This window comes from uncultured Devosia sp. (genome assembly GCF_913055165.1).
In the GTDB taxonomy this organism is placed as follows: domain Bacteria; phylum Pseudomonadota; class Alphaproteobacteria; order Rhizobiales; family Devosiaceae; genus Devosia.
In genome coordinates this window covers 1-46,068 of sequence record NZ_CAJXJS010000028.1, presented here as the reverse complement: position 1 = coordinate 46,068, position 46,068 = coordinate 1, and the positions used below count along the sequence as shown (strand labels likewise).

Annotated in this window: 44 protein-coding genes and 1 tRNA gene; 24 read left to right on the top strand and 21 right to left on the bottom strand. The window is 60.0% G+C overall.

The genetic code is table 11. The features are described 5' to 3' along the window. Nucleotides 1-333: 333 nt before the first annotated feature. The 3 genes from QZ564_RS10905 to QZ564_RS10895 are packed head-to-tail and all read left to right on the top strand — an operon-like array spanning nt 334 to nt 2,061. Nucleotides 334-726: a hypothetical protein gene (locus QZ564_RS10905; RefSeq protein WP_297109239.1), complete on the top strand. Its 393-nt coding sequence runs from the start codon at nt 334-336 to the stop codon at nt 724-726. 28 nt (nt 727-754) lie between these two features. Next, nucleotides 755-1,261: a sigma-70 family RNA polymerase sigma factor gene (locus QZ564_RS10900; protein ID WP_297109237.1), complete on the top strand. Its 507-nt coding sequence runs from the start codon at nt 755-757 to the stop codon at nt 1,259-1,261. Then, complete coding sequence (locus QZ564_RS10895; RefSeq protein WP_297109234.1) at nt 1,258-2,061, top strand: anti-sigma factor; 804 nt, start codon at nt 1,258-1,260, stop codon at nt 2,059-2,061. Before QZ564_RS10900 ends, QZ564_RS10895 begins: the two co-directional genes overlap by 4 nt. A gap of 33 nt (nt 2,062-2,094) precedes the next feature. Here the strand turns inward: QZ564_RS10895 and QZ564_RS10890 are convergent, their stop codons facing one another. From QZ564_RS10890 to eda, 5 genes are all read right to left on the bottom strand, one after another. After that, nucleotides 2,095-3,267, bottom strand: coding sequence for an alpha-hydroxy acid oxidase (locus QZ564_RS10890; protein ID WP_297109251.1), 1,173 nt, complete (start codon nt 3,265-3,267; stop codon nt 2,095-2,097). Nucleotides 3,268-3,340: 73 nt separating this feature from the next. Next, nucleotides 3,341-4,012 carry a molybdate ABC transporter permease subunit gene (gene modB / locus QZ564_RS10885; RefSeq protein WP_297109231.1) on the bottom strand — a complete coding sequence of 224 codons (672 nt, stop codon included), beginning with the start codon at nt 4,010-4,012 and terminating at the stop codon, nt 3,341-3,343. Continuing rightward, on the bottom strand, nt 4,012-4,740 hold the full coding sequence (modA, locus tag QZ564_RS10880; RefSeq protein WP_297109228.1) for a molybdate ABC transporter substrate-binding protein: 729 nt from the start codon (nt 4,738-4,740) through the stop codon (nt 4,012-4,014). The genes modB and modA overlap by 1 nt, the downstream gene beginning before the upstream one ends. Further along, nucleotides 4,737-5,165: an endonuclease domain-containing protein gene (locus QZ564_RS10875; RefSeq protein WP_297109225.1), complete on the bottom strand. Its 429-nt coding sequence runs from the start codon at nt 5,163-5,165 to the stop codon at nt 4,737-4,739. The genes modA and QZ564_RS10875 overlap by 4 nt, the downstream gene beginning before the upstream one ends. 207 nt (nt 5,166-5,372) lie before the next feature. Further along, on the bottom strand, nt 5,373-6,008 hold the full coding sequence (gene eda / locus QZ564_RS10870) for a bifunctional 4-hydroxy-2-oxoglutarate aldolase/2-dehydro-3-deoxy-phosphogluconate aldolase (RefSeq protein WP_297109221.1): 636 nt from the start codon (nt 6,006-6,008) through the stop codon (nt 5,373-5,375). 225 nt (nt 6,009-6,233) lie between these two features. Between eda and nadA the strand changes: the two genes are divergently transcribed. Next, on the top strand, nt 6,234-7,292 hold the full coding sequence (nadA, locus tag QZ564_RS10865; protein ID WP_297109248.1) for a quinolinate synthase NadA: 1,059 nt from the start codon (nt 6,234-6,236) through the stop codon (nt 7,290-7,292). A gap of 229 nt (nt 7,293-7,521) precedes the next feature. Here the strand turns inward: nadA and QZ564_RS10860 are convergent, their stop codons facing one another. Beyond that, entirely contained in the window at nt 7,522-7,911 is a 390-nt protein-coding gene (locus QZ564_RS10860) for a RidA family protein (RefSeq protein WP_297109245.1), read from the bottom strand. A 127-nt stretch (nt 7,912-8,038) separates the two neighbouring features. Here QZ564_RS10860 and QZ564_RS10855 point away from each other — a divergent pair, with 127 nt between their 5' ends. Together QZ564_RS10855 and QZ564_RS10850 are read left to right on the top strand one after the other, a co-directional pair. Continuing rightward, nucleotides 8,039-8,608 carry a tetratricopeptide repeat protein gene (locus QZ564_RS10855; RefSeq protein WP_297109217.1) on the top strand — a complete coding sequence of 190 codons (570 nt, stop codon included), beginning with the start codon at nt 8,039-8,041 and terminating at the stop codon, nt 8,606-8,608. A gap of 23 nt (nt 8,609-8,631) precedes the next feature. After that, the gene (locus tag QZ564_RS10850; protein WP_297109214.1) at nt 8,632-8,928 is read left to right on the top strand and encodes a GNAT family N-acetyltransferase; all 297 of its coding nucleotides are present in this window, start codon (nt 8,632-8,634) and stop codon (nt 8,926-8,928) included. Nucleotides 8,929-8,949: 21 nt separating this feature from the next. On the opposite strand, the gene QZ564_RS10845 is transcribed toward QZ564_RS10850, so the two are convergent. From QZ564_RS10845 to QZ564_RS10835, 3 genes are all read right to left on the bottom strand, one after another. Continuing rightward, a complete protein-coding gene (locus QZ564_RS10845) occupies nt 8,950-9,993 on the bottom strand; it encodes a DUF3298 domain-containing protein (RefSeq protein ID WP_297109211.1) in 1,044 nt (347 codons plus the stop codon). Between the two features lie 74 nt (nt 9,994-10,067). Next, nucleotides 10,068-11,756, bottom strand: a complete 1,689-nt coding sequence (locus tag QZ564_RS10840; RefSeq protein WP_297109208.1) for a diguanylate cyclase — start codon at nt 11,754-11,756, stop codon at nt 10,068-10,070. A 143-nt stretch (nt 11,757-11,899) separates the two neighbouring features. After that, entirely contained in the window at nt 11,900-12,490 is a 591-nt protein-coding gene (locus QZ564_RS10835) for an alpha/beta hydrolase (protein WP_297109205.1), read from the bottom strand. Nucleotides 12,491-12,632: 142 nt separating this feature from the next. Between QZ564_RS10835 and QZ564_RS10830 the strand changes: the two genes are divergently transcribed. Then, the gene (locus tag QZ564_RS10830; RefSeq protein WP_297109201.1) at nt 12,633-14,027 is read left to right on the top strand and encodes an L-serine ammonia-lyase; all 1,395 of its coding nucleotides are present in this window, start codon (nt 12,633-12,635) and stop codon (nt 14,025-14,027) included. Nucleotides 14,028-14,030: 3 nt separating this feature from the next. Here QZ564_RS10830 and QZ564_RS10825 read toward each other — a convergent pair whose 3' ends face one another. The 3 genes from QZ564_RS10825 to QZ564_RS10815 are packed head-to-tail and all read right to left on the bottom strand — an operon-like array spanning nt 14,031 to nt 16,781. After that, on the bottom strand, nt 14,031-14,999 hold the full coding sequence (locus QZ564_RS10825; protein ID WP_297109197.1) for a PDR/VanB family oxidoreductase: 969 nt from the start codon (nt 14,997-14,999) through the stop codon (nt 14,031-14,033). 4 nt (nt 15,000-15,003) lie between these two features. Beyond that, a complete protein-coding gene (locus tag QZ564_RS10820; protein ID WP_297109195.1) occupies nt 15,004-15,729 on the bottom strand; it encodes a GntR family transcriptional regulator in 726 nt (241 codons plus the stop codon). A 5-nt stretch (nt 15,730-15,734) separates the two neighbouring features. Continuing rightward, nucleotides 15,735-16,781 carry an aromatic ring-hydroxylating dioxygenase subunit alpha gene (locus QZ564_RS10815; RefSeq protein WP_297109192.1) on the bottom strand — a complete coding sequence of 349 codons (1,047 nt, stop codon included), beginning with the start codon at nt 16,779-16,781 and terminating at the stop codon, nt 15,735-15,737. A 128-nt stretch (nt 16,782-16,909) separates the two neighbouring features. Here QZ564_RS10815 and QZ564_RS10810 point away from each other — a divergent pair, with 128 nt between their 5' ends. The 3 genes from QZ564_RS10810 (at nt 16,910) to QZ564_RS10800 (ending at nt 19,953) form a co-directional block, all read left to right on the top strand. Then, nucleotides 16,910-18,031 carry a 5-methyltetrahydropteroyltriglutamate--homocysteine S-methyltransferase gene (locus QZ564_RS10810; RefSeq protein WP_297109188.1) on the top strand — a complete coding sequence of 374 codons (1,122 nt, stop codon included), beginning with the start codon at nt 16,910-16,912 and terminating at the stop codon, nt 18,029-18,031. A gap of 297 nt (nt 18,032-18,328) precedes the next feature. Then, nucleotides 18,329-18,691 carry a hypothetical protein gene (locus QZ564_RS10805; protein ID WP_297109185.1) on the top strand — a complete coding sequence of 121 codons (363 nt, stop codon included), beginning with the start codon at nt 18,329-18,331 and terminating at the stop codon, nt 18,689-18,691. 2 nt (nt 18,692-18,693) lie between these two features. Further along, nucleotides 18,694-19,953 carry a relaxase/mobilization nuclease domain-containing protein gene (locus QZ564_RS10800; protein WP_297109182.1) on the top strand — a complete coding sequence of 420 codons (1,260 nt, stop codon included), beginning with the start codon at nt 18,694-18,696 and terminating at the stop codon, nt 19,951-19,953. Here the strand turns inward: QZ564_RS10800 and QZ564_RS10795 are convergent. After that, nucleotides 19,950-20,510, bottom strand: coding sequence for a hypothetical protein (locus QZ564_RS10795; RefSeq protein WP_297109180.1), 561 nt, complete (start codon nt 20,508-20,510; stop codon nt 19,950-19,952). The two genes, QZ564_RS10800 and QZ564_RS10795, sit on opposite strands and share 4 nt — an antisense overlap. A gap of 20 nt (nt 20,511-20,530) precedes the next feature. On the opposite strand from QZ564_RS10795, the gene QZ564_RS10790 reads away from it, so the two are divergent. From QZ564_RS10790 to QZ564_RS10780, 3 genes are all read left to right on the top strand, one after another. After that, entirely contained in the window at nt 20,531-21,130 is a 600-nt protein-coding gene (locus tag QZ564_RS10790) for a hypothetical protein (RefSeq protein WP_297109177.1), read from the top strand. A gap of 136 nt (nt 21,131-21,266) precedes the next feature. Then, nucleotides 21,267-22,700 carry a type IV secretory system conjugative DNA transfer family protein gene (locus QZ564_RS10785; RefSeq protein WP_297109174.1) on the top strand — a complete coding sequence of 478 codons (1,434 nt, stop codon included), beginning with the start codon at nt 21,267-21,269 and terminating at the stop codon, nt 22,698-22,700. A 2-nt stretch (nt 22,701-22,702) separates the two neighbouring features. Further along, a complete protein-coding gene (locus QZ564_RS10780) occupies nt 22,703-22,954 on the top strand; it encodes a hypothetical protein (RefSeq protein ID WP_297109171.1) in 252 nt (83 codons plus the stop codon). A 332-nt stretch (nt 22,955-23,286) separates the two neighbouring features. Here QZ564_RS10780 and QZ564_RS10775 read toward each other — a convergent pair whose 3' ends face one another. Further along, entirely contained in the window at nt 23,287-23,916 is a 630-nt protein-coding gene (locus QZ564_RS10775) for a tyrosine-type recombinase/integrase (RefSeq protein ID WP_297109167.1), read from the bottom strand. Between the two features lie 258 nt (nt 23,917-24,174). Here QZ564_RS10775 and QZ564_RS10770 point away from each other — a divergent pair, with 258 nt between their 5' ends. The 5 genes from QZ564_RS10770 to QZ564_RS10750 all read left to right on the top strand — a co-directional run bounded on the left by QZ564_RS10770 (nt 24,175) and on the right by QZ564_RS10750 (nt 32,611). Further along, nucleotides 24,175-24,336: a hypothetical protein gene (locus QZ564_RS10770; RefSeq protein ID WP_297109164.1), complete on the top strand. Its 162-nt coding sequence runs from the start codon at nt 24,175-24,177 to the stop codon at nt 24,334-24,336. Between the two features lie 67 nt (nt 24,337-24,403). Further along, a complete protein-coding gene (locus QZ564_RS10765; protein WP_297109161.1) occupies nt 24,404-24,760 on the top strand; it encodes a hypothetical protein in 357 nt (118 codons plus the stop codon). A gap of 12 nt (nt 24,761-24,772) precedes the next feature. Continuing rightward, nucleotides 24,773-25,639 (top strand): hypothetical protein, encoded by an 867-nt coding sequence (locus QZ564_RS10760; protein WP_297109158.1) that lies wholly within the window; start codon nt 24,773-24,775, stop codon nt 25,637-25,639. Between the two features lie 449 nt (nt 25,640-26,088). Beyond that, a complete protein-coding gene (locus QZ564_RS10755; RefSeq protein ID WP_297109155.1) occupies nt 26,089-30,693 on the top strand; it encodes a hypothetical protein in 4,605 nt (1,534 codons plus the stop codon). Continuing rightward, nucleotides 30,683-32,611 carry a hypothetical protein gene (locus QZ564_RS10750; RefSeq protein WP_297109152.1) on the top strand — a complete coding sequence of 643 codons (1,929 nt, stop codon included), beginning with the start codon at nt 30,683-30,685 and terminating at the stop codon, nt 32,609-32,611. The genes QZ564_RS10755 and QZ564_RS10750 overlap by 11 nt, the downstream gene beginning before the upstream one ends. 6 nt (nt 32,612-32,617) lie before the next feature. On the opposite strand, the gene QZ564_RS10745 is transcribed toward QZ564_RS10750, so the two are convergent. From QZ564_RS10745 to dcm, 4 genes are all read right to left on the bottom strand, one after another. Beyond that, the gene (locus QZ564_RS10745) at nt 32,618-33,070 is read right to left on the bottom strand and encodes a hypothetical protein (RefSeq protein ID WP_297109148.1); all 453 of its coding nucleotides are present in this window, start codon (nt 33,068-33,070) and stop codon (nt 32,618-32,620) included. A gap of 79 nt (nt 33,071-33,149) precedes the next feature. Further along, entirely contained in the window at nt 33,150-34,379 is a 1,230-nt protein-coding gene (locus QZ564_RS10740) for a type II restriction endonuclease (RefSeq protein ID WP_297109145.1), read from the bottom strand. Beyond that, nucleotides 34,376-34,849 carry a very short patch repair endonuclease gene (locus QZ564_RS10735; RefSeq protein ID WP_297109141.1) on the bottom strand — a complete coding sequence of 158 codons (474 nt, stop codon included), beginning with the start codon at nt 34,847-34,849 and terminating at the stop codon, nt 34,376-34,378. The genes QZ564_RS10740 and QZ564_RS10735 overlap by 4 nt, the downstream gene beginning before the upstream one ends. Further along, on the bottom strand, nt 34,842-36,149 hold the full coding sequence (dcm, locus tag QZ564_RS10730) for a DNA (cytosine-5-)-methyltransferase (protein ID WP_297109138.1): 1,308 nt from the start codon (nt 36,147-36,149) through the stop codon (nt 34,842-34,844). The genes QZ564_RS10735 and dcm overlap by 8 nt, the downstream gene beginning before the upstream one ends. Before the next feature lie 209 nt (nt 36,150-36,358). Here dcm and QZ564_RS10725 point away from each other — a divergent pair, with 209 nt between their 5' ends. Together QZ564_RS10725 and QZ564_RS10720 are read left to right on the top strand one after the other, a co-directional pair. Continuing rightward, complete coding sequence (locus QZ564_RS10725) at nt 36,359-38,521, top strand: ATP-binding protein (protein ID WP_297109134.1); 2,163 nt, start codon at nt 36,359-36,361, stop codon at nt 38,519-38,521. Then, nucleotides 38,521-39,888, top strand: coding sequence for a hypothetical protein (locus tag QZ564_RS10720; protein WP_297109132.1), 1,368 nt, complete (start codon nt 38,521-38,523; stop codon nt 39,886-39,888). Before QZ564_RS10725 ends, QZ564_RS10720 begins: the two co-directional genes overlap by 1 nt. A gap of 322 nt (nt 39,889-40,210) precedes the next feature. Here the strand turns inward: QZ564_RS10720 and QZ564_RS10715 are convergent, their stop codons facing one another. Together QZ564_RS10715 and QZ564_RS10710 are read right to left on the bottom strand one after the other, a co-directional pair. After that, entirely contained in the window at nt 40,211-40,459 is a 249-nt protein-coding gene (locus QZ564_RS10715) for a hypothetical protein (protein WP_297109129.1), read from the bottom strand. A 268-nt stretch (nt 40,460-40,727) separates the two neighbouring features. Beyond that, complete coding sequence (locus QZ564_RS10710) at nt 40,728-41,357, bottom strand: hypothetical protein (protein WP_297109125.1); 630 nt, start codon at nt 41,355-41,357, stop codon at nt 40,728-40,730. A 448-nt stretch (nt 41,358-41,805) separates the two neighbouring features. Here QZ564_RS10710 and QZ564_RS10705 point away from each other — a divergent pair, with 448 nt between their 5' ends. Then, the gene (locus tag QZ564_RS10705; protein ID WP_363311994.1) at nt 41,806-43,557 is read left to right on the top strand and encodes a recombinase family protein; all 1,752 of its coding nucleotides are present in this window, start codon (nt 41,806-41,808) and stop codon (nt 43,555-43,557) included. On the opposite strand, the gene QZ564_RS10700 is transcribed toward QZ564_RS10705, so the two are convergent. Beyond that, nucleotides 43,514-43,590, bottom strand: a tRNA-Met gene (locus QZ564_RS10700). The two genes, QZ564_RS10705 and QZ564_RS10700, sit on opposite strands and share 44 nt — an antisense overlap. A gap of 241 nt (nt 43,591-43,831) precedes the next feature. Here QZ564_RS10700 and QZ564_RS10695 point away from each other — a divergent pair. The 3 genes from QZ564_RS10695 to QZ564_RS10685 all read left to right on the top strand — a co-directional run. After that, complete coding sequence (locus QZ564_RS10695; RefSeq protein ID WP_297109123.1) at nt 43,832-44,869, top strand: aldo/keto reductase; 1,038 nt, start codon at nt 43,832-43,834, stop codon at nt 44,867-44,869. A gap of 111 nt (nt 44,870-44,980) precedes the next feature. Beyond that, complete coding sequence (locus QZ564_RS10690; RefSeq protein ID WP_297109119.1) at nt 44,981-45,715, top strand: DUF599 domain-containing protein; 735 nt, start codon at nt 44,981-44,983, stop codon at nt 45,713-45,715. A gap of 63 nt (nt 45,716-45,778) precedes the next feature. Next, nucleotides 45,779-46,068 (top strand): (2Fe-2S)-binding protein (locus tag QZ564_RS10685; RefSeq protein WP_363311982.1); only part of this gene is annotated, 290 nt, incomplete at its 3' end.

Below are 46,068 nucleotides of genomic sequence, written 5' to 3'. Positions count from 1 at the left end.
AGCACACCAGAACACACCCCAAGGCCAGCCACGACAAAACCTGACCAACAAGCCAGTTCAACCCGCTGATCAGGCGCGTGAACGCCACCAATATCTGCATTCAAACCCTCCCTGCCCGCTCTTTCCCGGCGGACCCAGGACCGATAGGACGGCAACTGGTGCCATTTCAATGGCCAGCGCACCGGTGGAGCCGACAAAGCGATCCGCACCCCGTAAAACTGGGTAGCGCGACCGGCCACGAAAAAAATCTGCGGCGTCGGGATTAAATTGCGGCGGGCGGTGTTTGTGGTTCTGGAGGCCGCTGTCCGGCCTCGCAACAGGAAGGACAATCCCATGCATTTCCGTTCGCTTCTGGCTGGCGCAACAGCCCTGGCCCTGCTCGCCACCCCTGCACTTTCCGCCGAATATCTCGGTGGTACCGTCATGTCGACCGACATTGGTGGCCAGATGGTGCTCACCGATGCCAATGGCATGACGCTCTATATCTTCGACAAGGACGAGCCCGGCGTCTCCAATTGCTACGACAGCTGCGCCGCCAACTGGCCGCCGCTATTTGCCGATGATGCCGCCATGGCCGAAGGCGACTTCTCGATTGTCGAGCGCACCGACGGCACCAAGATGTGGGCCTACAAGTCCATGCCGCTCTATTACTGGGTCAACGACATGAACCCCGGCGACACCACGGGTGACGGCGTCGGTGGCGTCTGGCATCTTGCCGTTGAATAATCCTGGCTGACGCATAGGAACAATAGGCGTGGTCGATTTTCTCGATGAGCTCGAAGCCAATGTACCGGCCTTGCGCCGCTACGCCCGCGCGCTCACCCGCAATATCGACCGCGCCGATGACCTGGTGCAGGATTGCCTGGAGCGTGCCATCTCCCGCCGTGGGCTGTTTCGCTCCGGCGGGCCGGTGCGCCCCTGGCTCTTCACCATCCTGACCAATCTGCACCGCAACGCCCTGCGCACCGAGCGCCGCCATGGCCCGACCGTGGACATGGACACCTTGCCCGAATTGGGCACGCCGGCGCCGCAGCCGGCCCATATGGCGCTGAACGAGATCGCCCGCGCCATCGATACCCTGCCCCTCGACCAGAAGGAGGCGCTGCTGCTTGTGACCCTGGAAGGGACGCCCTATGCCGAGGCGGCGGCCATTCTGCAAATTCCGCTCGGCACTTTGATGAGCCGGCTGGGCCGCGCCCGCTCCGCCCTGCGCCAGCTGACCGGAGCGACCCATGAGCCGCATCTGAGGACCGTCAAATGAGTGAGATCGATCGCGACAGCTTGATGGCCTATCTCGACAACCAGCTCGGCCCGGACGATCGTGCCGAAATAGAGCGCCAGCTGGCCACCGATCCGGAAGCCGCGACCGAGGCCGCGCTGATGCAGCGACAGGCTGACGCCATCCGCACGCTTTATGGCCCGGCCGCGACCGAGCCGGTGCCCTCGCGCCTTAGCCCTCATCGCCTGGCCCTCGCCGCCCAGCGCCGCCGCTGGCAGGGCCTGGCCCGCGCCGCCATGATTGTGGGTGTCCTGGGCATCGGCATGGCCGCCGGCTGGCTGCTGCGTCCCTGGGCCGACAATCTGGCACTGTACAATCGCCTGATCGCCGACGCGGTCAGCGCCCATACCGTATTCGTAGCTGAGGGCCGCCACGCCGTGGAGGTTGCAGGCGAAGAAACCGACCATCTCTCGAGCTGGCTGTCCAACCGGCTCGGAACCGGACTGGCCATGCCCGACCTCGCCACGGCCGGGTTCAGCTTCCTCGGTGGACGCCTGCTGCCCGCCCCGGCCATTCCCGGCGGTCGCGCAGCCCAGCTGATGTATGAAGATGACACCGGCCAACGGGTGACGCTCTATATCACGCCCAAGACGGGCGTTGACGGCCCCAATCTCGAACTCGTCCGGTTCGGCAGTGACAACGCCCTTTATTGGGCCAATGCCATCATCACCTGTACCATTGTGGGGCCCCAGCCGGTCGATGCCCTTCAGGCCCTGGCAGATAGCGTTTTTTCGCAACTCACCCCGGCAGCAGCACCCGCGCCGGTCTATCGCGAACTCTGACACCTCTCCCTTTGAGGGGAGAGAGCCTTGCCTTCACCCTCGCTTCGGTGCGTTCCGCGGCGGAATGTCGTTCGAATAGATATTGTGCAGCCCGACATTGAGTATGTCGCGCTCGCCGCAGAGCGCCATGGTGGTATCGAGTTCCTTGCGCATGATCTCGAGCACGCGGGTCACACCCGCTTCGCCGCCTGCTCCAAGGCCATACAGCATGGGCCGGCCGATAAAGGTTGATTTCGCCCCATAGGTTAGCGCCTTGATCACGTCCTGCCCGCTGCGAATGCCGCTATCGAGATAGACCTCGGTCTTGTGCCCCACCCGATCCACGATCTCGGGCAACACCCGAATGGTCGAGGGCGCCCCGTCGAGCTGCCGCCCGCCATGGTTGGAAACGACAATCGCATCAGCGCCATTGTCCACCGCCGCCTGCGCATCGTCGGCATCCAGCACGCCCTTGACAATCACCGGCCCGCCGAAGCGCTCCTTGATCCATTTGACATCGCCCCAATTGAGCGTCGGGTCGAATTGCGAAGCCGTCCAGGCCGAAAGCGAGGCCAAGTCATGGTCCCCGCCGACGTGGCCCACAATATTGCGGAACGTGTGCCGCCTGGTGCCCAGCATGCGCAGGCACCAGAGCGGGTGCTGCATCATCTGCCAGATCGAATAGGGCGTGAACTTGGGCGGCGTCGAGAGCCCGTTCTTGATGTCGCGGTGCCGCTGCCCCAGGATCTGCAAATCCATGGTCAGCACCAGCGCCGAGCACTTGGCCGCCTTGGCCCGGTCGATCAGCCGGTTGATGAAGTCGCGGTCGCGCATCACATAGAGCTGGAACCAGAAGGGCGCCGTCGTGTTCTCGGCAATATCCTCGATCGAGCACACACTCATGGTTGAGAGCGAAAAGGGAATGCCGAACTTTTCCGCCGCCTTGGCCGCCTTGATCTCGCCATCGGCCACCTGCATGCCGCCTGTCGCCGCTGGCGCAATCGCCACCGGCATGGCGATCTCCTGGCCCAGCATCTTGACCTTGAGGTTGCGCCCCTCAAGGTTCACCGCCACTTTCTGGTTGAGCTTGATCTTTTGAAAATCGCTCTCGTTCTCCCGATAGGTGCTCTCGGTATACGACCCGCTATCGGCATATTCGAAGAACATTTTCGGCACCCGGCGATGCGCCAGCCGCTTCATCTCGTCAACAGTCAGGACCTTGTCGATGGCGGACATTTTGGGCGCTCCGGCGTGATCTCCAGCCTGCCCTAGCAACTAACATGTTAGCAGTCAATGTGACTTAGGTCTGCCTGTTCCGCCCCACGACAAGCGTCGCAAAGATCACGAGGAACCCGAAGACCACCATGCCGCCGGCCAGAACATGGGCCTTGTCCCATTCGAGCCGCTCGACAAAGTCATAGATGGCAATCGAGAGGACCTTGGTCTGGCCCGGAATATTGCCACCGATCATCAGCACCACGCCGAATTCGCCCATCGTGTGGGCAAAGCTCATGATCGTCCCGACGATATAGCCCGGCCGCGCCAGCGGCAGCACGACGCGCCAGAACCTCTGGATATGCGATGCGCCCAGCGTGTCGGCCGCCTCCAGCACCTCTGTCTCGATGGCGGCAAAGGCATTGCGCAAGGGCTGCACCATGAAGGGCAACGAGGCCACAACCCCGCCGATGACTAGGCCGGCAAAGGAAAAGGCCAGCGTCCGTGCGCCCCACAGGCCGGCAATGGCGCCGCCTGGTCCGTTCGGCCCCAGCGCCAGCAGCAGGTAGAAGCCCAGCACCGTCGGCGGCAGCACCAGCGGTAGCGTCACCATCGCCCCCACGACGTCCCGTCCGCCGCCCCGCCCCCGCGCCAGCCACCAGCTCAAAGGCGTCGCGATCACGACAAGGATCAGCGTGACGCACAGCGCCAGGGCAAGGGTCAGGAGGATCGGAGAGAAAATTGGGGCAAGGTCCATCAGGGGACAGCGTAACCCGCCGCCTCGATCACGGCCACCGCCTTGTCGCTGCGCAAGAAGTCCAGGAACCCGACCGCAGCCGCATTGTCCGCACCCTGCTTGAGCAACACCGCCCCTTGCGCAATCGGCGCATGCAACTCGGTCGGCACCAGCCACACGTCCGGTTTGCCCAGAACCTGGCTTGCCGCCACGAAACCCATTTCGGCATTGCCGCTTTCGATGAACTGCAGCGTCTGGGAGATATTCTCGCCCATGACCAATTTTGGCCCTATGGCATCATAGAGTCCCAGCGCGGTCAGCGCCTCGACCGCTGCCGCGCCATAGGGCGCCGCACCAGGATCGGCAATGGCGAGCTTTTCGAAGTCACCCTCGAGCGCCGCTTCGCCGCCGCTCACATCGCGTCCCGGCGCATAGAGCGCCAATTGTCCTTCAGCGTAAACGAAGAACGAGCCAGCCACACCGAACCCCTCGGCAATCGCCCGTTCCGGCCGCGCCGTATCGGCTGCCAGGAACACGTCGAAGGGTGCCGCCTGGGTGATCTGGGTATAGAGCCCACCGGTCGCGCCAAAGCTCAGGATCAGGTCATGCCCGCTCTCGGCTGCGAACACCGCGGCCAATTCCTCGGCCGCCACCGTGAAATTGGCAGCCACCGCCACATGGGCAGTTTCGGCCAAGGCTGGCAGGGCGGTTGCCGACAGCCCGAGGACAGCAAGGATGAGGCGATTCATCGGACCTTGCCCTCACCACGGTCACCGGCCAGACACCCTCCCCCTTGCGGGGAGGGTTGGGGAGGGGGAGCCGCGCGATGATTGCCGGCGCGACGTTCGAGGGTAGAAACAACGAGAGTGTACACTCCCTCAGGCCTTTGGAGGACGTCAGCATTGGAAATTCGAAGCACATAGAAACCGCGGCCGGTCAGATAGTCATCCCGGGTTTCGTCATTGAGCCGGGCGGCTGGACTGTCGTGGCTGACTCCGTCGATTTCTATGACAAGTCCTGCATGAAGACAGGCGAAATCCACGTAGTAGGGTCCCAACTCAACTTGCTTGCGAAAATGCCAGCCATTGACGCGAAGCGGGTGAATCAGGCGCCAAAAACGGCGCTCGACCGCGCTCGGCTCGCGCCTGAGTTTTCGCCGAAGCTCCTTGCTCACCGTCCCCCTCCCCAACCCTCCCCGCAAGGGGGAGGGTGCCGCATCGTGCCACTTGCGGGACATCGCGACAACCACCGCCACCCTCCTCCTCGCGGGGAGGGTAGTGCAGCTGGGGCGAATAGCCCCTAGCGGAACTAGGGAGGGGGGATGACGGGCCTTATCACTTGGAGCCTGCACAATAGCAGGATTGTACTTGGCCTCCGCCCCCTACCCCCTCAGCGCACTCGCTTCCTTTGCCAGCGCTTCGATCCGCGCAAAATCCCCGCTCGCCAGTGCGTCGGCGGGCATGATCCATGAACCACCCACACAGATCACATTGGGCAGGCCAAGATAGGTCTTGGCCTTGGCGGGGTCGATGCCGCCGGTCGGGCAGAAGGTGATGTCCGGCAGCGGCGAGGCGAAGGCCTTGAGCACCGGTGCACCACCCAGCGCCTCAGCCGGGAAGAATTTCAAGAAGCTGTAGCCGCGCTCGGCCGCCGTCATCGCCTCGGTCGGCGTGCCGATGCCGGGCAGCAGCGGAATGGCGACGTCCTCGGCGGCATCGAGCAGGCGCGGCGAAGCCCCCGGCGACACCATGAAGCGGCAGCCCGCGTCCACGCTCTGCTTCATATGCGCACCGTTGCGCACCGTGCCCGAGCCAACGATGGCGCCGCTCACCTTGGCCATTTCTTCCATGACCTTGAGGGCGTTGGGGGTGCGCAGTGTCACCTCAAGCACCGGCAGTCCGCCCGCCACCAGCGCTTCGGCCAGGGGTCTGGCCTGGCTCACATCGTCCAGGATGATAACCGGCACCACCGGGGCAAGCGAAAGAATGGAGCGGATGGCGTTGGCGTCCTGCGGCATGGCTTTGTCTCTTGGTGGCAAGGAAGGTGGTGTGAGGGTTAGGCGGATGGTGCATTTCCTGCAAGCATTTCCTGCAAGACGATTCATTGAAATGAAAGCCAAAAATACCTAGGTTCCGCCTCGCGCGCGCCGGGCGCGCGAAACCATCGTCCTATCGAGCGTCAGGGCATGCCCATTAGGCTGCCCACTCCCGAAGGCGACACCGGGAGGCTCGAAATGGTGCAGATGATCAATGCGGTGACCCCGCTCACCGAGGCCCGCGCCATTCTGGCCGACAGTTTCGACCTCAAATTCTCCAAGGCCGTCGAGCGCGCCACCGACAAGGTCTTTGATCGCGTCAAGGACAAGATCCCCGAGATCGAATGGCCTTTCTATGCGCCGCTGATTTTCCAGATCAACCGGCTCAAGAAGGAGAAGGACGCCGTCATTCTCGCCCATAACTACCAGACGCCGCAGATCTATCACGGCGTCGCCGATGTGGTGGGCGACAGCCTGCAGCTGGCCGTGGAGGCCACCAAGGTCACCCAGTCGGTCATCGTCCAGTGCGGCGTGCACTTCATGGCCGAGACCTCCAAGCTGCTCAATCCGGAAAAGACCGTCCTCATCCCCGACAGCCGCGCCGGTTGCTCACTCAGCGAGAGCATCACCGCCCAGGACGTCATGGCCATGCGCGCCCAATATCCGGACGCCCCGGTCGTCACCTATGTGAATACGTCTGCTGCCGTGAAGGCGGTGACCGATGTGTGCTGCACCTCTTCGAACGCCCTCGACATCGTCAACAGGGTCGAGGGCGACACCGTCATCATGATCCCCGATCAATATCTGGCGCAGAACACGGCCAAGAAGACGCACAAGAAGATCATCACCTGGGCCGGCGCCTGCGAAGTGCATGAGACCTTCACCGCCGAGGATATTTCCGAGCTGCGCCATGCCTATCCCACGGCCAAGATCATCGCCCATCCGGAATGCCCGCCCGAAGTGATCGACGCGGTCGACTTTGCCGGTTCCACCGCCGCCATGATCGACTGGGTCAAGTCCACCAAGCCGCCGCGCGTCGTCATGGTCACCGAATGCTCCATGTCCGACAATGTGGCCAGCGAAACCACCGGCGTCGATTTCCTGCGCGGCTGCAACATCTGCCCGCATATGAAGCGGATCAATCTCGAAAACGTCCTCTGGTCACTGCACACCATGACCGAGGAAGTCACCATCCCCGACGACATCATCGCCCCCGCGCGCCTCGCAGTCGAACGGATGATCGAACTCAGCCGCAAGGGTGACTAGCTTCGAGCCGTCCCGAAGGGCAAATCGCACCAGTGGAGCGATTTGAGGCGAGAAGGCCATGAGCGCTATGCGTGAATGGCCCAGCCCATCAACACACTGGCTGCCACACCTCCCCCTTGACGGGGGAGGCAAGCGGAGCTTGGCCCGCAGGGCCTTAGCGAAGCTCGGAGGGGGCGCCCACAGGTTCGACTGCAGGGAAGCAAGCTAAGGTGGGGAGTCAGAACCCCACTCACCCCGGCCGCTTCGCAATCAGGTCAATCTCCACCCGTGCCCCCACCGCCAACGCCGTGACCCCGATCGTGGTGCGCGCCGGCAGCTTTCCCGGTTCGAAGAAGCTCGGCCACAGCGCATTGAGCGCCCCGTAGTCTCGCTCGAACTGGGTGAGATAGATCCGCGCCATCGTCACATGCTCGAGCCCCAGCCCGATCCCACCCAGCACGATCTGCAGATTATCCATCACCCGCCGTGTCTGCGCCTCAATGCCCTCGGGCAGTGGCGCGTCGGGTGCTGCCGGGTCCGTCGGCATCTGCCCGGTGACAAAGACGAAACCATCGGTCTCGACCGCATGGCTGAACGGCGCCACCGGACGCGGGCCGGAGGAAATCATGTGATAGAGCAATTCACTCATGGGTGAAGCAACCTCGTACAAATCTGCCCCGCCAGACGACCCCGCCCCTGCCGTCCCTGTCAACCGCCTGTGAACGCACTTGCCCCATCCCGTCGAAAAGGCCAGACTTCCATGCGCGATGAAAGCACTGCTCCGCCTGGTTTTGACGGCAATGCTGCTGGCCGCGGCGCCAACTGCCCCCGGCTTGGCGCAGCCTTTTGGCCAAAGCGCCGAACAGGCAACACGCCTGGAAATCCTGTTCTCGCGCCTTTCCGCGGCCACCGACGCAGAGGCGGCCCGAGCGATCGCCGACGAAATCTGGCAAATCTGGATCCACCCGGACGATCCCGAGCTCGACGCGCGCGTCACGGAAATCATGACGTCCGGCGGCTTTGCCGGTCCGGCCAGCCAGATTCCGCTGATCGACGCGCTGATTGCCGATTATCCCGATTACGCCGAAGGCTGGAACATGCGGGCCACCGCCCATTTTCTGAACGGGGCCTATGACAAATCCCTGGCCGACATCGTGGAAACGCTGGCGCGTGAGCCGCGTCATTTCGGGGCTATGGCCGGTCGGGCCCTCATCTACTACACCCAGGGCAAACGCGATGAAGCGCTTGAGGCCATTCGTGCCGCCCTGGACATTCACCCCTTCCTGCCCGAGCGTATGCTCTTTCCCGAGCTGGGCGATCCGCCCATCCGCAGCTAACCCTTTCAAGAATAGGCAAGACCATGAGTGATGGCGACTATACCATCCACCACGAGCGGGGGCCGACCCGCGGCCGCTATTTCATCAGGCTCGCACCCGGCGCCGAGGCCGAAATGACCTATTCCCGGTCCGGCGATGGCCCCATGATCATCGATCACACAGGGGTGCCCCCAGAGTTCGAGGGTCGCGGCATCGCGCTGCGGCTGGTCAAGGCCTCGGTGGCGGACGCCCGGGATCAGGGGTTCAAGATCACCCCCGTCTGTCCCTATGTGGTCGTCCAGTTTCGCCGCCATCCTGAATGGCGTGATCTCCTGGCCTAGCCAGTTCTGCTCGGAAAGCCCCTAATATCCGTAGCGATATCGGTCGGCAGTCTCCGCCAGGATGGGCTGCAGCGCCTCCCAGCTGACGCGGGCCGTGGGCGCCCCATAGGCATAGGCCGAAATTTCATAGGGCTGGAATTGCACCACCAGTCCATAGGGGTCGGAGACATCCCAGCGAGCGGGGTCGGTGACCACTTCGTTCAGGCCGTCGAGGCTGTCGGGCCAGAGTGCATCACCATGCTCGGCCATGGCCGCCTCGCTCACCAATTGCACCAGTGTCTTTTGCCAGCCCTTGCCCGCGAAGATGTCGCCTGCCTCGAGCCAACGTCCCTCTTCCTTGAGGAAATGCAGATAGGTGATGGTGTAGTTGCCATGTGCGGCGCCATGTCCGTACCAATAGGTATTCACCACCAGCGACAGACGATTATCCGTAATTTCGTGGACACCAATCGAATTGGTTGAATCGCTCGAGCTGTCATCAGACATGTCTTCGGGTCCGCCCTGGCCGGCGAACACACTGGCCATTTTCTGCCCCTCGGCTTCCACGAGCGCATTGAAGCTTTCGGCGAAAGCCTCGTCGCTGTCGATCTGCACCAGCGCCAGCTCGTGCTGCGCCACCGGCCAGTTGGAATCGGGATTGTCCGCCTCATAGGGGTCGGGTGCGGCTGCATAGCGGGAATGCGGATAAACCCGGAGCCCCTCGATCATGCGGCTCATCTCCAGCACGTGGCTGCGGCTGGCAAAGACATCCTTGAGACAGAACAGGCCCCGCTCGTCATAGCTCCCCTGGGTCAAGGGCTCCGCCGTGCGCGTGCAGGCGCGCTGGGCGTAGTCGAGCCACGCCCGCTGGCTGCTGCGCAATTCGGCCAGTGCGGCGTCGGACAACCCGCCAATGGCCGTGGCATAGGTCTTGGCCAATCGCTCATCGGCCCTGGAAAGTTCGGGATCGTCGCAGATGGCGCGCTCGAATGGCGTCGCCGCTTTGGCGCAGTCGAAACTGGCAGCATGCGCACCCTGCGGCAGCGCCCAGATCAGCAGCAGAAAAACTGGCAGAAAGCGGTTCATCTTCGACCCCCTGGACCCTGGCCTGGCACACGATAGCTGCTCATCGGCCGCGCGTCACCAGCCCCGGGCAGCGCCTAACCACGTGCGCTGCGCGGTCCCATGGATAATTCCGCATCGAACACCACCACCATGTTCCGCCCACGCTCCTTGGCCATATAGAGCGCGGTATCGGCCATGTCGACGGCGACATCGAGGCTATCGCCCGCTTCGGCCAGGCACGCCCCGACGCTGACACTCACCGCGATGGCCTTGCCCTGCGGGGCGGTGACGGGGTTTTCGTCGATGGCCAGCATCACCGCGTGCGCGACGGCGCGCAGCCGCTCGGCACTGCATTCTGGGACCAGCACGATGAATTCGTCGCCACCCCAGCGCGCGCAGCAATCCCGCGGCCTGATGGCGCGGCCGATCCGCCCCGCCACCTCGATCACCACCGCATCTCCGGCGGCATGGCCATGCCGGTCATTGATCGCCTTGAAGCGGTCGATATCGACCAGCAGCAGCCCATAGGATCCGGCCTCGCGGGCCTCCGCATGCGCCGCCGCAAAGCCACGCCGGTTCAGAATACCGGTCTGCCCATCCTTGGAAGCAAGCTGCTCCAGCTCCCGGGTACGCTCGCGCACCCGCGCTTCAAGCAGGCGCCTGTTGTCTTCCACTGCCGCGGCCATTTCCGTCAGGCTCGCCGCCAACCGGCCGATTTCGTCCTGCCGGCCGGCGCCCATGGTGAGCGCTGGCGCATAGTCGCCGCCCCGGGCACTGCGCACCACGCTTTCCAGCCTCGTCACCCGGTCCAGCACTGCCCGCTTGAAGACAACCATGGCCAGCGCCGTCACCAGCACCATCACCGCCACCAGCAACAGCCCGATCGGCAGGAACAGGCGCCGATCAATGATCGCGTCCAGATCCATCAGTGTCACATTGTACCAGCCCAGCCGATCGAGATAGCCGACACCCACCAGCGTCTGCTTGCCCGCAATGGTCACGAAGGCCGACTGCGCCAGCGCCTCGCCATCGGTCACGCTTTCCAGCAGCTGTTGCAGCGTCGTCCTGTCGGCCTCGCTGTCGACCATCGAGAAGACGGTGCGCTTGGCCTGCATCGAGGCCGAAAGGCTGGCCAGATTGACCAGGTTCTCGTCGCGATGCGCCTGCACCTGGCCCCGCCGGTCCACGAACATCGAGGTGACACCGCGCTGCGGCACGTTCACCACTTCCTGGATGAAATCGCTGAGGTCGATCCCCGTGCCCAGCACGCCCAGCACATTGCGCCCCTCGCGGATCACGCAATTCATCCAGACCTTGGTCACCCTGAGATTGGCGTCATTGTCGACATTGAGGTGACACCCTTCGCCCAGCGCCTTGGTCGAGAAATACCAGGCATCCCGCGGATTGTCGGCGTCCACCGCATAGCGTAGCTGGTCGCCGGCATAGGCATTGGCCGCGTCGTTGAAATAGTAATTGCCTGAGGCGTCGATGACGAAAAAGTAGGAGTGGTCCGCAAAGCTCTGGCGAAAATGCTCCAGTTCGGCAATGCCCCGCCGCTTCAGCATCGGGTCATCCTCGTTCAATGCCCAGTCGCGGATGGCCTGGCTGCCCGCCAGCGTTTCCGCCAGCGAGACCTCTCGCACCAGCGCCCCCAGGCCGCGATGCCGGTCATAAAGCACCTGCTTTTCGGCAAATAGCGTACCGAGCTGGATGACCGTGGAATTGACCACCCAGTTGAACGCAAAAAATGCCGGCACGGCCACTGCGGCAAAGCCGAGCAGCACGAAAACCAGCACCCTGAGCGAGAGTGTATCGGCTATGGCGCGCCAGAAGCTGAAGATGACCGCCTCGTCCGCAAATGAACAAACGGGTGAACTGTGCCCGCAAACGCCTCAAGAAGCTGTTAACGCTTTGGCAAGTCTGTGTCTCACTTGAGCAATTGCTGCACTGCCGTCAACTCCTCCTGGCGCAGTTCGTGGCCACCCTCGTGCCAGGCCAGTCTGGTGGCGGCCCCGTTGGCCTCGAAATAATCGGCCAGCGCCTGGGTAGCTCCCGCCGGCGCGATCGGATCGCGCCGCCCGGCCGTGATCAGCACCTGACGGCCGCTGAAATCCGCCGCGGCTGGCGAGAAGGGGATGAGCGGATGCATCAAAATCGCGGTGTCGAACAGATCAGGCGCTGCAAACTGCACCGACGCCAGGATATTGGCACCATTGGAATAACCCAAGCCGATCACGCGCGATGCTGAACCCGCTTCCTTCCGCACAAAGGCCGTCATCGCCTCGGTACGCCGGGCCAGATCGTCCATGTCATAGACGCCTTCGCCCGTCCGCCGGAAATAACGCAGCGCCCCATGCTCGCTGACATCGCCGCGCGGCGCCACCCGCCGCACCCCGGGCAGCAATTGGCCGGCCAGTTCGAAGAACTGGTTCTCGTCGCCGCCCGTGCCGTGAAACAGGAAGATCACCGGATCGGTGGCGTCGGCCACCGGATCGGCGCGAAACTGGTAAGAGGACATCGCAACACTCCTTTTGCCGCCGATATTGGCCGTTTCTCCGCCCGCGGCAATGCTTGGACCGGGCCACGCACTGTTGACCATTCCGGAACAATCATCGCCCCAACCCCGATTGCACGGCGATGTGCACCGGTTATGATGGGCTATGTTTCTATCAGTCTTCGATGTGTTCAAGATCGGCATTGGCCCCTCCAGCTCCCACACCATGGGACCGATGACCGCTGCCCGCCGCTTCCTTGACGACCTTGCCGCTGGCACCTGGCCACGCGCCGCCCGCGCCCGCCCCGCCGCCATCACTGCCAGCCTGCATGGCTCGCTGGCCTTTACCGGTATCGGCCATGGCAGTGATCGCGCCGTCATTCTGGGCCTGGCCGGCGAGGACCCTAAAACGGTCGATCCGGACGCCATGGATGCGATCATCGCGACCATCCGCGACACCGGCCGGGTCACCCCGCCTGGCCATGACAGCTATCGCTTCCGCCCCGCGGTCGACCTGGTGCTCGACAAGCAGACGCCCCTGCCCGGTCACCCCAATGGCCTGCAATTCTGCGCTTACGACAGTGACGGCCAACTCCTCCTGCGCCGGGTCTATTATTCCATCGGCGGCGGCTTCGTGGTCACCTCCGAAGAGCTGGAGGCCGTGCGCCAGGCCTCTCCCGCCGATGCCGACGTGCCCTGGCCCTTTGCCGATGCGGCCGAAATGCTCGACATGGCAAGGCGCTCCGGCCTCTCCATCGCCGCCATGAAGCGCGCCAATGAGGAAGCCCGCCTCGCCCGTACGACGCTCGACCGCCAGTTGGACACCATCTGGCAGACCATGTCCGGCTGCATCGATCGCGGTCTCGACCAGCGCGGCGAATTGCCCGGCGGCCTCAAGGTCAAGCGCCGCGCCGCCGCCATTCACGACCAGCTCAGGGACAAATGGCAGCGCAACGAGATAGATCCGTTGATGGCCAATGACTGGCTCAGCGTCTTTGCCATGGCGGTCAATGAGGAGAATGCCGCCGGCGGCCGTGTCGTCACCGCGCCCACCAATGGCGCGGCCGGCGTCATCCCGGCCGTGCTGCGCTACGCCACCCAGTTCAACGCCGGCACTGGCGACGCCGCTATTCGCGATTTCCTGCTCACCGCCGCCGCCATTGGCGGCATCATCAAGCATCGCGCCTCGATCTCCGGCGCCGAAGTCGGTTGCCAGGGCGAAGTGGGTTCGGCCTCCGCCATGGCTGCGGCCGGCCTCTGCGCCATCATGGGCGGCACGCCCGAACAGGTGGAAAACGCCGCCGAAATCGCCCTTGAACACCATCTGGGCATGACCTGCGACCCGGTGGGCGGCCTGGTGCAGATCCCCTGCATCGAGCGCAATGCCTTCGGCGCCGTCAAGGCTGTCACTGCAGCCTCGCTGGCCTTGAAGGGCGACGGCACCCATGCCGTGCCGCTCGACGCCTGCGTCGAAACCATGCGCCAGACCGGCCATGACATGAGCGAGAAATACAAGGAAACCAGCCTTGGCGGTCTCGCGGTCAACGTCGTGGCGTGTTGAAGGCTAGTTCCGATACCCCACATCGATCACCGCATGCCCTTCGGTCAGCCGGGAGACGCAGGCGCACATCTTGTGCCCCTCCGCTTTTTCCTCGGCGCTGAAGAACACGTCGCGATGGTCGATCTGCACCCCATCGCCCATCACCTGCACTGCGCATAGGCCGCACTCCCCGCGCCGGCAATCATGGATCATCTCCACGCCCGCCCCCATCAGCGCATCGAGCAGGGTCTGGTCCGTGCGCACCGGCACGGTGACGCCGCGATTAAGCACTTCAACCGTGAACGGCTTTTCCGCAAACAGCCCGCTATCGCCGAATACCTCATAGCGCAACCGGCTCACCGGCCGCCCCGCGGCCGCCCAGGCCGCTTTCGCCGCTTCCAGCATGCCGATGGGACCACAGAGATAGCATTCCGCATCGGCCGGCAGCGCCGCGAATTCGGCATCCAGATCGACATGCTGGCCCAGCGAATTGTCGCGCAGCACCAGCCGGTCACCCAAGAGCGCCTCCAGCTCGTCGGCAAAGGCCATCAGCCCACGAGAGCGGGCGCCATAGACCACCCGCACCGAAGCGCCCCGCGCCACCAGCGCCTTGGCCATGCCATAGATCGGGGTGATGCCAATGCCCCCGGCCAGCAGCAGATAATGCCCGGCCCGCCAGCTCAGTTCAAACCGGTTTTCCGGCAGGGTCAGGCGCACGTCCTGCCCTTCCTCAAGGCTCCACATATAGCGCGACCCGCCCCGGCTCTGCGGATGGAGCTTGACCGCCACTGCGATCTGTCCCTGTGGCGCCGGGATCACGGTATAGGTGCGATTGGCCGCCTCTCCCCCGATCTCCACCCTGAAATTGCTATGCGAGCCCGCGTCGAACCGTGGCACGGCCCCATCCACGGCAAAGCCGATATAGCGGACATCCTCGGCAATCTGCCGGATCTCCGCTACCTTCGCATCCCGCCACTCCACTCGGTTGCGCATGAGCTTACCCCACTACCAATGACAAAGCCGGCACCCGGCGAATGAGACTGCGATCCTGATCGAGCACGAATTCCAAATTCTGCCGCGCCAGCCGTGCGTGCTCGCGTGCCAGCGCCTCGGCGCGGCCCCCTTCGCGCAGGGCGATGGCCTCGACCATGGCCCGGTGCTGGGTCTGGGCGCCATATAGTGAGCGCCGGAATTCAACCACACCGGCCTGCTTGTCGAGAAAGGCGCTGGGCGAGGCAAAAGGCAGGCTCGTCACCCGCTCGATTTCCCGCCTGATCGTCTGGCTGGCCAGCCCCCAGAGCTTTTCATGGAAGCTGGCATTGAGGTCGACATAACGGTCGAAATCCATGTCCTCGACGTCGCCGCGCAGGGCCTCGTCGAGCCCATCCAGCAAACGCTGCAACTCGCTCATGCGCGCCGGCGGAACCCCGCGTTCGGCCCCCAACCGCAGCGCCAGTCCTTCCAGGGTCCCGCGCAACTCGATCGCATCGATCACTTCCTCGCGCGAAAAGCTGCGCACCGCATAACCGCCCGAGGGAATGGCCTCCACCAGCCCCTCCTGCCCCAGCTGGGCCAGCGCCGCGCGCAACGGCGTCCGCGAAATGCCCAGCCGCTCGACCAGAGCCAGTTCCGATAGCCGGCTGCCGGCCCGGATCTCGCCCGATACGATCAGGTCGCGCACCCCCATCAGGGCGCGCTGTGATTGTGCAGCCCGCTGCGACATCCCGCTCACTCCGCCGCCGTCTGCATCGCGTTTTCCTCCGCGATCATCCGGTCGATCAGCCGCCGCGCCCACATCGAGCCGGCATCGATATTGAGATTGTAGATGACATGGTCCGGATTATCGTCGATCGCCTTCTGCTGGGCTTCGAGAATGCGCTCATCCTCACGGAAGATGGAGGAAACCCCCTCGCGCAATTCATGTGTGCGCGCCTGCTCGTCGAGCTTGTAATTGCGCGCAAAGGCCCAGAAATAGTGGCAGGACTTGTCGGTTTCCGGCGTCATGGTGTTGAGCACAAAGCCATTGACGCCCTGGCTGCGATCACCCTCGGGCGCACCCGTGCCGGTGGGCGCCACGCCCACATCGATGGCAATGGTCGAGGGCGCCTGGAAATTGATGATCTGCCAGCGATCAACATTGCCCGGCTTGCCCAACTGCCCGCGCCAGAACGGGGGCGCATCGATATCGATCATCCAACGGGTAATGGTCGCCGTCGTGTCAGTGTGCGTAGCCTCGAATGGCGCTTCGGCCACCGCGCGATTGCCGATGGACGAGCCATGCACATAGGTTTCGTGCGTCAAATCCATGAGGTTGTCGACCACCAGGCGATAGTCGCATTTGGCGTGGATATATTTGCCGTCTGCGGCCCATTCGGGATCCTGGTTCCAATGCAGATCAGGCACCAGGGCCGGGTCGGCCAGCGCCGGATCGCCCATCCACAGCCAGATGAAGCGATGTTTTTCCACCAATGGGTAGGACTTGACGCAGGCGGATGGATTTATGGTGTCCTGCGACGGCATGTATACACATCGGCCGGTATCGTCGAATTCCAGACCGTGATATCCGCAAATGACATTATCGCCATAGAGCTCGCCCATTGAGAGCGGCAGCAACCGGTGCCAGCAGGCATCGGCCAGCGCAACCGCCGTTCCATCCTGCTTTCTATAGAGAACAACGGGCTTATTGCAGATGGTACGCGCCAGCAAGTCGCGCTTCACCTCGACATCCCAGGCAATCGCATACCAGGTGTTCAGCGGAAATGTGGGCTCGCCCATTGTCTGGTTCCTCCTCCAGCGTCCGCTTCAATGAATACCAATTGTATACAAAAATCAAGAAGGCGATTGCCAAACTTTGGACGAACCGCCAAGACTTCGCCCCGACCAGGAACCGAGGAGGAATCCCCATGGCCGTTTCGAAGCCGCCCTACCATGCCGATGTCGTCGGCTCTTTTTTGCGTCCCGACAGCATCAAGAAGGCCCGCAAGGCGCGCTTTGAAGACAAGACGCTGGGCGCCGATGAGCTCAAGGCCATCGAGGATGAGGCCATCCGCGATGTCATCCGCATGCAGGAAGATGCCGGCCTCAAGGCTGTCACCGATGGCGAATTCCGCCGCGCCTGGTGGCATTTCGACTTCATGGGCATGCTCAACGGCCTCGACATCATCGAGCGCGAGGGCGGCGGCATTCAGTTTCATGGCGTCCACACCAAGCAGGACGTGCCGGTGATCACTGATAAGCTCAGCTTCCCCGCCGATCACCCCATGCTCGAGCACTTCAAGTTCGTCGCCGCCAACACCAAGGTGACCCCGAAGATCTCCATCCCCGGCCCCAGCGCCATCCATTTCCGCATTGCCGATGACGACATCGCCGTTAATGAATACAAGCACGATGCCGAGGCCTATTTCGAGGCTATCACCGCCACCTACAAGGATGCCGTCAAGGCTTTCTACGATGCCGGCTGCCGCTATCTGCAGATGGATGACATCTTCTTTGCCTATCTCTGCGATCCGAAAATCCGCGCCGAGCGCAAGGCCAGGGGCGAGGACCCCGATTGGCTGATCGGGCGCTATGCCAAGATGATGCATGACGCCATCGTCGACCGGCCCGAGGACATGCTGATCGGCATGCATATGTGCCGCGGCAATTTCAAATCCACCTGGGTGGCCGAAGGCGCCTATGACCCGGCGGCCGACGCCATTTTCAACCAGACCGATGTCGATATCTATTTCATGGAATACGACACCGATCGCGCCGGCGGGCTCGAACCCCTGCGCCTCCTGCCCAAGGGCACCAAGCGCGTCCTGCCCGGCTTCATCACCACCAAGACGCCCGAGCTCGAAGACCTCGATGATTTGAAGCGCAAATTCGATGCGGCATCCAAATATGCCGATCTCGACCAGCTCGGCATCGCCCCGCAATGCGGCTTCGCCTCAACCGAAGAAGGCAATGACCTGACCATGGACGACCAGCGCCGCAAGCTCGACCTCGTCGTCAAGACCGCCGAAGCCATATGGGGCGGGGTGTAAAAGCGCACCAGCACCATTTTTGGATTGCCGACACCTCGGCTCCTGTCCTCCCTCCCCCGTGGGGAGGGAAGCGAGATAGGACTTAGCCCTTCGCTAAGTTCGTTGAGTCGAGCAGGGTGGGGGTACTGGTCGGCCGAACAGCTTGTAGATTTTGGATAGGCACATTCCAAAAAGGAAAACCCCAGCAACTCGGCTGAGTTACTGGGGTTCTTTGGTTGCGGGAGTTCGCCCAGAGCTTAGAGAGCTTTATTGCGCTTTTGACATCTTCGATGTCCGCCGTAAGTCAGGGAATCAGCCATGTCCCACTCCTTGAGACGGCCATCACCCCTGTCCATTCGCCTGTCACCTGAAGAGCGTGCCCACCTGGCGGCACGTGCCGGGACACGCCCTCTGGGCGCATATGTCAAAGGTGTGCTGTTCAGTGACAATCCACCCAAGGTCCTGCCCGCGCGTACCGGACATGACCGGCGTCTGCTGGCCCAGCTTGTCGCCGTCATGGGTCGAAGCAGAATTGCGAGTAACGTGGCGGACCTGGCGTCTGCCGCAAGGTCCGGGAGCATAGGCCTGGATGACGAGACTTTGTCCCGCATCATTCAGGCCTGCGACGATATCCGCCTGATGCACGACGCCCTCATGAAGGCCATGGGCAAGCGGGGATAGTCATGATCCTTGTCGGCTCCCAGCGGGGTGGCGCTGCCAGTCTGGCACGCCACCTGATGAATTCTTTTGAGAACGACCATGTGACCGTGCATGAACTGCGCGGGTTCACGGGCAGCAATCTGCGCGATGCGTTTGATGAGGCGCATGCGGTTTCTCTTGGGACGAAATGCCAGCAGTTTCTGTTTTCACTGAGCTTCAACCCACCCAAGGATGCGAAGGCGAGCCTTGATGACCTGCTGCTGGCAGTGGAGCGGGCCGAAAAGACTCTCGGGCTGGAGGATCAGCCGCGCGCCCTTGTCATCCATGAGAAGAATGGCAGACGGCATCTGCATGCCGTCTGGAGCCGTATTGACGCGGAAACCATGAAGGCGATCAACCTGCCCTTCTACAAGTCCAGACTGAACCAGCTCTCGCGCGACCTCTTTCTTGATCACGGCTGGGAGTTGCCTGAGGGATACCAGTCACGGTTCTGGAGGAATCCGCTGAACTTCACACTTGCGGAATGGCAACAGACACAGCGTCTGGGTCTGGATCCGCGTGAAATCAAGCTGATCTTCCGGCGGGCATGGGAGCGGTCTGACAACCTCGCCAGCTTCCGCTCGGCGCTAGAGGAGCATGGATATTACATTGCCAGAGGGGACCGGCGCGGGCATGTCGCGGTCGACCTGAATGGAGAGGTTTTTCCGGTCGCACGGTTTGCGGGCCTGAAAACAAAGGACGTCACCGCCCGGCTGGGGCCTCCTGATCAGCTTGCCGGTGTTGAAGAGACCACGGCCAGGGTACAGAGGCTGCTCGGCGAGCGTGTCCGGTCCATGCTGGAGGAGACGGAGCAGAAGCACGCCCGACGCCTTAAGCCGTTACTGGACCAATACCGCGCACAGGTTCTTGCACAACGGCAGGACCGACAGGATCTGAAGATGGCTCAGGACCTGCGGCGCAGGCGGGAGACCGCAGAGCGTCAAAGCCGCTTCCGCCGGGGTCTTGCCGCCCTGCTGGATTTTCTGACAGGCAGATCGGCACGGATGCGTCGGGAAAACGAGCGTGACGCAGAAGCCTGCAAGCGGCGTGATCATCTTGAGCGCGAGGCAATGATGCATCATCAGCTGGCGGCGCGGCGTTCCCTGCAGAGCAACATCGCGCAGCTGCGGGCACGGCATCAGAAAGTCATGGTCAATATAGCGTGCCAGATTGCCCGTCTGATCGACGCTCGCACGCCCGGCAGGCAGCGCGGAAGCGAATTTGAGCGTGGACCGTCCCTCTAGCGGGATCGGCTTTGGTTGAATTCCTGTTTCAGGGATTTTCCATCCTTGCCCCAGTGATCCGGCTTGCGGGTAACACCGTCATAGGCCCGGCCATTGTCGAGCGTCATCAGATTTTCGACCAGCTTTCGCCTGTCTTTCATCTGGGTCTCGTCCAGCCGCTTCATTTTCTGCTTCTCGAAACGACTGGTTTCTTTGGCCCCCAGAACGATCAGGTTTTCCCGTGGGCTTGCCGGAGTGACCTCTTCGAGGGCGGTTTTCGTTTCCCTTCCCCTCTTCATCATGGCTTCGACTTCTTCTTTGTGAATCCGCTTCTCCCGGACCGTACCATGCTCCAGCGCCTGCCTGTCCGTATGCTGATTTGCAAATGCCGTAATGCGGTCGAGACGCTCGCGTTCAAGCGTCTTCTCTTTCCCGGCCCTTTCCTGCGCGCATTGGTGTTCGAACGTCCGGTATATCCACAGTTTCTCCGGATCATTGAGTTTTTTCAGACCAGTCTCAACGGCGGTCCTGTCGTCCATAATACTGATTTTATTGAAGTTTTCTTTGAGGTCCGTCATAGTGGCACCTGCGAGGAAACATGGCGGAAAAATACGATCATAAGGCGGAATTCAAAGCCGCGTACAAAAAACTGGGCGAAGACATTCAGGACAGTATCGAGCGTGCGGCACGCAATGGTGTCCCCGACCTTCTGATCGCCGACCAGCTTCTTTATGTCTCGCTGAAAATGATCGTGACGTACCTCGAATACGGCTACGAAGAAGACAATGTGCGCACATGGACAACAGGCGCGTATACGGCCTCCAGGGACAATTACTTTGGCAAGCCTGGTCGCCCCAGTTTCAGCGGCCATATTCACAGCGCTGGCGGTGACCCGGTGAGCCGGTTCACCGAAATGACCGCCATGAGCATTGCGACACGGCAGGCACGTGAGGAACTGCTGGAAATAGCGCGATCCTACGTGGGCACCCTGTTCCCGGGTGAGCTGTGCGGGCCGATCATCACACGGGCATGCGAGCTTGGATTGCGTGCGCGCGACGCCAGCATCACCCGGTGGAATGAAGCGATTTTCAAAACAATTGAACGGTTCGAGGCCGGGGAGTTGCGCGATGACGGGCAGTTGCTGGCCGTTGTTGCCAACCGCAGTCTCTCGGCAGGCACACGCCCTCCGGTAGAATAGAGGGTCGACTGCAACCCTCATGATCAATTTCAGTTTCACTCAGGGCGTTTCTTCGCCAGTCCTGCGGCACAACAGTCTTGACGCCCCCCTGATATTTGCCAACTAGATACCGCCATTCATCCGGGGGACATTCTGTATGGCACAGCAATTCCCGCCACGCGGATTTGGTCCTGATGCTGGTGAGACTGCGCCTGACCGGCGCTGGGGCAATGCCTCAAAGCTCAGCGCGCGATGGGACTATTCGGGGCGAAAGATTCTGCTCGGCTCTCATGAAGGCCGGGAAATCGGCGATCCGGATGCAGAAGGTTTTCCGGCGGGCTCGGGTGACGACCGCCATATTGTCACCATCGCAGGCACACGTGCAGGAAAGTCCAGCACGGTACTGGTGCCAAATCTCAGGCGCTATCCCGGATCGGTCGTTGTTATTGATCCCAAGGGAGAACTTGCGGAGACCACGGCGCATGCGCGCAGGCGCTTTGGTGACGTTCATATTCTGGATCCATTCAGGATCACCTCGGAGAAATGCCGGGAATTCTGCTCATCGTACAATCCATTCAGTGAGCTGACAGAGGCACCGGATCACCTCAAGCCTGCCAATGCCGCACTGATTGCGGATGCTCTGATCGTGCATGTCGGCAATAGTGAGACGCACTGGACAGACGCTGCGCGCAACTTCATCCGTGGGCTGGTGCTGCATCTGCTGGAGGACCCACTGGAGGCCAGGCTCGGGAAGCTGCGCGAATATCTCTCGTCCGATACGGAGGAACTGATTGGCCTGATCGAGGACATGGCAGGAAACGACGTCTTTGATGGTATTGTCGCCAATACCGGTCGGGCGTTTCGTGCCAAGCTGGAAAACGGACAGCCATCCCGTGAACTTCAGTCGATCATGTCGACCGCGAACGAGCAGACCTGGCCTCTGGATGATGTCACGCATGTTTCGGACGGGCATGATTTCTACCTGTCGTCGCTCAGCGAGAAGCCGATGACAGTCTACCTGGTGCTGCCGGCGTCCCGACTTGCCACGCATGCAAAGTGGCTGCGGCTGATGATCAACCTGACCATTACGGCTATTGAACAGAAGCCGGTGAGAGGGTTGCGGGCCGGAGCATTGCCGATCTGGCTGGTACTGGAAGAGTTTGCAGCGCTTGGCAATCTGCGCTCTATCGAGACCGCCGCGGGCTTTATGGCAGGCATGGGCTGCAAGCTGTGGGTGGTGCTGCAGGACCTTACGCAGCTCAAGACCCATTATCCGAATTCCTGGGAGACGTTCCTGGGCAATGCCGGGATTCTCCAAGCCTGGTCCAATGTCGATGCGACCACAACGGAGTATCTTTCAAAGCTGATTGGCCAGACCACCATTCTGGAGACCCGCTTCGATACTGTGGGTGAGAGCGGCCAGCAGCGTGGCGATACCGGCGAGCGCACCCAGTTCCGGACGGTGCCGCTGCTGGATGCTGCCGAGGTCGGATATTTCCTTGCCCGTGAAACGGGTCGGCAGCTGATCCTGTCACCGGGGCGTCCGCCCCTTTTCCTTGAACGCCTCAAACCAGACACGGAAGGTGCATGAGCATGAGCAGGACTTTCAGCTGTGAGCCAATCCGTGAGGCTGATGCGGCGGGAAAGCTGCAGAAAGCGGGCATGCGCTGGACAGAGTCTGCGGGCATACGCGGTGGCACCAACGGGGTTCTGATGGGCGTCATGTTTGTCCTGGCGCTGCTGGCAGCGCTCGCCAGTCTGATGGCAGCTGCCGGAGGCGCTGGCGGGATTGGCGTTTTTGGTGCCCTTGCCTTCGGGGGATTTGCGCTGTTCTTTGCCAGATAGGTTTTCGGGGCGCTGCCACAGCGTTCGGTGGTGTTTGAACAGGATGGCTCGATCAGTGTTCCCGCTGGCATTCCAAAAAAGCCGGATGCGCGGACTCTTGAATACCGGCAGACGGATATCAACACGATCGAGGTCGGTCCCAATCCGACGGCCAGTTCCCTTCAATGGGTACGCGGCGTCCGTCTAGTGATGAATGATGGCATGGCCGTGAATGTTGGCGGGGAACTGCATGAGGGAGAGGCACGCCGGATTGCGGTGGGCCTGAGCAATGCGCTCCTGGAGATGAAAGCGAACAACGGGAAGTCCGAGGCGATGAGGAATGCCGCCCGGTACTACGGGGCTGGACCCGGATCGGACAGTGACTCCGATCTGATCGACTGAGATTCGCCCCACATCCTGCCCGCGAATTCCCGTTCCTCCGCGCCCAGCGCATCCGTGTAGATGGCCGTTGTGGCGATATCGGCATGACCGAGCCAGCGCTGGACGAGATTGAGGGGGACGCCACTTCGGATGGCGTGGATGCCAAAACCATGCCGAAGGCCCTTGGGCGTGGCGTGAATGCCCTGCCCGATGCCAGCGGCCTGCATGACGGACTTTATCCGCTGCCAGGCGGTACTGCGGGAGATGGGCCAGAGACGTGCGTCACCAGAAGGTATCATCACCAGAAACCGCGCAATCACATCATCCGGCAGTGGCACGGTGCGGATGACGACAGCACCGCGCTTCTTGAGGGAGCGGAACGCGATGCAGCGCTCCCCGTGATCAATGCCCGCTGCTGCCAGCGCCAGTGCTTCGGAGATTCTGCAGCCGGAATAAGCCAGCAGCAGGCATAGCGTCCCGACTGATGGATCAGGCCATGTCCAGGCCGTTTCAATGAAGCGTTGCCGCTCATCGGGCGTGAGATATTTGCGCCTGCCATCCGGGGCGCGGAGTGATGGTTGTGGGGTAAAACGCAGGCTCATGTCGTCTGTTTCCGGCGTCCTCGCCACCGGGAATACACGACACTCTGTCCTATTCTGTTCGGGCTTCCGCCTTCACCGCTGCAACCCGCAGATTACAACAGGTTCCGGACCGCCTTCCGATTGGAAGATAACAGCACGGGATTGAGTCAACAATAAGATTCAAAGCTAAATCAGGAGCTTAAACAGAATAGGACATTCTGTCTGACGCTTCCTGATGCCCTTCCGGTGACCCGTATTCATGCGCACTGGGAGAAAGTCATGTCGCACGAAGAAGCCACCCGCCGGAACGTCCAGGAGCAGTTCCAGCAGAACCCGAACCTTCAGAAGGTCGAGCCGCACCAGGTGGGAGATTATCGCACCGCTGAGATCATCAATTCCGAGATCGAGCGGCAACGCCAGCAGCAACAGGAACGCCGGTAACGGCAAAGCATCACGCGCGCGGAAGCTTTAACGGCTTCCGCGTTTTCGTCTTTGAGGGAGACAATCTTTGAACACAGGAATTCTGATGATGCGCGCCGCGCTGATTGCGGGCGTGGCCGTCACCTTGGCTGCCTGCTCCGGGGAACCGGGCGGCAATGACATGAAGCAGGCCATCCGCAACAACCAGATGGTGATGGCCCAGATGCAGATGCTGGCTCAGACGGGCGGGGCCAGCGTGACGGCAAGCCAGATGCTCGACGCATCGGAAGTGGAGAAAGGCAGCTGCATGGAGGCGCAGAACCAGCCCGGCTTTGTCTGCGATTTCCGGGTGAACGCCACGGTGGGCGGCCAGCGCCAGACCGGCCAGTGGAGCAAGGCCCGGTTTTTCAATGCCGATGGCTGGCAGATGGAACAGGTGCGGTAAGGGAGAGAGACGATGAAGCTTGTACGATCCGCCGCGCTTGCGGTGATGATGGGGGCTGCGCCCTCTGCCCTTGCCCAGCCCGTGTTTCCTGTGAGTGTGGAGGTGATGGACATTGGTGTCGGTCTGCCGGATGGACAGACGATGGATGTGGCCGGGTTCTATCCCGGCCAGCCTGCCGACGAAGCCTTCGCAACTGCACAGGAATTCTACGCAGCGCAGGGTGCCAATCCGCCCTATGTGGTGGAAGCCTCGCTGGAGTTTGCCGATACGCCGTTCATTCTTGGCATTGGACCGAGCGGCATGATGCGCACCGAGACCTATGATGATGTCTACGCGGTGTTCTCGACCAATGGCAGTGGCAACCAGCTGGTCACGCTGTTCCGGGATGTGCGCTATGGCAGCGAGTATCCGAATGCTGACGCCACACTACAGGCCATCATCGACAAATACGGACCGCCGGGCAGCGACAGTGGAGAATTCCGGGAGAATTCTGCGCGGGTGATTGAGTATGGATTCCTCGATGGCGCGGCAAAAACCGGCGATGGCGTGATTTGCCCGTCCCTGAATGCATTGCGCACCTTCCAGCCCCGCAACGGCCATGACCTCAACACATTGCGCCAGCTGACCTTCCGGGCGGCCGAGAACAATCTCAATGTCTACAACCCGCAGGACCGGTGTGATGTGTATCTGCGGATCGAAATTGGCCCCGGCTATGAGAATGGCCGCAACAACCCGGATATTGTGGGCTCGATGAAGATGTTCGTGATTGATGCCGCGCGGTTCGAGTCTGCCAATGCGCGGGATAATGCGGCGCAAAGGGAGTTGCAGGAACTGGCGGCGGGCCAGAGGTCACAGGGCGCGGGTGCCCCGAAGCTGTAGGGAGTGACTGAAAGAAAAGGAATGGAGAAAGGGTTCAGGTCCCCCTGAAACCCTGCCCGTCGGCGAGACCGGGGGTGCGGGGATCAAGGGAGGGGGATCGCCCGGTCTGCACGGCAGGAAGACCGGGGACACCCTTGATCGTCGCGGGGGCGGCGCCCCGGGAGACCAGTGCGTGTCGACGCGCGAAAAAGACTCCAGCGCAAGGGATGGATGCCGGATGGCGGAGACGGTCAACCGGCTCCGTTCACGACAGCCCGGTCCGTAAGGATGCGCCCCAGGCTAAATCGCTTTGTTTCAGGCTGACGGGTAAACACGCACTTCGCCTCGACCCTTAAAGGCTCGCGTTTCAGAATATGTAAATCCCGTCTTTCCCAGTGAGTTAATGAGAATTTCGCGTGGTTCGCGGCGTCCCTTCTGTCTACTATGGCTTGAAAGGAGGCTACCCGGTTTTGGTCAAGATCAAGAGACCTTCAACAACCACGCTCGAACACGTGAATACTCACGTGATATTCATTCATGGGCTCAAAGGAGATGTCGAAGACACATGGATCTCCGGTGAGGGTTCTGAAGCAGAGTTCTGGCCCGCATGGCTCGAAGAAGAGCTGCCAGACGTTGCTGTCTGGAGCATTGGTTACCCCGCCGATCGCGTCAAGTGGCGCGGCGGCATTGCGATGGCAACGCAGGACCGTGCTACTGGTATTTTCGAACGCCTCCTGGTCGAACAGGCACTGGGCCGAGGACAAATCATACTTGTCGGCTACAGTATGGGCGGCGTGATCATCAAGGAAATGCTGCGTCTCGCGGAAAGGCAGTCTTCTACCAATCCCCGGACCGCCGATTTCGAGCGACGGGTACGAAAAGCCGCGTTTATCGCGACGCCGCACCTTGGTTCTGCAACGGCCTCGATCGCAGTCAGTCTCGGTGCTCTTTTCAGACCTACCGATGCCACGCGCGGGCTGAACAGAAATAACCCACATTTGCGGGATCTGAATGCCTGGTTCAGAGACTACGTCACCCGGCACCGCCTCGACGTTCTCGGACTGGGCGAAACCCTGAGAACAGTGTGGGGAAAAATCGTAGAGACGGACAGCTCGGATCTTGGACTGGCATCTCCGGCCAGGTTCATTCTTCTCGATGTCAATCATGACACAATCGTCCAGCCACCGGACCGCGAGGCCGATACGTATGTCCTTCTGAAGGATTTCGTGCTCCAGGCACCAACAGGTCAGCATGCGGATGCACGGCAGGCTTCTCAACTGGGGAACATGGACGAAAAACTCGATGAGCTTCTTCGTCGCTCAGGTCCGGTGTCAGCCCGCAGAATTCTTAACCCGATCATTGATCGTACCGCACAGGAGAGGATTGCGCGTCTGCGCAAGTCCCGCCGCTTTGTTGGTTCTGATCCAGTGGAAGACGCCCGCCAGCTCGCACGTGACATTCTTGAAGGTGAACTTCAGGATAGCTCTGCCGCGACGCGAGCCAGCGCCCTTGCGTGGAGTTCACGCATACTGTCGACTATCGATGTGAATGAGGCCGACCGTCTGTTGGGCGAAGCGCGGAGACTCGCCAGCAGCGATGAAATTCTGATCGCGAGTGCGTTCATTGCCTCGGCACGAGGGGACAAAGCCGGTGCAATCGAAAGCCTTTCTTCGATCAACACCCCACAGGGCCATTCTGCAAGATACCTGGTCGCTACCTTAAATCTGGAACCGGAGCAGACGGTCTTGTGGCTCGATGAGTCTGACCTCCGGTTTGATGACCTGGATGCTGACGGGAAGTTTGTCCATATGGGCCGCCTGATTGCGGCTCTCGATATCCCACGTGCGCTAGAACACGCAGAGCGCATAACAGTCGAAGATATGGATTACTCCCCACCTTTGCAGCATGTCGTGGCCACGGCACATATGCTGGCAGCAGTTCCCGCTGAGAAACAGGACATGCTGATTGACCATGTTCCTTTTGACTGGGCGCAATTCCCTCTGAAGGAGGATGCAGATTCTCTGGAGCACCGCAGACAGGCCCGGGAAGCTTTTTCAGCTGTAGCGCGGGCAGCCGGCGAACTTGGATGCGAGCACGCACGTCGGGGAGCGGAAGACTTTGCACTCTGGCTGGCACTGCGTGACCCGGAAGGAGCCATGGCAGCGCGTCAACAGCTGACCCGAAGCATGTCTGACCCCGGTGTTATGGTTCATCTCGTTCCCATGGCCATCCAGTTTGGTCTGCCGCTGAACAGAACGGCCATCGATCAGGCCATCTCCGTTGTGGAGTCTACTGAAGGCGACACATCCAACGACGCCCTTATGGCGCGCTTCATGCTGGCGATGGGGGATGAAGACAAAGGCGCTGTTGCAGATTTCATCGACAACAACCGGGAACGTCTCGGACGGGTGGTCAGTGCCGCAGCCGTATCCGCTTTCGAAATCCGGGCGCTTGCAGACTCCGACAGGCTCCCCGAAGCCCGTACGCGGCTTGAAGCTCTTCGATCCAGTGGGTCTGCGAGCGAACTCGACATAAGTGCCCTTGAAGCTGAACTATCAGGGATTCAAGGTGAAGACACAGTTTCCGCTCTCGAAGAGCGGTTCCGGGTTAGTGATAGCCTGGACGATCTGATGCCTCTCGTTGGACGCCTGCAACAGCAGAACGAATGGCGTCGCCTGACCCCCTATGCACTCGAGCTTTTTGGGCGCCTGAACGACCTGAAAAGTGCAACCGCATATGCCCGTGCCGCTTATGAGTCTGAGGACTGGCCCGCGGTTATCGCATTTCTGGACCAGCATAACGACTTCCTGCAACGCTCGGAGACTTTGCGGGGAATCCTCGCATGGTCACTGTACAGGCAGGGCGAACTGCGTCGCGCCCGGCAGGAACTTGCATCGCTTCTTGCGACACAGGACAACGAGAATACCAGAGCCCTTTTCATTAACATCGCGATAACGTCAGGCGACTGGGATGCACTCGCTACGTTCGTCGAAAGTGCGTGGACGAACAAAGAAGAAAGAACAGCTCCAGACCTCCTGCGGGCGGGCCAGATCGCAGCGGCCATCGGGTCGGGACGAAGTCAGAGCCTGATCCGCGAAGCCGTCTCAAGAGAACCCTCAGATCCTGAGGTCCTAGTAACTGCCTACCATGCTGCCGTGTCCGGCGGATGGGAAAATGATGAAACGGTCGCAGGCTGGCTGCAGACGGCGATTGAAGGCACAGACCAGCACGACGGCCCTATCCAGCGGATGTCCCTTGATGACCTCATGGACATGCGTCCTGACTGGGAGCGCCAAGAGAGTGATGTATGGGAACAGCTCACCAGAGGTGAAATGCCCCTGTTCCTTGCAGCAAGGAGACTGAATCGCACAACAATCAGCATGTTGCTGACCCCGGCCCTTGCAAACCTGGACGAGGCAGATCCCCGGCGTCGCAGTCTTTTCCTGAACTATAGCGGGAGAATGAGTAGCGCCAATGCCGTCGCTGCAAGGGACAACATCACTCCGGACCAGACAACGATCGCTCTTGAGGTTACTTCACTTCTGACATTGTCCTTCATCGACCGCCTCTCTACGGTCCTCGAGCGCTTCCGCAGAACAGTGATACCGCATTCAACACTGGCCTGGCTGCTTGATGAGCGTCAGAAGGTTCAGTTCCATCAGCCTACACAGGTGCAGCATGCTCATGAGCTTCGTAACCTGCTTGCGCAGCCGGAATACTCCATTCTGGGCGATGTCGTCAGGCCGGGCATGGATGATGTCGATGAATTTGGCGAAGAGCTGGCAGCCATGCTTGAGACTGCCCGCCTGGGGACGGAAGACAGCAGGCAGACTGTGGTGGTCAGACCGGGCCCGGTTCACCGTCCTTCGACACTGATGCGCGAAAACGCCGACCTAAGCGCCTATGGCGATGTGGTCTGCGGCTGCAGCGAAGTGATAACCGCCCTGCTGGCGGAGGGGCACATCACTCCGGAAGAGGCGAGTCGTGCCAATTCCTATCTGCGCGTTCATGAGTTGCCTTGGCCTGACGCTCCCACCATACAGCCTGGCGCGACGCTGCTGCTGGATGATCTGGCGGTGTCATATCTCCAGCACCTTGAACTCCTGTCAACATTGGGTACAGCGGGCTACAGGGTCGTCTTCTCTGAGGGCCATGCCGAGCGGGTAGACGCACTGATACGACATGAGTCCTACGCCAATGCGACCCTTGAGCATATTGAATCCGTAAGGGCCAGCCTCGCACAGGGAATCGCCGATGGCAGAGTCATTGTCGGTCCCGAGGGGGTCGATGAAGAACTGACATTGACGAATATTGGCCGGCATCCGACCGCTGGCGTTTTTGCGCTCGCAGGCGTGGTTGATCTTCTGGTCGTCGATGACCGGGCGCTGAATAAGTACGCCAACATCGATCATGAGGGCCGTAGCGTTCCGATCGGATGCAGCCTCGATCTGCTGGCAATCCTTGAAAATTCAGGAGCGCTGAGCGCCTCGGACCGCACGGAGTCAGAAACCCGTCTCCGCCGCGGTGGTTTCCAGATGATGCCCGTCAGGCAGGAAGAGCTGGTCCGGCTCGTGAACGCAGCCAGCATCCAGAATGGAGAGATACAGGAAAACGCTCATCTCAGATCGATACGTGAGAGTATCGAAAGGCTGAGAATGACCAATGCCTTGCAGATCCCCCTGGACCAGCCCTGGTTTGAGCAGTTGCTGGCCAGCGTTCGCGAAAGCGTCAGGGCCCAGTGGAATAGTGAGGTTGATGATGCGACCGCACGGGCCCGATCCGACTGGCTGCTGGGACTGATTCACTTCCAGGGATGGTCGCACAGCTTTGAGCAGGCGAATGACCGGGACGCCATCACCAATCGGTTCCGGATGCTTTGCTGGCTTACATTGTCAATTCCACTGGGTGCGTTCGGTGACACAATGAGGCGCTATTCGTCCTGGATGGAAGACACGCTGATGCGGGCCTTGCGGTCAGAGGATCCTGCGTCACTGGCATGGCTGACTGAGCAGACAAGGAGCTACATCGAAGAGCTGGCGCGACGACTGACTGAGGAGGAAAGCGATGCTGAATGAGGAAGGCCAGGAAATTGTGCTCGAGCTTATGCGATATTTCCCGAAGACAATCCGGGATGAGCTTTTGCATGATCGCGACTTCCGGGTCCGCAACGGGCTCCGAAGTGTCGGCGACATAAACTTCCCCGGAAGTTCGGTCCCCTTCTCCAGGAATGAAACACTGGGCGCTGTCGGGCGCGTCTTCAGGGAAGGGTCAACACCGGAGAAGGTCCTCGATAAGACTGGCGCGGAATGGGAAGCCCGCTGGGACTCTGGCCGGGGCTATCCCGTAATGGTCAAGGGCGAGCTTGAGATACCACTGCAAGGACTGTGGTTCGTTGCAATCGATGATACCACCCGGCGAGCCATGCTTGATCGCATGTTCAGCGAAAACAGGGCTGTGGGACGAGAGTTCGACCACTGGCGGGCAGTTCTGACCGCTGGCCCTGTGGACTATGACGATATCGAGCAACTCCATGACGACATGGAGAAAACACCGACGCAGAATGTGTTTGGAATCCGTTCCGGCCTGTCGAATGGAAGCTCGCACCCGGATACGCTCGTCCCGCGAGGTCTGGCCTACTATGAACGACTAGTAGGCTCTGCAAAAGATGCTGACACAGTGACGGCTTTCGCGGCGGGTCCCGCGAAAGCACATGTGGCGGAGCTGCTGCAGTGGAATGCAGGAGCCGGACTGAAACAGGCACTGCTGTTGGGATCGCAGGCCAGTCTCGTGCCGTCACTACCGGACGGTCTTGATCGCGCAGTACTGGAGCGTGTGGTCAATTGGGCCGCAGCATATGGCGACCGTATTTCGCAGCTGTCTGCATTCGAACTAGGGCTTCGCCATTTGCCGGAATATCCGGCATTGGCCGTCGATCTGGTTTCGATTGCCGAGCAGATAAGAGATGACGATCCAGATGACCCTGAAGGCCGTCTGCTTCTGCTATCGAACCTGTTCGTCTTTGTAGATGCTGGGGTTGCCCATGGAGGAGACCTTCGTGACGTACCACCGTACTGGAGACGGCTTGCGTCACTCGCACAGGCTTCAGTAATCGAGAGGGAGTTCATCCTGGCTGGCCTGCGCGCCGGCGACACGGAAAGCTGGGTGAGGTCCGGACGCGGAACACCCTTTTATCTGCAGAATTCCATCGATGGAAGAAAAGAACCGCGATGGCTCCCCGACTTTGCAAATCCTCATCAATGGAAGAGAGAACTGGTGAGCCGCATTATCGGTGCGGCCGAACGCAATCCGGCGGCGATTGACGGGACACCGCTGGAACCGATCCTGAAGTCCAGGGAAAAGGGCAGCCTGGTTGACCAGTTCGAATTCCCGTTCTCCTATCTCCCCGGCCCCCTGGAGGGCGGTCTCGACCTCATGGTCGATGCACCTGCAGAAATCCAGGAAGCGGTGGGTGAAAGCCTGTCGGTTAGCCCCCTCGAACAGACAGCATTCAACGCGCTGGTGAACACCTGCCTTGTGTTCCGCACGCCTGTTGAACTTGCCCAGCAGGCAGCTGAAGTCATCAAGAATGCCAAGTACCGCATCCGTGAAAATGTGGAGTCTGGACAGCATTTCGCGATGCTAAGCGGTCTTGCAACGGTGGCGGCGGTGACCAGAAGTCGCGATCTGGCCAGAGAAGTGCGTGTCCTGACGAGAATTGCTCTCCTGCGGGGCGATGACAACATCAATCCCGTTCAGTCTTTCCGTATCTGCCTGATCGCTGCGAATGGTTTCGAAGACATCCGGGAGTGGCGAGCATTTCTTGGTGAATGGGTTACAGAGTTGGCTTTTGGTGATCTGGAAAAGGCGCAGGCCCTCAATTTACATGGAATGATCGAAGCGCTTTGCGCCCTTGAACCAGCATTATGGGCGACACTGTCGCGGGCAGAAGCTGCGCTCTCTTCATTCATCAGCGTGAAAGCATCAGCGCAGTAAAATCAGTCACATGTCCAGCGGTGTGACCTCTCCATTCTCCCGAACAAAAAACAGGCCTATTCCGAGTTGGCGCAACCCTCCCTCGGTCTCACCGTAGAGTGTTCGATATCTCGGAAAATCGGGGAAGGCCAAAGCGACCTTGCTTTCCGGGTAAAGATTCTGAAGTCGCATTCCCTTGAGCAGAGCGTGCGAATACCATTGCTGTGCTTGGCTCGCTGGATTGGTCGATTTCTTTTCAGCAGCCTTTCTTGGATCGCGGTAATGGCTGGAAGGATAACCCTTCGCCTCTACCACCAGAGTTTCACCGGCCTTTGTGGCTTCAAGATCGACACCGCGCGCTTTGCTGCGCGTGTCGGCGAGCCCGGTGATTGTCCATCCCGATTCTGACAGAAACTGTGCCAGTGCACGGACGACATTGCCCTCCCAATACCAGTCTGCGGTGACATCAACGGCAGTCATGGCAGCTGACATACACGTTCCGCGCCATATCCCGGGCGCAGATGTCTCCGTAATGCCATTGTGGGTAGCTCATCGGCGATCATGCCTGCCGGTCCCGGACCAGATTGATGAAGGTACTAAATCCCATCAGCTGGGTCTGCTGTTCTGGCCGGTACGTTGCATGCAGCCCAGTGGGCAGCACAAGCTGAAGGTTCTCCCGGCGCATTTCCTCGGTCTGGGCAAGGGAAATACCGGGTTCAAGTGTCAGCAGGTGCTTGTTGCGAATACGATTGGCCTCGGCCAGAACCTGCCGCCAGCGATCCTTGCATGACGTCTTTGCGGCAAGCATGGTCAACTGAAGGTCCGGCCACGCCGGATCATGGTATTCGGCCTCGCCTGGAAACAGGAAGTCAGGGCCGGCTCTCTTCTCGGTGGTAGCTTCCCGACAAAAGCGCACATTGTGCAATTTCAGGATGGCTTCAACGTGATTCCCAAATGCCCAGCCTGCCCGTGACTTGCGACGGTTCTGGACGGACAGGGAGAACCGGACAAACTCATCTACGTCTGGCTTGCCACCGCTCATGAACCCGTTCTCGAGGCGTTTACCGACCAGGTGACGCTCGAGAGTCATGAACAGTCGCTCTTCCAGATCCATCAGAGCCACAATGGCCCCATCGGGGTCATCGCGTCCGTCGATGTCCTGGACGTGCTCCCATGTGAAGGCAGACAGTTCTCTTGTGGGCGGGAAGGCTTCGCCGAAGCGGGCCAGCATCAGTTCAAGCAGGCTTTCTTCGGTGGCAATAACCTCGACACCGATGAATTCCAGTATCTGCCGGGCGATATAGCCCACGGTCTCGCTGGGATCATCGCGCAGGTCGCGTGCGCGCAGGAGATTGCCTTCCGGATGTTCCAGACCGAAGAGCCAGAGAAGCTGCTGCTCGATGGAGCTGTCCCGTGGACAGAAGAGCGCCAGCAATGGACCGGACACAGGCTGGCAGAGGATCAGCGTGTCGCCTGCCCTCGCCCTATAGACAACTTCTTCGGCTTCTGCGGGATAGTAGAAGCGGTATTCGGCAGCGCGGTTGGGATCGTTCCTGCGACTGTCATACCAGGTCGCAGAAAGTGGCAGGGATACCGGCGGCTCCTCGTCACTTAGCCAGACATAGGTCACCGGTAAGACATCGTTCTGCGCGTTCTCGCCAAGAAACTTCCGGAACCGGGTAATACCCTGCAGTTCATGTCCGTGTGAGACCTGCGGGTCTACTTCCGTGCCGCGTAATACCTTGGCGCCGACACCGACGAAGTGGTCTGACAATGCCCCCTGTTTCATGCGGCGCCCCCCAGCGTCAGCGAACTGATTTCACCATGTCCTGATTCCGGATTGCGAAGCCACTGTGCGAGGTCTGAAATGACCGCTGCGGCTCCCGGCCCGCGCCTGTCACGAAACGCACATTCCCACACCGTCATGTGACGCCAGCCTGTGGCGTCCAGCTGGTCGCGAACGCGGGTATCCCTCTGCCTGTTGCCTTCGATTTTCTGCTGCCAGAATTCCTGTCTGGTGCCCGGCAGGCGAAACAGATGGCAGTTGTGGCCATGCCAGAAACAGCCATGGACCAGAATAGCCGCGCGGTAGCGTGGCAGCACGATGTCAGGCTTGCCTGGAACATCCTTCGCATGCAGCCGGAAACGGAATCCTGCTGCATGCAAACCTTTGCGGATGACGAGCTCCGGCTTCGTGTTTTTCCCACGAATGCCGGACATCATCCGGCTGCGCGTTGCCTGGTCAACGATATCAGGCAACGGCCCTCTCTTTTTCCTGAGCCTGCGCGGAAACACTCGCCCTGACCTTCTTTTTGGCCGGGGCACCAGAAGACTTCTGCACCAGATGGGGCTCCATAAGGCGCGCGATCGCTGCCACGACCGGCACGACAACGGCGTTTCCGAACTGGCGATAGGCCTGCGTATCGGACACCACGAAGCTGAACGGCTTGTCACCGACCTGTTCAAACCCCATCAGGCGCGCACATTCCCGTGGCGTCAGACGGCGCGGGTTCTTGCGCTTCTGGCTGATGAGGATTTCCGAGCCGTCCTTGTGGTATCGCGCAGAAAGCGTACGGGCCACGTCATTGGGACCGACAAGACCAAAGCCAAAGCCGTTGCCTGCAGCCCGATGCTTTTCCGCATAAGCCTGGAGGTAACCCCAGAGATGATCGGAGAGCGTATAGCGCGCCTGAACTTTTCCCTTCGGCCCTTCAAGGAAGCGGGGATCATCCCCTTCCGAGCCATTCTCGGGATGCAGGATGGATGCAAGCTTCGGCGCGAAGGCCTTGTCCGGGACTGGCAGGTCATCAAAATCAAAGCCGCTGTCTTCGCGGAAACCAACAATGAAAATACGCTCGCGATGCTGCGGCACCCAGTGCCGGGCATCAACGATGCGCGTCTGAACCTTGTAGCCAAGGTCTTCAGTGAGCGTTTTCATGATCACGTCAAACGTGCGGCCTTTATCGTGGCTCTTAAGATTCTTGACGTTCTCAAGGAGGAACGCTTTTGGCCTGTGGTGTTGGAGAATGCGCGCCACATCAAAGAACAACGTGCCCTGCATTTCGCACTGGAAACCATGCGCGCGACCAAGGGAGTTCTTCTTGGATACGCCAGCCAGTGAGAACGGCTGGCATGGAAACCCGGCGAGCAGAACGTCATGCGCCGGTATGTCCGCAGCTTCAATCTTCGTGATGTCCCCGGCAATCTCGTGGTCATCTTCGGGATAATTGGCACGGTAGGTCTGCTGGCTGAACTTGTCCCATTCGCTTGTGAAAACGCACTTGCCGCCAATGGCGTCAAAGCCCCGACGCAGACCGCCAATTCCAGCGAAAAGGTCAATGAACGTGAATTCGGACTTCCTGTTCTCCTGCTTCGCCGGAACAAGCAGCTTCAGAACTTCCATGGCTGCCTTGCGGGGCTCCCCGTCTCCTGCTTCGAAGCGGTAGCACTGCCGCTCTGTGTAGCCGAGATGTGCAGCCGCTTCCGCAACGGAAAGCCCGGCTTTTTGCCGGAGTTCAGAAAATTCGGACATCATTCCCCCTGGGTCGATTTCTGACATGGTGTCAGATTCGAGCCTGCGGAACAAGAAGAGAACAGGCAGTCGCCCAAAATAAGGATTTCTGCTGACCCGGGTTGGCAGATACTCCTCTGGAACACGGAGCCGCACGACCACTACATCAAGCAAGATTTTGTTTTTGCTAATGTTTCAGCTCGCAAGAAGCAAAACCGATGGCGTGCGAGAGATTTTTGTCCTAACCTGATGCCCACATGGAAGACAAAGAAAAAACCTACAGTTTCAAATCCCGAGCAAGACTGCTCCAGCACCTTGGTGACCAGCTTATTGGAACCCCAAGACTTGCCGTATTTGAGCTGGTCAAAAACGCCTACGACGCGGATGCGTCGTATGTGAAGGTGCGACTCGGCGGGATTGGTTCTGCATCACCATACATCCAGGTTACGGACGATGGCAGCGGCATGTCCCTGGAAACAATCGAGAATATCTGGCTTGTGATTGCGCACGATCACAAAGAGCGCGAATTGCGCCTCCAGCAGCGCACGCGAAAGGGGCGGCTGCCCCTAGGTTCAAAGGGCCTTGGCCGTCTTTCTGTTCACAAGCTTGGGAACAATATTGAGCTGGTGACTCGCGCTCAAGGACGCGACGAGGTGGTTGTCACACTCGACTGGAATCAAATCATTTCCCACGAATTTCTAGAGGATGCGGCCATCGACATCCAGACCCGCACTCCAGAAATCTTCACCGGACAATCCACGGGTACCAGAATTACCGTCACAGACCTTCGTGAGAAATTTTGGACTCGTGGCGAAGTTCGACGGCTCTATCGTCAGGTGACATCGATCTCATCACCTTTTGGCAGTGAAGCACTGGACGATTTCGTTGCCGTGCTTGAGGTGCCCGACTACCCCCAATGGATCGATCGCCTGCCTGATCCGGTAGAAATACTCAAACGCGCACCATGGAAATTCGAGTTCAGCTTTGACGGCGAAGAGTTTCGCTACACATACAGTTTTCGGAAAATTCCCGGTATTGCGCGCGAACCGCGCGAAATCATCCAGGAGAAAGGTCGGCTGCTTATTCCGCCCCCGGAACTAGACGATGATGACCCGCTATTCAGCGGCCAGGTTGAGGGAACTACGTTGAAGAAGGTCATCGCCGATCGCGAAACGCTTCGCGGTGTAGGTCCGGTTTCAGGTGAGTTCTACGTATTCGACCTCTCGCCAAAAATTTCAAGCCGCATGGGGGAGACGCAACTGATCCGCGATTTTCTCGACGAAAACGGCGGTATCCGGGTCTACCGTGACGGAATCCGGGTTTATGACTATGGTGAAAAACACAATGACTGGCTTGGCCTAGACCTTAAGCGCGTCAACAATCCCACGAAAGGCCTGAGCAGAAATATTGTGGTTGGACACATCTCGTTATCGCAGGAAGGTAGCACTGATCTCGTCGAAAAGTCCAACCGCGAGGGGTTTGTCGAGAACGCCGCTTACTCCCGCCTTCGCCGCGTAGTACTTGGCGCTATTGAACCATTGCAACGTGAGCGCGAGGTTGACCGTAAGGAAATCCGAAAACTGCTTGGCGATGTCCACGATCCAGAAACTCGCAGTATCATGGAGCCAGTCGCCGAGATAAGGGCACTTGCGCAGAAAAAGAACCTTTCGGCGCAAATTGATCCGTTACTCGACAGGATTGAGCATGAATATGTCTCCATGAAGGAGCGACTACTTACGGCTGGAATTTCTGGGACTAGTCTGGCCGTCGTGTTTCATGAAATAGAACAGGGGATCCGCTCTCTATACAACAACCTGGGTTCAGACCCGGCACTTGCAGGAGTAACTGAACAGGTAAGAGAAATGATGCGTCTACTGGACGGTTTTTCTGATCTGCTCAGGAAGAAGGATAGAAAGGCTGTCGATCTTAGGAATCTTGTACGCCGCGCACGTGACCTCAGCCTAATAAGGTTTCGGCATCATGGCGTCAGGCTGGAATGCCCCCCTCTTGAAGACTCGTTTCCATCATTGACCGTCTCATGCTCCTTTGGCCTGACGCTGGGAGCACTGACCAACCTGATAGATAACGCGATTTTCTGGCTTCGCTCACGTTGGCCGGAAGGCGAGGACAATGAAGGGCAGCGCGCAATATTCATCAGTATCGAGCCGGATTTTCCTGACGGTCCTGCGATCATAGTTGCCGACAACGGCCCTGGTTTCATGGACGCGCCGTCTGAACTTGTGAGACCATTCTATTCCCGCAGACCCGAAGGCATGGGCATGGGCCTCTACTATGCGAATATGGTCATGGAACTAAATGATGGCGCACTGGTGTTTCCGGATTTGTCCGAGGTTGATGTTCCGACAGAATTCGATGGCGCGGTTATTGCTCTGCGCTTTGGCAACGCCGGAGGGCAATGATGTTTCTAAGCTCGCGCTTTGTGATCGTTGATGACAAGCAGGAACATCTCTCGGGCATAAAAGCCGCATTGGATCAACTTCGACTGGACTGTCACACCAAACTTTACGACGTCGAAACGATAGGCGATTGGGAACGACTTCCAGGCGTCCGTATCCTGTTCATGGACAAAAACCTCCGCCCTGGATTGACAATGGGAGGCGGACCTCAGAGCGCGTTTGCTGCCATCGCCGAGGTGATTGAAAAGCTCATCAGTCCGCAGAGCGGACCGTACGGGCTTATTCTATGGGCAGAGGATCCAGAGATGGACGCTCTAAAAGCTTTTCTACAGGAAAGGCTGGCCGTCGTGAGTCCGCTGTTGATGCCGGTATTTTTTGCGGAACTCAAGAAAGGCGATTACATCGACCTTAATGGCAACGTGCACAACGCAGAAAAGCTGAAAGCCGACATCCTGGCGGCGCTTGAGCAAAGCCCCCAGATGAAGGCTTTGTTTTCATGGGAAACTGACGTCATGGCGGCATCCGATGCAGTGCTACGATCAATTGTTGATCTTGTGCCGGAGAATCTGCGTGTTACGGACGGGTTCGGGCAGGAGTTGGGAAAGGTTTTCTATCGGCTTTCTCAAGCGGGTGCAGGGATAAACAAGGCACTGGATGACCCCCGTGCTGCAATCAATCGCGTTTTGGTGCCAATTCTTGCAGACAGGATACTTGAACATGACCCTGAGGCGAATGCAGGGGACAAATGGAGAGATGCGCTTGTTAATCCGGGAAATCAGAATGCCACTATACAGGTGAAAGCCGCGGTTAATACGGCAATTCATCTTTCCCACGCTCGGTCCCCCGGTAGTGTTCCGACAAAACCGACCGACCTTGGAGCTGTCGTGGATTTTCCGTTCGAGGATGCCGAGGCCGCGCTTGAACAGAAGTTTGGGCTCTCAAAAGCCATTTTGATGGACGACAAGTTCTTTGGCGTTTCCGAACAGGAGTGGCCGAATATACGCCTTCGGCTGATCCAGATCGGCGCCGCGTGCGATCACGCCCAGCCTAACAAAGGACCATTGTTATATGCTCTCGCGATCGAGTGGCCCTTCACAAACGATGATGGTTTTAGGACAGGTGGCGCGACGCTACATCAGGGCAAAAAGACTAAGGACGGGGAGCAGCTTTGGTACTCTCCGCTTCTCCTGGTTGGGCCTGATAAGCGGGCTGGCAAGATAACCGCTATCTTAAATTGCACTATGGCTGCAACGCGTGATGAAGCCGCCAACTGGACTGTGGCGTTCCGAATGCGGGACGAGTTGATTTCTATGCTCACACAGGCCTTTGCACGTTACATCTCACGACCGGGTATCGTTGAACTCTCCTAGTACCGGGGGGATGCAACGGGGGCGCGTAGCGGGCCCCCTTGCCAAGTGGTGTGGTACTACCACACACATCTTGCGGCCTGCAGACTTCAGGATTTTGACCCATACCTGACCTGCTGATGCACCGGCCCAGCCAAGGGCCCTAATCTTCCCTTCCTGCCTCCAACTCTTACAGCCGCTGGCAACTCAAACGTAGCCACCTAGCGATGCCCGCAGAATCTACTAAGACCGTTTCCCTCGTTCCCTATCTCCATCGCTCGTAACGAACAGCACAAAAAAAGCCCCGCCGGATACAGCGGGGCTCTTCAGCATCAGTTTTGGTACGTCACAGGGTGAATTCGGAGTTCCGGGTACGCTTGGGCTCCGGCTTTGGTGCCTCCTCCGGTTTGCGGTTGGCGCGAAGGGCGATGCGTCCATCGACGGGGATACCATCGAATATCAGCGCCAGCCCCTTGCGATCCCTGTGCGGGAAAGCCACGCCCACCTTGATCCATCGTGCCGTGTCGCCATCACCGAGTACCTTGTAGATGGTATGAGTGGGGCGGGTTTTATCGTTCGTGCTTGCTTCAGTCATTTCAGTCTCCGTTTTGCTTCATGCCGGACACCGCGTCCGGCTTCATGGGGACTGTCCGCTGTCGTGGGAAAAGCGTCCGGTCACACGCCACGCACAGCGTGCCTCGCGGGCGGAGCTGCACAAGCCGAAGGCGCGGAAGCGAGCCGCGTTGAACGGCGCGACCACGGCAGCAAGTCTCCCAATGTGAAGCCGAGCGCGTTTCGGTCGTGAGAAACGGGAGGTTGTGAATGATGCGCCGGAAACGAAGTGCCCTATCATTCGCCAGCGACTAACCGGGGCTGATCGACCTGATGGATCTCAGGTGGTCCCTGATATTCTCGTCACGGAAGCCGGGGGCGTTGCGTCTGATCCAGTCGATCCGTTCGTCAGCCTGACGCATGACGCTTTCCATCCCCACACGCCGGTTCCGGGGTGGAAGACCAATAGGCCCGCACTGCCGGATGACTTCGAGCAGATGGCGTTCCATCATGCTGTGCACGCTGTCGGCGGGGCGCTCGTTCATCATGATGTGAAAGTCATACCGCCAGCAGCTTTCAGCAAAATGGTAAGGCGGCTCTGACAGGGGCGACCTGAATCCGTGATGGCGGCGCAGGCGCGCAAAGTGAAACTCCAGCAGCGCCTTTTCGAAGACCGGGTTGTCGCTCTCGAAGATCAGCGGGTCTTCACCGCAGTAGAAATCCAGGAAGAGACCGACCTCGAAGAAGAAGACCCGCAACTTGCGATAGATGGCGGCAACGCTGTTGGTACTGAGCCGGACGTCCCTACCGGCATCCACCGCAGTGCTATCCCGTACAAAGTGGCCGAGCACCCTGCGAAACCGGTACTCACTGATTTTGGCAGCGTGAACCAGCGGTCGCGACGCGCGCTTTGCTCTCGGCTTTTTGGAAAGTTCCGCCATCCATCGGCGTCCGGTTTCGTCGCGATATCAGCAACATAGAAGACCGGATCGAGACCAGGCAACGCTGTTTGCTTGTAATGACCATCCGCACGCACTCTGGCGATCCGGTCTTTCTCGCCGCACATTCCGGAGCATGAGATCGCGCAAATCAGTCGATTTCTGAATACCGGCAGAAAAAACTTGCATCACTCTTGAGTTTATAGGAATATCTTCCTGTGTGAAACAACGCGCAGGAAGGACGCCGAAGCGAAGAACGGAAGTGCAAGATGGACAGAACAGCGGGTCGAGAAGACCACGGCAATGCGAACGGGCCGACCCGCCATGATGTACCACACGGAGTGGATGATCTCGTTCGTCTTCTTGCCCGAATTGCCGCCGAACGTGATTTCCGCGAAGCGCTGGAGGCCAGCCGGTCTCCTGACGCCAGTCGGCCGCAAAAGGGGGACACATGACCAGAGTTTCGTTTTACGCGCGTATGTCAACGGACAAGCAGTCCGAACACTCAGTGGACGACCAGCTGCGACTTTGTCGCGATCACGCCATTGCCCATGGCTGGGAAATCGCCAAGGCCTATACCGACCGTGCCATTACCGGCTCTACAATGATCCTGCGTCCGGGCGTCCAGCAACTGATGGAAGCCATCCGCGAACGGCAGGTCGACGTCGTTCTTGCAGAATCCCTCGACCGCCTCAGTCGTGACCAGGAAGACATCGCGCACATCTACAAACGCATTCGCCACGCGGACATGCGACTGGTCACGCTGGTCGAAGGTGAAATCGGCGAACTGCATATCGGCCTCAAGGGCACGATGGGCGCGATCTTCCTGAAGGACCTTGCCCAGAAGACGCATCGCGGCCTTGAGGGGCGTGCGCTTGCCGGCAAGAGCGCCGGCGGCAAGTGCTATGGCTATGACGTCGTACGCAAGCTGGATGAAAAGGGCGAACCCATCCGTGGAGACCGCGCCATCAATGAAGAGCAGGCAGCGGTCATCGTCCGTATCTTCCGGGACTTTGTTGCCGGAAAGTCAGCCAAGCGGATTGCACAGGACCTCAATCGTGACGGCATCCCTGCTCCGACTGGTGACGCATGGGGCCATTCGACGATCAACGGCAATCGTCGACGCGGCAACGGCATCCTCAACAATGAACTTTATATCGGTCGCCAGATATGGAACCGGCAGCGTTTCCTGAAGCATCCCGACACCGGCAAGCGCGAGGCCAGACCCAATCCGGAATCCGAATGGGTCATCACCGAAATTCCCGAGCTGCGCATCGTTCCGCAGGAACTGTGGGATCAGGTTAAGTCCTACCAGCGCGAACTCGATGAAAAGCCGCAGTTCTGGCAGAAGCAGCGCCCGAAGCGGCTCCTGTCCGGACTTTGCAAGTGCGGGCACTGCGGTGGTGGCTACTCCAAGATTTCCGCGCAGCACATCGGCTGCTCGACGGCACGCAACAAGGGAACCTGCGACAATCGCAAGTCCATACATGTCGGCCATCTCGAGGAGCGTGTCCTGAAGGCTCTTCGCTCTCGCCTGATGGAGCCCGAACGCTGCCGGGTCTTCTGCGATGAGTACACGGCCCACATGAACCGCCTGCGGGCAGAGCACAACGCGGCGCTGAACGGTTACCGTGCGGAATACGAGCGCAACGAACAGCATATCGACAAGATGCTCGACGCCATTGGTAATGGCCTCGACCCCAAGAAGGTGAAGGACAAGGTCAACTTGCTGGCGGCACGTCAGGAAGAACTGGAAGCCCTGATCGCTGACTCTAAGGAGGCTCCGATCCTGTTCCATCCGAACATGGGGCGTCACTATGCCAACGAGGTCACGAAGCTCGTGCGGTCACTCAACCAGGAAGAACACCGCAGTGAGGCCGCCCACATCCTGCGGTCACTGATCGACCACATCGAGCTGACGTTTGATTCGGCGACGCACGAACTGGTGGTCGACCTTCATGGCGACCTTGCTGGCATTCTGCAGATTGCCAGCACCGGCAATATTGAAACACGAAAGGAGAAGGGTTCGATGAAGAACACCCAAAAAGCAAAACGCCCGGTTTCCCGAGCGAATGAAAATGCCTTGGCGGCTTCCGGGTCGCTTGCGGGGGGCCGTTCTGCCACTGGCAGAAACGACCACCCCATCATGCAAGCTAAGCTGGTTGCGGGAGCAGGATTTGAACCTGCGACCTTCAGGTTATGAGCCTGACGAGCTACCGGGCTGCTCCATCCCGCGTCAAACAGCGCTGCCTTGCGGCGCGGTGTGACGGCTATATAGGGGGTGAAACCGCAGACCTCAACCCCTCTTGGTCATTCCGTGACGGTTTTTTGAACCCGCTGCACAAACGCGCCCCAATCGCCTGCCCACCCTGTGGAAAACCCTTTCATCGGCATTTGCCGCTGATCGACTTCCATACCAGGCCGGGCTGGTCTAGGGTCCGGCCAAATCACCACACCGGCTCAGGGAATCCGCACGCATGAAGATGAAAAAACTCGGCCGCACAGAGGTTTCGGTCACCGATATTTGCCTGGGCACCATGACTTGGGGCAGCCAGAACACCGAGGCCGAGGGCCATGCCCAGATCGCCATGGCGCGTGATGCCGGCATCAATTTCATGGACACCGCCGAGCTCTACGCCGTGCCCGGCAGCCCGCAGACCAGCGGACGCACCGAGGAAATCATCGGCAATTGGTTTGCCCAGCATAAGGACCGCGACAAATGGGTCCTCGCCAGCAAGATTGGCGGCGGCGGCTCGAGCTTCCTGCGCGGCGGGCGCCGCGCCGACGGCCCATCCATTCGCGAAGCGCTGGACGCCAGCCTCAAACGCCTCAAGACCGACTATGTCGACCTCTACCAGATCCACTGGGCCAGCCGCGGCCACTACCATTTCGAGAACTACTGGCGCTACCAGCCGCACCGCCAGGACACGGCCGATGTCCTGGCCAACCTCACCGACATGCTCGAAACCCTGGGTAATCTCGTCCGCGAGGGCAAGATCCGCCATGTCGGCGTGTCCAACGAGACCACCTGGGGCATCGCCAAATGGCTGCGCATCGCCGAGGAAAGCGGCCTGCCGCGCCTGGTCTCGGTGCAGAATGAATACAATCTCCTGCGCCGCCTGTTCGATCATGACCTGGCCGAATTGAGCCATCACGAGGACGTGGGCCTGCTTGCCTATTCGCCCCTGGCCGGCGGCATGTTGAGCGGCAAATATTTCAATGGCGCCACCCCCAAGGGCAGCCGCAAGGATTACCAGAAGGGCTTCTGGCGCCTGAACGAACATTCCGATGCCGCCACCCACGCCTATCATGAGGTCGCCGCGCGCCACGGGCTCGACCCGGTGCAGATGGCCATCGCCTTCTGCCGCACCCGCCCCTTCATGACCTCGACTATCATCGGCGCCACCAGCACCGAACAACTGGCCCAGGTGCTCGGCGCCGTCGATCTGGTCCTCTCCGACGACGTCCTGGCCGATATCGACGCCACCTATCGCCGCTTCCCGCGCCCGATCTGAGCGGGCAAAATGGGCCGGCCTGTCCGGCCCATTTTCTTGGACCCGGGACTGGTGCGCCCCTCCGGCAGCGCTATAGTCGGCCCCGACAAGCCCACTGCCGGAGCGCGCCCCTTGACCACCCTCTTCACCTCGGTTTTCCCGCTCCTGGCCTATCTGGCCTATAACATCATCGTGCCGCTGATCGAGCGGGCCCGCCCGTCCCTCTCGGTCATCATGAACATGCAGCGCCGCCGCTGGGTGGCCAATGCCACGCGCCGCGAAAGCCCGTTCGATGCCATTCTCTCGGGCAATATCATGGGCTCGGTGAGCTTTCTGGCCTCCACCTCGGTGCTGCTGGTGCTGGCGGTCTTCGCGGTTTTTGGCCAACTCACCACGCTGATGGAAGCGCTCGAATCCCTCTCGCTGGAGCGCACCTATTCCGTGCTCGATGTGCAGATCCACCTTGGCGTCATGCTGGCCATGTTCGTCCTGGCCTTCTTCGCCTTCACCCTGTCGCTCCGCCAGTTCAACCACTTCTGCATCATGCTCGGTGCCCTCGATCATGACCGGGTCACCACCGATGAGGAAATCGACGCCATCACCCAGATGAACGGGCTGGGCGCCCGCAATTTCAATTCCGGCATCCGCGCCTACTATTTTTCTGTTTCCACCGTCGCCTGGTTCGTTTCCGAGTGGCTGGCCGTTGCGGTCTGCCTGGTCACCGTACTGGTGCTGGCCCATCGGGAGTTCTTTTCCTCGGCCCACCGCACTGCTGCCTCGGCTGCCGTGATTGCCGCGCGGCTGCGGCAGAACCCCGGCGCCGCCGTCAATCGTGACCGGACTGATCCGCCCCGCGGCAATTTATGACGTTGACATTCAACAATGGCAGCGGTTTATTCCCGCCCGTTGAGAACCTGATATGGCCCCGCCATGCTTGTCTGCCAGTGCAATATGATCACCTCGAGGGAGATCGAGGACATCGTGCTCGACCTCCTCAGGGCCGATCCCTGGCAGCTTGTCGTTCCCGCCAAGGTCTACGCCGAGCTCAACCGTCGCGCGAAATGCTCGGGCTGTGTGCCGAATGTGGTGGACATTATCGTCCGCGTCACCGAAAATTATCATGCACAGCAAGCCCATCAGCCGGCCGAACTGGTCGAACTCCAGTCGGGGCTGGAAAAGCTCAAAAAGCAACGGAACGGAGTACGTCGTGAAAGGCGAAG

What these genes read in the sequence shown, in the direction of transcription:
- QZ564_RS10830 (WP_297109201.1), top strand. Translation starts at nt 12,633, where the DNA reads ATGTTTCTATCAGTCTTCGATGTGTTCAAGATCGGCATTGGCCCCTCC.
- eda (WP_297109221.1), bottom strand. Translation starts at nt 6,008, where the DNA reads ATGCCGCAGGACGCCAACGCCATCCGCTCCATTCTTTCGCTTGCCCCG.
- QZ564_RS10710 (WP_297109125.1), bottom strand. Translation starts at nt 41,357, where the DNA reads ATGGCGGAACTTTCCAAAAAGCCGAGAGCAAAGCGCGCGTCGCGACCG.
- QZ564_RS10740 (WP_297109145.1), bottom strand. Translation starts at nt 34,379, where the DNA reads ATGAAACAGGGGGCATTGTCAGACCACTTCGTCGGTGTCGGCGCCAAG.
- QZ564_RS10850 (WP_297109214.1), top strand. Translation starts at nt 8,632, where the DNA reads ATGAGTGATGGCGACTATACCATCCACCACGAGCGGGGGCCGACCCGC.
- QZ564_RS10895 (WP_297109234.1), top strand. Translation starts at nt 1,258, where the DNA reads ATGAGTGAGATCGATCGCGACAGCTTGATGGCCTATCTCGACAACCAG.
- QZ564_RS10715 (WP_297109129.1), bottom strand. Translation starts at nt 40,459, where the DNA reads ATGACTGAAGCAAGCACGAACGATAAAACCCGCCCCACTCATACCATC.
- QZ564_RS10810 (WP_297109188.1), top strand. Translation starts at nt 16,910, where the DNA reads ATGGCCGTTTCGAAGCCGCCCTACCATGCCGATGTCGTCGGCTCTTTT.
- QZ564_RS10785 (WP_297109174.1), top strand. Translation starts at nt 21,267, where the DNA reads ATGGCACAGCAATTCCCGCCACGCGGATTTGGTCCTGATGCTGGTGAG.
- QZ564_RS10725 (WP_297109134.1), top strand. Translation starts at nt 36,359, where the DNA reads ATGGAAGACAAAGAAAAAACCTACAGTTTCAAATCCCGAGCAAGACTG.
- QZ564_RS10770 (WP_297109164.1), top strand. Translation starts at nt 24,175, where the DNA reads ATGTCGCACGAAGAAGCCACCCGCCGGAACGTCCAGGAGCAGTTCCAG.
- QZ564_RS10800 (WP_297109182.1), top strand. Translation starts at nt 18,694, where the DNA reads ATGATCCTTGTCGGCTCCCAGCGGGGTGGCGCTGCCAGTCTGGCACGC.
- QZ564_RS10720 (WP_297109132.1), top strand. Translation starts at nt 38,521, where the DNA reads ATGTTTCTAAGCTCGCGCTTTGTGATCGTTGATGACAAGCAGGAACAT.
- QZ564_RS10805 (WP_297109185.1), top strand. Translation starts at nt 18,329, where the DNA reads ATGTCCCACTCCTTGAGACGGCCATCACCCCTGTCCATTCGCCTGTCA.
- QZ564_RS10825 (WP_297109197.1), bottom strand. Translation starts at nt 14,999, where the DNA reads ATGCGCAACCGAGTGGAGTGGCGGGATGCGAAGGTAGCGGAGATCCGG.
- QZ564_RS10705 (WP_363311994.1), top strand. Translation starts at nt 41,806, where the DNA reads ATGACCAGAGTTTCGTTTTACGCGCGTATGTCAACGGACAAGCAGTCC.
- QZ564_RS10790 (WP_297109177.1), top strand. Translation starts at nt 20,531, where the DNA reads ATGGCGGAAAAATACGATCATAAGGCGGAATTCAAAGCCGCGTACAAA.
- QZ564_RS10855 (WP_297109217.1), top strand. Translation starts at nt 8,039, where the DNA reads ATGAAAGCACTGCTCCGCCTGGTTTTGACGGCAATGCTGCTGGCCGCG.
- QZ564_RS10815 (WP_297109192.1), bottom strand. Translation starts at nt 16,781, where the DNA reads ATGGGCGAGCCCACATTTCCGCTGAACACCTGGTATGCGATTGCCTGG.
- QZ564_RS10835 (WP_297109205.1), bottom strand. Translation starts at nt 12,490, where the DNA reads ATGTCCTCTTACCAGTTTCGCGCCGATCCGGTGGCCGACGCCACCGAT.
- dcm (WP_297109138.1), bottom strand. Translation starts at nt 36,149, where the DNA reads ATGTCAGAAATCGACCCAGGGGGAATGATGTCCGAATTTTCTGAACTC.
- modA (WP_297109228.1), bottom strand. Translation starts at nt 4,740, where the DNA reads ATGAATCGCCTCATCCTTGCTGTCCTCGGGCTGTCGGCAACCGCCCTG.
- QZ564_RS10775 (WP_297109167.1), bottom strand. Translation starts at nt 23,916, where the DNA reads ATGAGCCTGCGTTTTACCCCACAACCATCACTCCGCGCCCCGGATGGC.
- modB (WP_297109231.1), bottom strand. Translation starts at nt 4,012, where the DNA reads ATGGACCTTGCCCCAATTTTCTCTCCGATCCTCCTGACCCTTGCCCTG.
- QZ564_RS10695 (WP_297109123.1), top strand. Translation starts at nt 43,832, where the DNA reads ATGAAGATGAAAAAACTCGGCCGCACAGAGGTTTCGGTCACCGATATT.
- QZ564_RS10845 (WP_297109211.1), bottom strand. Translation starts at nt 9,993, where the DNA reads ATGAACCGCTTTCTGCCAGTTTTTCTGCTGCTGATCTGGGCGCTGCCG.
- QZ564_RS10750 (WP_297109152.1), top strand. Translation starts at nt 30,683, where the DNA reads ATGCTGAATGAGGAAGGCCAGGAAATTGTGCTCGAGCTTATGCGATAT.
- QZ564_RS10745 (WP_297109148.1), bottom strand. Translation starts at nt 33,070, where the DNA reads ATGACTGCCGTTGATGTCACCGCAGACTGGTATTGGGAGGGCAATGTC.
- QZ564_RS10760 (WP_297109158.1), top strand. Translation starts at nt 24,773, where the DNA reads ATGAAGCTTGTACGATCCGCCGCGCTTGCGGTGATGATGGGGGCTGCG.
- nadA (WP_297109248.1), top strand. Translation starts at nt 6,234, where the DNA reads ATGATCAATGCGGTGACCCCGCTCACCGAGGCCCGCGCCATTCTGGCC.
- QZ564_RS10780 (WP_297109171.1), top strand. Translation starts at nt 22,703, where the DNA reads ATGAGCAGGACTTTCAGCTGTGAGCCAATCCGTGAGGCTGATGCGGCG.
- QZ564_RS10795 (WP_297109180.1), bottom strand. Translation starts at nt 20,510, where the DNA reads ATGACGGACCTCAAAGAAAACTTCAATAAAATCAGTATTATGGACGAC.
- QZ564_RS10905 (WP_297109239.1), top strand. Translation starts at nt 334, where the DNA reads ATGCATTTCCGTTCGCTTCTGGCTGGCGCAACAGCCCTGGCCCTGCTC.
- QZ564_RS10820 (WP_297109195.1), bottom strand. Translation starts at nt 15,729, where the DNA reads ATGTCGCAGCGGGCTGCACAATCACAGCGCGCCCTGATGGGGGTGCGC.